Source organism: Neobacillus terrisolis, assembly GCF_051233475.1.
GTDB lineage: Bacteria > Bacillota > Bacilli > Bacillales > Cytobacillaceae > Bacillus_BU.
Genome location: NZ_JBKFGH010000008.1, coordinates 230,686 through 288,356, shown reverse-complemented (window position 1 = coordinate 288,356; position 57,671 = coordinate 230,686). Strand labels below are relative to the sequence as shown.

At 38.8% G+C, this 57,671-nt stretch carries 56 protein-coding genes and 1 pseudogene (2 of these 57 only partly in view); 46 read left to right on the top strand and 11 right to left on the bottom strand.

The window, feature by feature from the left end; translation table 11 throughout:
• The 17 genes from ACI48O_RS07030 to ACI48O_RS06950 form a co-directional block, all read left to right on the top strand.
• Positions 1–1,107: the 3' portion of a cytochrome c3 family protein gene (locus ACI48O_RS07030; RefSeq protein WP_435561025.1), read on the top strand. 93 nt of this gene lie to the left of the window's left edge; 1,107 of the gene's 1,200 nt are visible here — the last part of the coding sequence; the start codon falls outside the window, past its left edge; the stop codon is at positions 1,105–1,107.
• Positions 1,108–1,127: 20 nt separating this feature from the next.
• Positions 1,128–1,862: a tetratricopeptide repeat protein gene (locus ACI48O_RS07025; protein ID WP_435561024.1), complete on the top strand. Its 735-nt coding sequence runs from the start codon at positions 1,128–1,130 to the stop codon at positions 1,860–1,862.
• The gene (locus ACI48O_RS07020) at positions 1,862–2,821 is read left to right on the top strand and encodes a 6-bladed beta-propeller (RefSeq protein ID WP_435561023.1); all 960 of its coding nucleotides are present in this window, start codon (positions 1,862–1,864) and stop codon (positions 2,819–2,821) included. Before ACI48O_RS07025 ends, ACI48O_RS07020 begins: the two co-directional genes overlap by 1 nt.
• A 142-nt stretch (positions 2,822–2,963) precedes the next feature.
• Positions 2,964–4,529: a cytochrome c3 family protein gene (locus ACI48O_RS07015; RefSeq protein WP_435561022.1), complete on the top strand. Its 1,566-nt coding sequence runs from the start codon at positions 2,964–2,966 to the stop codon at positions 4,527–4,529.
• Between the two features lie 341 nt (positions 4,530–4,870).
• Positions 4,871–6,934 carry an Ig-like domain-containing protein gene (locus ACI48O_RS07010; RefSeq protein ID WP_435561021.1) on the top strand — a complete coding sequence of 688 codons (2,064 nt, stop codon included), beginning with the start codon at positions 4,871–4,873 and terminating at the stop codon, positions 6,932–6,934.
• A 311-nt stretch (positions 6,935–7,245) separates the two neighbouring features.
• A complete protein-coding gene (locus ACI48O_RS07005) occupies positions 7,246–7,725 on the top strand; it encodes a tetratricopeptide repeat protein (RefSeq protein ID WP_435561020.1) in 480 nt (159 codons plus the stop codon).
• A 16-nt stretch (positions 7,726–7,741) separates the two neighbouring features.
• The gene (locus ACI48O_RS07000; RefSeq protein ID WP_435561019.1) at positions 7,742–9,316 is read left to right on the top strand and encodes an O-antigen ligase family protein; all 1,575 of its coding nucleotides are present in this window, start codon (positions 7,742–7,744) and stop codon (positions 9,314–9,316) included.
• Positions 9,317–9,586: 270 nt separating this feature from the next.
• Positions 9,587–10,393: a TerC family protein gene (locus ACI48O_RS06995; RefSeq protein WP_435561018.1), complete on the top strand. Its 807-nt coding sequence runs from the start codon at positions 9,587–9,589 to the stop codon at positions 10,391–10,393.
• A 145-nt stretch (positions 10,394–10,538) separates the two neighbouring features.
• The gene (locus ACI48O_RS06990) at positions 10,539–11,222 is read left to right on the top strand and encodes a zinc metallopeptidase (RefSeq protein ID WP_435561017.1); all 684 of its coding nucleotides are present in this window, start codon (positions 10,539–10,541) and stop codon (positions 11,220–11,222) included.
• A 50-nt stretch (positions 11,223–11,272) separates the two neighbouring features.
• Positions 11,273–12,568 (top strand): hemolysin family protein, encoded by a 1,296-nt coding sequence (locus tag ACI48O_RS06985; RefSeq protein ID WP_435561016.1) that lies wholly within the window; start codon positions 11,273–11,275, stop codon positions 12,566–12,568.
• A gap of 437 nt (positions 12,569–13,005) precedes the next feature.
• Complete coding sequence (locus ACI48O_RS06980; RefSeq protein WP_435561046.1) at positions 13,006–13,824, top strand: YitT family protein; 819 nt, start codon at positions 13,006–13,008, stop codon at positions 13,822–13,824.
• 79 nt (positions 13,825–13,903) lie between these two features.
• Positions 13,904–14,221: a cytochrome c551 gene (gene cccB / locus ACI48O_RS06975; protein WP_435561015.1), complete on the top strand. Its 318-nt coding sequence runs from the start codon at positions 13,904–13,906 to the stop codon at positions 14,219–14,221.
• 387 nt (positions 14,222–14,608) lie between these two features.
• Positions 14,609–15,295 (top strand): cell division ATP-binding protein FtsE, encoded by a 687-nt coding sequence (gene ftsE / locus ACI48O_RS06970; RefSeq protein ID WP_435561014.1) that lies wholly within the window; start codon positions 14,609–14,611, stop codon positions 15,293–15,295.
• Positions 15,285–16,178 (top strand): permease-like cell division protein FtsX, encoded by an 894-nt coding sequence (ftsX, locus tag ACI48O_RS06965; protein WP_435561013.1) that lies wholly within the window; start codon positions 15,285–15,287, stop codon positions 16,176–16,178. Before ftsE ends, ftsX begins: the two co-directional genes overlap by 11 nt.
• A gap of 133 nt (positions 16,179–16,311) precedes the next feature.
• Complete coding sequence (locus tag ACI48O_RS06960; RefSeq protein ID WP_435561012.1) at positions 16,312–17,586, top strand: murein hydrolase activator EnvC family protein; 1,275 nt, start codon at positions 16,312–16,314, stop codon at positions 17,584–17,586.
• Positions 17,587–17,894: 308 nt separating this feature from the next.
• Positions 17,895–19,358 carry a S41 family peptidase gene (locus ACI48O_RS06955; RefSeq protein ID WP_435561011.1) on the top strand — a complete coding sequence of 488 codons (1,464 nt, stop codon included), beginning with the start codon at positions 17,895–17,897 and terminating at the stop codon, positions 19,356–19,358.
• 460 nt (positions 19,359–19,818) lie between these two features.
• Complete coding sequence (locus ACI48O_RS06950) at positions 19,819–21,009, top strand: PDZ domain-containing protein (protein ID WP_435561010.1); 1,191 nt, start codon at positions 19,819–19,821, stop codon at positions 21,007–21,009.
• Positions 21,010–21,118: 109 nt separating this feature from the next.
• On the opposite strand, the gene ACI48O_RS06945 is transcribed toward ACI48O_RS06950, so the two are convergent.
• From ACI48O_RS06945 to ACI48O_RS06930, 4 genes are all read right to left on the bottom strand, one after another.
• Complete coding sequence (locus ACI48O_RS06945; protein WP_435561009.1) at positions 21,119–21,760, bottom strand: hypothetical protein; 642 nt, start codon at positions 21,758–21,760, stop codon at positions 21,119–21,121.
• A gap of 165 nt (positions 21,761–21,925) precedes the next feature.
• Positions 21,926–22,441 (bottom strand): DoxX family protein, encoded by a 516-nt coding sequence (locus tag ACI48O_RS06940; RefSeq protein ID WP_435561045.1) that lies wholly within the window; start codon positions 22,439–22,441, stop codon positions 21,926–21,928.
• A 253-nt stretch (positions 22,442–22,694) separates the two neighbouring features.
• Positions 22,695–23,696 (bottom strand): cation diffusion facilitator family transporter, encoded by a 1,002-nt coding sequence (locus ACI48O_RS06935; RefSeq protein ID WP_435561008.1) that lies wholly within the window; start codon positions 23,694–23,696, stop codon positions 22,695–22,697.
• Positions 23,697–23,867: 171 nt separating this feature from the next.
• Positions 23,868–24,167, bottom strand: a complete 300-nt coding sequence (locus tag ACI48O_RS06930; protein ID WP_435561007.1) for a hypothetical protein — start codon at positions 24,165–24,167, stop codon at positions 23,868–23,870.
• Positions 24,168–24,405: 238 nt separating this feature from the next.
• On the opposite strand from ACI48O_RS06930, the gene galE reads away from it, so the two are divergent.
• The 4 genes and pseudogenes from galE to ACI48O_RS06910 all read left to right on the top strand — a co-directional run bounded on the left by galE (position 24,406) and on the right by ACI48O_RS06910 (position 27,343).
• Positions 24,406–25,395 (top strand): UDP-glucose 4-epimerase GalE, encoded by a 990-nt coding sequence (gene galE / locus ACI48O_RS06925; RefSeq protein ID WP_435561006.1) that lies wholly within the window; start codon positions 24,406–24,408, stop codon positions 25,393–25,395.
• Positions 25,396–25,543: 148 nt separating this feature from the next.
• On the top strand, positions 25,544–25,708 hold the full coding sequence (locus ACI48O_RS06920) for a hypothetical protein (RefSeq protein ID WP_435561005.1): 165 nt from the start codon (positions 25,544–25,546) through the stop codon (positions 25,706–25,708).
• A gap of 15 nt (positions 25,709–25,723) precedes the next feature.
• Positions 25,724–26,044, top strand: a pseudogene (locus ACI48O_RS06915) (redoxin domain-containing protein); the annotation flags it as partial.
• A gap of 372 nt (positions 26,045–26,416) precedes the next feature.
• On the top strand, positions 26,417–27,343 hold the full coding sequence (locus ACI48O_RS06910; RefSeq protein ID WP_435561004.1) for a cation diffusion facilitator family transporter: 927 nt from the start codon (positions 26,417–26,419) through the stop codon (positions 27,341–27,343).
• 67 nt (positions 27,344–27,410) lie between these two features.
• Here ACI48O_RS06910 and ACI48O_RS06905 read toward each other — a convergent pair whose 3' ends face one another.
• A complete protein-coding gene (locus ACI48O_RS06905; RefSeq protein WP_435561003.1) occupies positions 27,411–27,641 on the bottom strand; it encodes a hypothetical protein in 231 nt (76 codons plus the stop codon).
• A 210-nt stretch (positions 27,642–27,851) separates the two neighbouring features.
• Here ACI48O_RS06905 and ACI48O_RS06900 point away from each other — a divergent pair, with 210 nt between their 5' ends.
• The 22 genes from ACI48O_RS06900 to ACI48O_RS06795 all read left to right on the top strand — a co-directional run bounded on the left by ACI48O_RS06900 (position 27,852) and on the right by ACI48O_RS06795 (position 48,518).
• Positions 27,852–29,312 carry a YVTN family beta-propeller repeat protein gene (locus tag ACI48O_RS06900; RefSeq protein ID WP_435561002.1) on the top strand — a complete coding sequence of 487 codons (1,461 nt, stop codon included), beginning with the start codon at positions 27,852–27,854 and terminating at the stop codon, positions 29,310–29,312.
• Positions 29,313–30,004: 692 nt separating this feature from the next.
• Positions 30,005–30,700, top strand: a complete 696-nt coding sequence (locus ACI48O_RS06895) for a hypothetical protein (RefSeq protein ID WP_435561001.1) — start codon at positions 30,005–30,007, stop codon at positions 30,698–30,700.
• A 298-nt stretch (positions 30,701–30,998) separates the two neighbouring features.
• On the top strand, positions 30,999–33,449 hold the full coding sequence (locus ACI48O_RS06890; RefSeq protein WP_435561000.1) for a heavy metal translocating P-type ATPase: 2,451 nt from the start codon (positions 30,999–31,001) through the stop codon (positions 33,447–33,449).
• Positions 33,450–34,100: 651 nt separating this feature from the next.
• Positions 34,101–34,463, top strand: coding sequence for a hypothetical protein (locus tag ACI48O_RS06885; RefSeq protein WP_435560999.1), 363 nt, complete (start codon positions 34,101–34,103; stop codon positions 34,461–34,463).
• Positions 34,460–34,729: a zinc ribbon domain-containing protein gene (locus tag ACI48O_RS06880; protein WP_435560998.1), complete on the top strand. Its 270-nt coding sequence runs from the start codon at positions 34,460–34,462 to the stop codon at positions 34,727–34,729. The genes ACI48O_RS06885 and ACI48O_RS06880 overlap by 4 nt, the downstream gene beginning before the upstream one ends.
• A 225-nt stretch (positions 34,730–34,954) precedes the next feature.
• On the top strand, positions 34,955–35,467 hold the full coding sequence (locus ACI48O_RS06875) for a zinc ribbon domain-containing protein (RefSeq protein WP_435560997.1): 513 nt from the start codon (positions 34,955–34,957) through the stop codon (positions 35,465–35,467).
• Between the two features lie 34 nt (positions 35,468–35,501).
• Positions 35,502–35,840 carry a hypothetical protein gene (locus tag ACI48O_RS06870; RefSeq protein WP_435560996.1) on the top strand — a complete coding sequence of 113 codons (339 nt, stop codon included), beginning with the start codon at positions 35,502–35,504 and terminating at the stop codon, positions 35,838–35,840.
• Positions 35,841–36,037: 197 nt separating this feature from the next.
• Positions 36,038–37,465, top strand: a complete 1,428-nt coding sequence (locus tag ACI48O_RS06865) for a two-component system sensor histidine kinase NtrB (protein ID WP_435560995.1) — start codon at positions 36,038–36,040, stop codon at positions 37,463–37,465.
• A gap of 58 nt (positions 37,466–37,523) precedes the next feature.
• A complete protein-coding gene (locus ACI48O_RS06860; protein ID WP_435560994.1) occupies positions 37,524–38,873 on the top strand; it encodes a sigma-54-dependent transcriptional regulator in 1,350 nt (449 codons plus the stop codon).
• A gap of 371 nt (positions 38,874–39,244) precedes the next feature.
• Positions 39,245–39,661, top strand: coding sequence for a zinc ribbon domain-containing protein (locus tag ACI48O_RS06855; RefSeq protein WP_435560993.1), 417 nt, complete (start codon positions 39,245–39,247; stop codon positions 39,659–39,661).
• Positions 39,662–39,732: 71 nt separating this feature from the next.
• Entirely contained in the window at positions 39,733–39,942 is a 210-nt protein-coding gene (locus ACI48O_RS06850) for a hypothetical protein (RefSeq protein ID WP_435560992.1), read from the top strand.
• 19 nt (positions 39,943–39,961) lie between these two features.
• Positions 39,962–40,291: a hypothetical protein gene (locus ACI48O_RS06845; protein WP_435560991.1), complete on the top strand. Its 330-nt coding sequence runs from the start codon at positions 39,962–39,964 to the stop codon at positions 40,289–40,291.
• 212 nt (positions 40,292–40,503) lie between these two features.
• Entirely contained in the window at positions 40,504–41,640 is a 1,137-nt protein-coding gene (locus tag ACI48O_RS06840; RefSeq protein WP_435560990.1) for a hypothetical protein, read from the top strand.
• Positions 41,641–41,676: 36 nt separating this feature from the next.
• Complete coding sequence (locus ACI48O_RS06835) at positions 41,677–42,375, top strand: zinc ribbon domain-containing protein (protein ID WP_435560989.1); 699 nt, start codon at positions 41,677–41,679, stop codon at positions 42,373–42,375.
• Between the two features lies 1 nt (position 42,376).
• The gene (locus ACI48O_RS06830) at positions 42,377–42,853 is read left to right on the top strand and encodes a cytochrome b/b6 domain-containing protein (RefSeq protein ID WP_435560988.1); all 477 of its coding nucleotides are present in this window, start codon (positions 42,377–42,379) and stop codon (positions 42,851–42,853) included.
• Positions 42,854–42,864: 11 nt separating this feature from the next.
• The gene (locus ACI48O_RS06825; protein WP_435560987.1) at positions 42,865–43,179 is read left to right on the top strand and encodes a hypothetical protein; all 315 of its coding nucleotides are present in this window, start codon (positions 42,865–42,867) and stop codon (positions 43,177–43,179) included.
• A complete protein-coding gene (locus tag ACI48O_RS06820; RefSeq protein ID WP_435560986.1) occupies positions 43,169–43,513 on the top strand; it encodes a hypothetical protein in 345 nt (114 codons plus the stop codon). Before ACI48O_RS06825 ends, ACI48O_RS06820 begins: the two co-directional genes overlap by 11 nt.
• Before the next feature lie 10 nt (positions 43,514–43,523).
• A complete protein-coding gene (locus ACI48O_RS06815; protein ID WP_435560985.1) occupies positions 43,524–43,679 on the top strand; it encodes a hypothetical protein in 156 nt (51 codons plus the stop codon).
• Positions 43,680–44,078: 399 nt separating this feature from the next.
• A complete protein-coding gene (locus ACI48O_RS06810; protein WP_435560984.1) occupies positions 44,079–44,450 on the top strand; it encodes a hypothetical protein in 372 nt (123 codons plus the stop codon).
• Between the two features lie 75 nt (positions 44,451–44,525).
• Complete coding sequence (locus tag ACI48O_RS06805) at positions 44,526–46,112, top strand: multicopper oxidase family protein (protein ID WP_435560983.1); 1,587 nt, start codon at positions 44,526–44,528, stop codon at positions 46,110–46,112.
• 233 nt (positions 46,113–46,345) lie between these two features.
• Positions 46,346–48,142: an urease accessory protein UreH domain-containing protein gene (locus tag ACI48O_RS06800; RefSeq protein ID WP_435560982.1), complete on the top strand. Its 1,797-nt coding sequence runs from the start codon at positions 46,346–46,348 to the stop codon at positions 48,140–48,142.
• Between the two features lie 136 nt (positions 48,143–48,278).
• Positions 48,279–48,518, top strand: a complete 240-nt coding sequence (locus ACI48O_RS06795) for a hypothetical protein (protein ID WP_435560981.1) — start codon at positions 48,279–48,281, stop codon at positions 48,516–48,518.
• 186 nt (positions 48,519–48,704) lie between these two features.
• On the opposite strand, the gene ACI48O_RS06790 is transcribed toward ACI48O_RS06795, so the two are convergent.
• The 5 genes from ACI48O_RS06790 to ACI48O_RS06770 all read right to left on the bottom strand — a co-directional run bounded on the left by ACI48O_RS06790 (position 48,705) and on the right by ACI48O_RS06770 (position 52,906).
• Positions 48,705–48,920: a heavy-metal-associated domain-containing protein gene (locus tag ACI48O_RS06790; protein WP_435560980.1), complete on the bottom strand. Its 216-nt coding sequence runs from the start codon at positions 48,918–48,920 to the stop codon at positions 48,705–48,707.
• A 502-nt stretch (positions 48,921–49,422) separates the two neighbouring features.
• On the bottom strand, positions 49,423–50,799 hold the full coding sequence (locus tag ACI48O_RS06785; protein WP_435560979.1) for a sensor histidine kinase: 1,377 nt from the start codon (positions 50,797–50,799) through the stop codon (positions 49,423–49,425).
• Entirely contained in the window at positions 50,799–51,485 is a 687-nt protein-coding gene (locus ACI48O_RS06780; protein ID WP_435560978.1) for a response regulator transcription factor, read from the bottom strand. Before ACI48O_RS06780 ends, ACI48O_RS06785 begins: the two co-directional genes overlap by 1 nt.
• Before the next feature lie 38 nt (positions 51,486–51,523).
• Positions 51,524–52,255, bottom strand: a complete 732-nt coding sequence (locus ACI48O_RS06775; protein ID WP_435560977.1) for an urease accessory protein UreH domain-containing protein — start codon at positions 52,253–52,255, stop codon at positions 51,524–51,526.
• Positions 52,256–52,459: 204 nt separating this feature from the next.
• Positions 52,460–52,906 (bottom strand): PCYCGC motif-containing (lipo)protein, encoded by a 447-nt coding sequence (locus tag ACI48O_RS06770; RefSeq protein ID WP_435560976.1) that lies wholly within the window; start codon positions 52,904–52,906, stop codon positions 52,460–52,462.
• Between the two features lie 363 nt (positions 52,907–53,269).
• On the opposite strand from ACI48O_RS06770, the gene ACI48O_RS06765 reads away from it, so the two are divergent.
• Genes ACI48O_RS06765 through ACI48O_RS06755 form a run of 3 tightly spaced genes read left to right on the top strand, consistent with a single transcriptional unit; the run spans position 53,270 to position 55,595 of the window.
• On the top strand, positions 53,270–54,646 hold the full coding sequence (locus tag ACI48O_RS06765; protein ID WP_435560975.1) for a sensor histidine kinase: 1,377 nt from the start codon (positions 53,270–53,272) through the stop codon (positions 54,644–54,646).
• Between the two features lie 30 nt (positions 54,647–54,676).
• Complete coding sequence (locus ACI48O_RS06760; protein WP_435560974.1) at positions 54,677–55,348, top strand: response regulator transcription factor; 672 nt, start codon at positions 54,677–54,679, stop codon at positions 55,346–55,348.
• A 1-nt stretch (position 55,349) separates the two neighbouring features.
• Positions 55,350–55,595, top strand: coding sequence for a hypothetical protein (locus tag ACI48O_RS06755; protein WP_435560973.1), 246 nt, complete (start codon positions 55,350–55,352; stop codon positions 55,593–55,595).
• A gap of 861 nt (positions 55,596–56,456) precedes the next feature.
• Here ACI48O_RS06755 and ACI48O_RS06750 read toward each other — a convergent pair.
• Positions 56,457–57,671 carry the 3' portion of a multicopper oxidase family protein gene (locus tag ACI48O_RS06750; protein ID WP_435560972.1) on the bottom strand. Its footprint extends 336 nt past the window's final position, so 1,215 of the gene's 1,551 nt are visible here — the last part of the coding sequence; its start codon lies beyond the right edge, outside the window — the gene reads right to left on this strand; it ends in the stop codon at positions 56,457–56,459.

The following is a 57,671-nucleotide window of genomic DNA, read 5'->3' as shown; positions in this document are numbered from 1 at the left end:
CTTGTCTTTTTTGGTCTCGGATTCGTAGGAGTAGAATCGACTTCAAGTTCGAAATTCTGCTCCTCGTGCCACGAGATGAAGCCACAATACTATACCTGGAAGGCTTCCACTCATAGTGAAGTCGATTGCGTCAGCTGTCATATTCAGCCAGGCGCAGAGAATTTTGCAAAAGCGAAAGCAAACGGCCTAGTCGAAGTATATATGAAAACAACAGACAAATACCAAGCTCCTATTAAAATGCCTAACTTGATTCCGGATGAAGCTTGTGAAAGGTGTCACAATATCAAAACTCGTAACTTCTCAGTATCCGGTGATTTAATTATTCCGCACACGAAACATAAAGAAGAGGGAATCGAGTGCGTTCAGTGTCACAGCGGTACAGCTCATGGTGAAATTTCTGATCGGAAAGTAACCTATAAAAGTGATTATGGCAAATGGAATGAAAAGCTTGGGGCATCGTTAATGAGTGACAAGAAATTCACGAGTCCACAAATGGACACATGTATGGAATGCCACGAATTGCAAAAGGCACCGCTAGAGTGTACTGCCTGTCACGAATCAACGATGGTTCCGGATAATCATAAAACAGAACAGTTTAAAGCCGGTGGACACGGGAAGGACATCCAAGCTGAAGAACTTCAAAAATGTGAAAAATGTCATTCCTATATGTCAACCTCAAAATATGATTTATTCAAGGAAACTCCAACCTATCAACGCTTGTTGGATAAAGATAAAGCAGTGCCGCAAGTTACAGTGCAAACCTATGCTAAAACGAATACGTTCTGTAGGGATTGTCACAAGGAAAGACCAGCCAGTCATAAACAATCACACTTTATGTCAATACATGGGAGTCTTTCTAAAAGTACAGATACATGTATGACTTGTCATGATAACCGGATATTGGCCGGTAATAAGGAGAGTCATCCTGTTACAAGCGTTCAATGTTCTTCATGTCATCCAAGCTCACATAACCGACCATGGAGAAACAGCCACCCAATTGAGGTTGCTGAAAATCAAAAATATGATAAGTCCTGTAACAGATGCCATAATGAAAAAAAGTGTATGAACTGTCATCGAACAAGCAGTAGTACTAAGGCTAATCAATAGATTCCGAGAGGGGAATTTGTATGGAAGCAACAGAAAAGCAGCCTCAAAATGTTGAGGGAAAAACAACAAAAAAAGCACCAAAAACATTTACGAAAAAAACAGGGATTCTTCTCTTATTCCTAACGCTTGTAGTTTCTATAGGTGCCGGTTATGCAGCAGGGAAACTTTATTTCTGGAATAATTTAGATATGAAGCGGGTAAACGAACAGCTTAAACATTATCAAGAAGAAGTTCGCAAAGACCCTTCTAATATGGAAAACCGAATTGTTCTGGGTTACACCTATTACCTTAAAGGTGAAAACGAAAAGGCAATTAAAGAGTTTGATACTGTTTTAGAACAGGATAAAAACTACTATGATGCTCATTATAATATGGGACTAGTTTTTCTTGATGAAGAAAACTACAATGATGCACTAAAAGCGTTCGGGAAAGCGGTAAAAATTGCCCCTAGAGATTTTAAAGGCCATCTTCAATTAGGTATTACCTATCGAGAAATGGAGATGTATGATGAAGCACTGAATTCATTGGAAACGGCAAATAAATTAAGTCGTACGAATGCGGATATTATCTATCAAATTGGTATGGTCTATGAAGCTAAAAAGGATTATGAAAATGCAATCGCTGTTTATAAGGAAGCACTTGGCTATGATCCGCTGTTTGAGGATGCAGTGAATGCCTTAGATCGACTTAAGGATAAAGATACGGCTGCAGATAAACAGACCGACAAAGATAAAGAGACTGAAGGTGGAAAATAATGAAAAGACGGAATGTATATACTGGGATGGCAGTTATTTTCTTGGCAACAGCAGCTGTATTTATCTTTATGTTTATAAATCAAACGTCAAATCTAAAGACTGGGTTAATCGATGTAATTGATCCAAATGGGGCACCATCGTTCAGCTATAACATTATTGGAGATTTCAATAATACACTTTCTAAGCCGATGGATATCGCAACAACAAGCTCTTACAAATATGTAACAGATACAAATAATAAACGAGTTCAGGTATTTGATGTAGCAGGTTCTCCGCTATTCAGCTTTGGTGGAAAAGAAGGAGAAGGGGAATTTAAGTTCCCATACGGTATTTCGGTTGATGATAAAGGACGAGTATTCGTTGCAGATTTGTATAATGGGAAAATCTCCATTCATGATGCAAAGGGTAAGTTTATCGCAAACTTTGCTGAAAAAGCGAAAAAAATCACTGCTCCAGCGGCTTTAAGAATCATCGATAAAAAAGTGTATGTTACAGATATTTCAGCCAACAAAGTATTTGTTTTTAATATGGATGGCAAATTGCTTTTAGAAATTGGAAAACCTGGCAAAAAAAATGGCGAGTTTAATGCACCGAATGCAGTTACAGCAGATGAAGATGGCAATATTTATGTCGTAGATACAGGAAACCAACGTGTACAAATTTTCGACAAAAACGGTAAATTTGTAAAAATCATCAATGGTTCTAAGGACGGTAAAGGTGAATCCATTCTGGTTAATCCGCGCGGGATTGATATTGATAGCCGAGGCATTATGTACATCGTAAGTAACTTAACCCATTTAGTATATGGTTTTGATAAAAATGGGGAAAAAGTATTTGAGTTTGGCGGAATGGGAGATTCTAATGGTCAATTTTATTTACCAAATGGTCTGTATGTTGACCAAGAGGATACTGTTTACATTACCGATACCGTTAACTTAAGAGTACAAGCATTCAACTAAGAGGTTTTTCAAATATGTAAACTCTCTATCCTGAAAGGGGGTGATATAGTAACAGAGGCACGCAAACTGTAATTTCATAGAGTGCTAGAGACAAAAAAGAGAGAAAAAGAGAAACGAAAGAATCATAGGGAGGTTCTTAAACATGAAAAAGTTTGGCTTAAGCTTACTTTTTGCAGTCATGATGATTGCCTTGTTCGCAACAGCTGCAGCTGCAGAAAACCTGACTCCAGGTACTGCAAATGAAGGTGGAGCAGATCCGATCATCCAAAACGCAAACAAAACGGCTGAAGGTGTGGACGTAAATGACGGTTCTACATCTGCTACTGTAAGAAAAAATTTAGCTGGTCACAATACTCACACTTCTTACCAAAACAACACAAACTCTTGTGCTAGCTGTCACCAAACACATACTGCAAAAGGCGACCAATTATTATTCGCTGATGGCGTATACAACACTTGTACTGCTTGTCATGATGGTACTTTAGGTTTCTTAAACGTATTCTCTGATGGTTCAGTTACTGCTGATACTGCTGTAACAATGAGTGGTGCAGGTACATTCGGTGGTACTCACGGTTCTTCAGTGCACATGGCAAACGACTCTGTTCAAATCAAAGCAGCTCCTGGTGGAAATCCTGCTGACTTAACAGATGCTGATACATCTGATGACAAAGTAAGAGGAACTATGTGGGGAGAAAGCTTCAACTGTGCTAGCTGTCACGCTCCACACGGATCTTACTCTGACCGTTTATTACAATACAATCCAAACGGAATTGGTGCAATGCCAGTTGCTTCAGGTGGTAACCAATTAGTAAATATTCCAGTAGTGGATGATTTAAGTGGACAAACAGCTGCTGTAGTATTATTACGTACTGAAGAAGCTCCTGTTGATGGTCATGGTAAAGTAACTATTGCCCAATACAACAAGAGTGGTGCAACTTATGTAAAAACTACTGCTCCATGGTTATATGGTTATGATAATCGTACAGATGAAACGAAATATTGGACACGTTTAATGGATGGAAGTACTGGTATTTCTTCTTACAACAAAAACGTTTACTTCGATTTCGAGCATGCTGAAGTTTACTCGGTAAACCAAACTGGTGCTGATAAACTTAAACTTGCTGATGAAGGTTTCATCGCTCGTCCTGTAGTAGTTCAAATGGCTAAAGAAGGCTACGAAACTATTCAAAGTGCATACTGGTCTGGTGCTGATATTGCAAAATTCGGCGGTAAAACTGCTCAAGAATTAAAAGACCTTGGTTACACTGTAGATGCTTCAAACGTTGTTAAAAACGTTGGGGTAAAAATGTCTCAATTCTGTGCTGCTTGTCATACTGACTACCTAGTAGCAAACAGCTCTAGTGGTGGATCTCACTTCGGTGACGAAACTGCTGCCTACCGTCACAGCACAAACAGCGACTCTTACACTTGCGTACGCTGTCACTATGGTCACGGTACTGACGCTTACATCATGAAAGATGCGCTTGGACGTACAATTAAAGACTTAGTTGCTGAGGTTGGTGGAACATACGAAGGTGATGAAGCAGGAGCTTTAGCTTACATGCAAGACAACAACGCTTCTTCAGCTCTTAAGAAGTTCACTAACATGTCAGTATGTTGGGCATGTCACAACAGCTCACACGCTGAAACTATTAAGAACGCAGAGCGTAATGCTGATCACCCAGTTGGAATGCCTACTGGCTATTAATAAAATAAGCTAACAATTAGCTGCAACTAATTATTAGCTCAAGAGAAAAAATGTATGGAATAAGGTGTTATGCTTCGGCATAGCACCTTATTTTTTTATTGATACACTTATACTGATGTATTTTAGTTCACGTTCACACATTTGTCAAATGTTAGTTCGCAAGATTGTCAAATCTCAGTGTTAACTTTGGTGTCTCAATTTTATTGAATGGAATTTTATATTATTTTTACTATATATAAATGAATATTTATTGAATATTACTCTTAATAACTAGTACCTTCACCTATAAACAATTAAAATAGTAATAGTGAAACAGATATAGCAGAAACGAGGGGGACAAAATGAAAAAAAGTGGACTCCTGAATAAACTACAGGTTTTAATTGTTCTAGTTTTAGTTATCCAATTGTTTGGATTAAACCTATTCATTAATCTAGCTACAGTTGTAGCTATAGAAAATGGACCGATTGTTTCAATCACTTCTCCTGCAACCGGAGTATACTATAATCAATCTCCTATTACTGTTTCTGGGACAGTTGAGAATTTTCAAGCAGATGCTTCCGTTATCCTATACGAAGGAACACAACAAATTGGTACAACAACGGAGATCATTAATGGGACATGGAGTATAATGGTGGAATTAACAGAAGAAGGCTCTCATAGTTTACACGCTGAAGCTTCTGATTCTTCTGGTAATACAGATACGTCTGAAACAATTTCAATTACGACAGATTTTACTTCTCCAACCATTACATTCGTAAAACCTACTAGTGGGGCATATGTTAATACTTCATCTATCGAAGGTACCACAGAGTCACGATCAACTGTAAAGCTCTGTATCGATTGTATCATGGGTGAAAACGGACAAGTAAATGGTACCTGGGTTGAGACTGCTGCAGATGTTGAAGGCGTATGGACTTATAATGCTGATACTTTAGCAAATGGAAATCATACAATCTTTGCAAAAGCGATTGATCGTGCCGGTAATGAAGGCAGTGTAAGTGAAGTCTCATATATTTTGGACAAAACCCGTCCAATTGTATTACCCGATGTATTTCCTAAACATGATATGACTCAAGTTTCATTAGATACGACCATAAAGATAAAGATTTCTGATGCAACACTTTTAGATTTGCAAGCGATTGAAAACAGCATCACTCTTTCTCAAAACGGAACCTCAATTCCTGGGGTAAATTCGTTTGACCCAATAACCAAGGAAGTTACCTTTACTCCTATGGAACCACTTACTGCTGGGAAAAAGTATAATGTATTAGTAAATTCGGCAGGTTTAGTTGATGCGGCTGGGAATATGGGACGCCCGCGATTTTGGTCATTTATAACCGAAGTATCTACAACAGTAGAACATGAGAATCCGCACGAGTATTATAATAATAATGTCAATATATGTGGCAATTGTCATTCTACACATGCAGCTGCCAATCCTAATTTATTAGACAGTAAAACAATTCAAGTAGGTGAAACCTTCTCAGTTGATAATTACTGCATGGCCTGTCATGATGGAACGGTTGCTCCAAAACCATCAAATACGGATAAAACCCATAAACATGATGCCGCTGTAAGTTTAGATGGGAAGCCAAATGGTAGTTCTTGCTCCAGCTGTCACAATCCACACTTGGATTGGTCAGAGAAGAATCCAAATTTTACACAGGATCAAATCGTTTATACACATTTACCATCTGATCCAGTGAATGAGGACAAACCTGTTGGGAAAATTAGTAGCAAAGAACAACTGTGTGAGTCTTGTCATGAGTCGGATAGCGCTGAGAAGATTGCTCATCCAGCAGTTGAATATCGCCTTTTTGAATATAAAAAGTGGAACTCAGCATCTGGAATACTGGAAGACTTTGAACTTTGTCTACGCTGTCATAATCAAAACTTCCGTCAAAAATATGCGAGTATTCCTGTTATTTCTGATTTTTATTCGAATTTGACTGAAGAATTGAAGAAACAATATGAGATTACCAATGGTAGTGGTTCTTTCTCCAATAGAGAAATTACTGTCGAAGAGAAAAACTTTTCTGGCCATATTATTAAAGCACAGGACGGCAGTCCACTTGCTGGACATATTCCTTGTGCTGAATGTCATGATACTCATGGTTCAAGTAATATTATGAATTTGAAAACGAGAATTGGTCATGAGAACATTGGAGCAGACTTCATAGCGGAGTCCGGGGAATGGGATGCTTCTAAGGAACGAAGCTTCTGTACAAAATGCCATAACGGATCAACGTCCCTATACGGAATTACGGTTAAACAACTAGACGTTACAAAGTCCGATGGACATAACACAACAGACCAACGAGCATGTTCAACCTGTCATGGATATGGCGAAAATAAAGCATTAAGTGCTGCACATGCACCAAGAAAGAATCCAACAACACAATAGCTTTAAAAAAACAATTATTAATTTAAAGAATAAAACAGGAGAAATTTGTGTAATTTAATCAATTCACGAATATCTCCTGTTTTTTGTAAAAAGATCCCATCATTAAAAATAATTTAACATTTTTCCCCAAAAGGGCTTATTTGGGGATTTTTCTTATTTATTGTCAAAAATTGTTCACCATATGTCATTTGGGAAAATTAAATTATTTTAATAATATTGATATAATTTTATTAATAATAAAAATATTAACTATTGTTATTTTGTAGTTCGATAATCGTATAAAAAACTGTTTTTGGTGGGGAGAACTGAACATGCAATTTAATAGTAAAACAGCTTTACTTATTATGTTACTTTTAATTGTTGTATGTATAAATATAACATATTGGATTGGTGAATCAGAAAAGGACGAATATGAAAGGGACTATGAATTATTTAGTTATTCTAAAGAATTAATAAGGAATCAAGAACCCAATAAGGCAATCCCACTTTTACACGAACTAATTAATAAATATCAAAATGATGAAAACATAACTACTTACCTGGCAATTGCACAAGTAGCAATGGGGGAATATGATATTGCGGTTTCAAATTTCCAAAAGGTTTTGGGGATTAATCCCAATTTCCAGTTGGACCCACACTTTAATTTAAGATATTCAAGAGCGTTAATATTAAACAATGAGCATGAGAAAGCTAAGTTATTGCTAGATAAAATATCAAATTATAGAAATGAGGAGCAATTTAAAAACGAGTTTGTTGAATTATATGCATTAATTGAACAAAAAAATAAATAATCTCAAAGGTGTAGACATGGAAATAAAGACAAAACAAAAAATGAAACATAACTTTCTATTTAACAAAAATGAAATGCTGGTTGATAAGGTAATTTTTTTTGGATTATTGGTTGCGCTATTGCTAGTCCCTTTAATACTAAGGGGGAGTTTTATAGATTTTATTAGTCCTTCTTTTACAGCAATACCCAGTTATTCTACAGGTGAAAAATTTGAAATATTCTCCTATAATAAATATTTATTATTAATCTTCATAACAATTATTCTTTCACTCATTTTTATTATTAAAGTTTTTGTTTTCAATTATAGTATTAAAAAGAGTAGTGTTAATTTATTAATTGGTTTATTTATTGTGGTTGTTCTATTATCTTCCATGTTTGCTACCCATAAATTTTTGGTTTTAAGAGGAATTTTTGACAGAAATGAAGGAACCATTACATACTTATGTTATGCGATTCTTTTTTTCATAGCTTCAAATATTAAGATACCGAAAAGTTATTTAAAATGGACTTTATACATCCTAATCCCCTTTACGATAGTAAACAGTATAATAGGATTACTAAATTTTTATGGTACTAATTTACTTAAAAATAAAGTGGTTTTACATATGATTATTGGGAATCTAGGCGATGAGTTTGCTTTTTCAGAAGGTTCATACTTAATGGGGACTCTTGATCAAGGGAACTATTTAAGCGGTGTTTCAGCAATGTTATTTATTACTTTTTTTATTTTAGCTACTTTATGTAAAAATCTTAAGCTAAAAATAATTAATATTATTTTATTATTTTTGTCTTTTTCCATTCTACTGGCATCGCTATCAAACAGCGGATTTTTTACAATATTACTATTAGTCCCTCTTTTTTTAGTGCTTATATTTTTTAATAAAAAATATAAGGAACTATTATTAGGATTTTCGTTAGTTCTTAGTCTAACGATAGTTTTTATCCCAATGAATAATCATAATGAAAAAGTGTGGAATGAAACTTTTGGAAATTATCAAAGTTTAAATCCTTTTTTTAACCAGAATAGCGATATTAAAGCAAAAGAGAAATCTTCAGAACCTAGTACAGATCAGAATAAAGCTGGTTCTAATGTTATATCTCCAAAGCGGCAAGTGGAAAATTTTATTCCTCAATTACCAGAAGCAGGTATATCCTGGGGTTCAGGTCGAGGATATCTTTGGAAAACAACCCTTCCGCTTATATATGAAAGACCAATCTTAGGTTACGGTTTGGACACATATACTTATCACTTTCCGCAAAACGATATAAACATGATTAGCGGGGTAGGTACAATAGCTGTAGCAACTAAGCCACATTCATTGTATCTCGATTTAGCATTTGGAACAGGAGTACTTGGACTATTAATATTTTTAATCATGGTAGTTATTCCTTTGTGGAAAAGTGTCAAATGGATTGTATTAAATAAAAATCTAAATGAAGACTCAGAAATCGTAGCCATAACCTTTATTTTGTTTGCCTACTTAATTCAAGGAATAGTAAATGACTCGATTATTGGCGTTTCGGTTATTTTTTATATTTTGTTAGGTATTCTTACTTCTGAGCTATATAATAAAGAGGAGAAGGTAGCTTAATTTATTATTGACAACTTCCACGTCATCCAGTAAATTAGTATTAATATCATATTTCCTTATTAAAGGGGAGTAGCTGGACAATAAAGTCGTCATTCCGAGAACGTGTTTCTCCGGCTTTATTGGCAACGTGACGTTGTTAGCGAGACCTTTACTTTCAACGGTAAAGGTCTTTTTATTTTGTTTTTTAGGCCTTTACCATTCCGGTAGAGGCCTTTTTGTTGCCGCTGGGGATATGACTTTAAAAATTATTTTTTAAAGGAGGATCATCTCATGGATGTATCATTATTATTGGAATACGGCTGGGTGTTGCTTGTCCTGGTTGTGCTGGAAGGTCTACTCGCAGCGGATAATGCTTTAGTGTTGGCGATTATGGTAAAACATTTGCCGTTAGAGGAACGAAAAAAGGCTTTATTTTACGGGCTAGCAGGGGCGTTTATTTTCCGTTTCGGATCATTGTTTGTCATTTCTTATCTCGTTGATGTATGGCAGCTGCAGGCGGTCGGCGCCCTTTATCTTCTGTTTATGGCAGGGAATCATATTTTTCGTAAATTGGTTAAATCAAAATCGTCTGAAGGTAACGAAGAAAACGTGGAACCAACCAAGAAGGGTTCAAGCTTCTGGACAACGGTGTTAAAGGTTGAAGTGGCGGATATCGCCTTTGCGGTCGACTCAATCCTCGCTGCGGTTGCTCTGGCAGTGATGCTTCCGGACACTCCGCTTCCGAATATTGGCGGACTTGATGGCGGTAAGTTCTTAGTTATCTTTGCTGGCGGAATGCTTGGGTTAATCATAATGCGTTTTGCAGCCAACCTGTTTGTTGACCTTTTACACAAGCGGCCTGGTCTTGAGATCGCAGCGTTTATGATTGTTGGCTGGGTTGGTGTGAAGCTTGCTGTTTACACTCTTTCACATCCGGCACTTGGTGTCTTGAGCGAGGAGTTCTCGCACTCAACACTTTGGAAGGCTAGCTTCTATGTTGTCCTAGTTGGCATTGCTTTGGGCGGCTGGTTTCTTTCAAAAGAAAAACCGGAAGCAGAGGTTGTTGCGAATGAAGATGGTAAAACAGAGGTAATTTAAAACAAAATGAAACTTTTTGTTAAGATAAATCGTAAGTGTATAATTAGATTTTAACTGTGTTTTATAAACCGGTATGGGGAGGGAGATTGATCTGTTTTCTCCCCTTGCCCGGTCATCATATTTATTAATTTAGGAGGAATTCAACGTGTTTTTTCATCCGATGGACTTTTTGATTTTTATCGCATTTGGAATTTCAATTTGGGCACAATTTCGAGTAAAAGGTACGTTTAATAAATGGGTGAATGTTCCTTCTAGAACAGGCCGGACTGGTGCAGAGGTGGCACGGACGTTGCTTGACCAAAATGGATTGTCGCACATTCCAATCCAGGTCGTTCGCGGCACGCTTTCCGACCACTATGACCCGATTCATAAAGTAGTTCGCCTGTCTGAAGCTGTTTATTACGGAAGTTCTATTTCGTCTATCTCAGTAGCTTCACACGAAATTGGACATGCTATTCAGCATAAGCAAGGCTATGCAGCGTTAATGTTGAGACACCGGATGTTCCCAGTTGTAAATATTGCCTCTGGGATTGCTCCTTTCCTTTTAATTGGAGGATTTTTGTTCCAGGCCTTCTCACTTATCGGCTTAGGGATTCTATTCTTTTCAGTCGCGGTTGCCTTCCAGCTCATTACATTGCCGGTTGAGTTTAACGCAAGCTCCAGAGCTAGAAACCTGATGGTTGCTGAAGGTATTCTATACAATGACGAAGAACATGGTGTCAAAAAGGTTCTTAATGCCGCAGCATTAACGTATGTGGCTGCTGCGTTAATTTCATTACTTGAGCTTTTGAAATATGTAATGATTTTCATGCAAGGTGACGAAGACTAATTTTCTTTTTACATCTAGGAGGTGTACGCCTTACTCAGTAAGGCAATTCATTGATATTAATTAACCTTGTTTTAGTTGCGATTTTAATCGCCTTTACCGCCTTTTTCGTGGCGACGGAGTTTGCCATTGTAAAAGTAAGAAGTTCACGGATTGACCAATTGATTGCCGAGGGTAAAAAAGGGGCGATTTCCGCAAAAAAAGTAATCACCCATCTTGATGAGTATTTATCAGCGTGCCAGCTCGGAATTACCGTCACTGCGTTAGGGCTAGGTTGGCTGGGTGAACCGACGGTTGAGGATATCCTGCATCCGTTATTTGAAAGAATGGCTATTAATGATTCAGTAGCCAGCATTTTATCGTTTGCGATTGCCTTTGGCTCTGTGACCTTCTTACACGTCGTTATTGGTGAGCTAGCTCCAAAAACGGTGGCGATTCAAAAAGCAGAAGCCGTTACGCTTCTGTTTGCTCGCCCGATTATTTTGTTTTATAAAATCATGTATCCTTTCATTTGGGTGTTGAATGGCTCAGCACGGCTGTTTGTCGGTCTGTTTGGGTTAAAGCCTGCTTCTGAGCATGAATTAGCCCACTCAGAAGAGGAGCTGCGTATCCTGCTCTCTGAGAGCTATAAGGGCGGAGAAATCAATAAAGCAGAATTGAATTACGTGAACAAAATTTTCGAATTTGACGAGCGGATTGCCAAAGAAATCATGGTGCCGCGTACCGAAATTGTCAGCTTTGATATTAAAGATGACCTGACTTCGATCATGGATGTGGTCCGTAACGAGAAATATACGCGCTACCCCGTTATCGACGGCGACAAGGATAACATTCTTGGGATGGTCAACATTAAGGAACTACTGACTTTAAATCTCACTCGTAAGGATTTCCGCAACGAAATCGAGTTAAGTAAATTAGTAAAACCGGTTATTCGCGTTATTGAAACGATTCCGATTCACGACCTCTTGGTTAAAATGCAAAAGGAACGGATTCACATGGCGATCCTATTGGATGAGTACGGAGGCACATCTGGACTTGTCACGGTTGAGGATATTCTCGAGGAAATCGTCGGTGAAATCCGCGACGAATTTGATGCCGATGAAGTGGCTGAGGTTCGTAAACAAGGTGCTGACCACTATATTTTCAGTTCACGGGTTTTGGTCGATGAAGTCAACGATACGTTAGGCATTGATCTTTCTGATGAGGAAGTGGACACGATTGGCGGCTGGTTCTTAACGCGCAACATCGACGCCAAGCTCGGTGATGAAATCGAAGCAGAAGGTTATGTTTTTAAAATCAAAGAAATTGAAGGTCATCATATTTTGTTTTTAGAAGTAAGGAAGAAATAATTGATCGGCGGATTTTAAGTCGAAGACCATAAATGTAGAAGCAGCTCTAAATTAGAGCTGCTTTTTGCGTTGTTAAAATGTTTTATTTGTCGAGTTTGCAATCTTATTTGCAAAAATCAGTGTTTTATTTGCTGATTTAACAATCTAATTTGCCGATGCCATATTTTTGTCAATTTTATCACGAGTTTTACAAAGAAGTGCAGCCAATTAAAAGTCATCACCTCTATTTTGCATTCATAATCCTCTTCCAATCTCCACACCCTAAACATAGGCTTTATCTCTCTACTATGGTAGCACGCTGTCATTTACGAAGATTTTTCGACATGTTATACTCACATATAATTTCTTAAAAATTGTAACAACATAGAACTTGGATGAGGAGAATTGGAATGAAAAGAAAGCAAGTCCGATACGGAGAACATTCTCCACTAGGGAGAATGTTTGAATACATACTCGTAATTGTGGGCTCGGCACTTGTGGCGATTGCTTTTAATGTTTTTTTGCTGCCAAACAGAATAGCTTCAGGCGGCGTGAGCGGAATAAGTACGATTTTATACTCAGTAGCAGGCTGGGAGCCGGCTTATGTGCAATGGTCGTTGAATATCCCGCTGTTTATCGCCGGAGTAATTTTACTGGGACGGCAGTTTGGGGCGAAGACGCTTGTTGGAACGATCTTTGTGCCATTGATTGTTTTTTTAACGAAGGATTGGGCACCGTGGACGAATGATCAGCTCTTGGCATCATTGTTTGGCGGGATTTGTGTTGGACTCGGGATTGGTATTGTTTTTCGCGGCAGAGCGTCAACAGGTGGGACGGATTTGGCTGCGCAAATTATCCATAAATATAGCGGGTTGTCGTTAGGGACATGTGTCGCATTGATTGACGGTTTAATTGTGCTGTCGGCTGCGATTGCTTTTAATATCGAAAGCGGCTTGTATGCGTTGCTCAGCCTGTATGCGACTAGTAAAACGATTGATTTGGTTCAGGTTGGCTTCGGATTGTCGAAAATGGCGATGATTATTACAGAGAATGAGCTGGAGGTTCGTGAAGCGATTTTAAACAAGATGGACCGTGGTGTGACAAAACTCGTTGCGCAAGGTGGGTATACTGATTCCGAACGTCCGGTCATCATGTGTGTGTTTAATCACACGGAATTCACAAAATTGAAACAATTAGTGAAAAGTATTGATCCATCAGCGTTTGTCGTGGTTATGGAAGCGGCTGAGGTGTTGGGAGAAGGTTTCAAGAAGTCTTAAAAGGTTTCAAACTGTCATAAAATTGTTATAATATATTCGAAAATGTAATCATTGACAATTTTCGAGGGGGATTTTGGTAATGAAAAAGAAAATGCTCGGAATTTTAGCGGGAACTACACTTGTATTTACATTAGCTGCCTGTGGCGGCGGAGACAGCGCCAAGGATACAGCTGGAAGCGCTGTTGATCCTGAAAAGCTTTATTCTCAAAAATGTTCTAGCTGTCACGCAACTGACCTAAAAGGTGGAGTGGGTCCTGATCTTACTCAAGTAGGTTCAAGACTATCTAAAGATGAAATTGAAAAGGTTATTGTAGACGGTAGAAATGCAATGCCAAAAGGTCAATTAACTGGAGCTGACGCAACAGCCGTTGCTGGCTGGTTAGCTGAGAAAAAATAAGTAGAATAGAAGAAAACGTTCCGGGTGTTGACACCGGAACGTTTTTTTGCGCTCGTTTTTAGCGACTTTTGTAGGATTTTGTAGAATGATGTCTGCAGTTGGAATGTCGTTTTGAGAAAATATTCATAGAATTACATATGCCAATTGTCCCAATGCAGGTGAAATATGGTTTTTTTATGTCAATATGATACGAAAATGTAATATTTTTTATCGTCAATTCTACATTCTATGATGTTATAATAATAATTGTTGTCAGACATTTAACTATTTTGTTGATTAATGTTTGTATGGTTTTTGAATGAGGAAATATAAATTTTTGTCGAAAAAGCACTTTTTTTATAATATAAAGAAGGCTCCAATGACATACTTTGACTAAAGGTGATATAGATGATTGAAATGCAGGATGTATACAAAAAATATCCAAACGGTGTGAGCGCTGTTAATGGGATTAGTGTCCAAATTAAACAGGGTGAGTTTGTCTATGTCGTCGGTCCAAGTGGTGCGGGGAAATCTACTTTCATTAAGATGATGTACCGTGAGGAAAAACCAACTAAAGGCGACATTATGATTAACGGTGTGAACCTATCCAAAATTAAAAATAGTAAAGTTCCGCTATTGCGTAGAAATATAGGGGTTGTTTTCCAAGACTTTAAATTGTTACCGTCTTTAACTGTGTATGAGAACGTGGCCTATGCTTTAGAGGTTATCGAGGAGTCACCAAAGTACATTAAGAAGCAGGTTATGGAAACCTTAGAACTCGTTAATTTGAGGCATAAAGCTAGAATGCTGCCGACAGAGTTATCGGGTGGGGAACAGCAGCGTGTTTCAATTGCGCGTTCGATTGTAAATGCTCCGAAGGTAGTAATTGCCGACGAGCCAACAGGAAATTTAGATCCGGACACTTCGTGGGAAATTATGAACATCTTTGATGAAATTAACACGAGAGGAACAACGGTTGTCATGGCAACACATAACCGCGAAATCGTTAACACGATTAAAAAACGGGTAATTGCCATTGAATCCGGAAAAATTGTCCGTGATGAGCAGAAGGGTGAATATGGCTATGAAAATTAGAACAATTCGCCGTCATATAAGAGAAAGCTTGAAAAGTATTGCCCGGAACGGCTGGATGACGTTCGCGTCGGTCAGCGCCGTGACGGTTACGCTTTTACTTGTCGGTGTATTTTTCGTGATTATGATGAACCTCAATAATGTGGCGAAATCGATTGAAGAGGACGTGGAAATCCGTGTCCATATCGATCTTGCTGCTAATAAAGAAGATCAACAGCTGTTACGGGCTAAAATCGAACAGATTCCCGAAGTGAAAACGGTCAAGTTTTCGTCGAAGGAAAATGAGCTGAAAGGCATTATCGAGAGTCTTGGCGAAGAGGGCGAAGCCTTCAAGCTATTTGAACAAGACAACCCGTTAAACGATGTATTTATCGTAAAAACGAAAAATCCAGTTGATACGATGAAAACGGCTCAAAAGATTGAGAAGTTTGAATATGCAGCCAAGGTTAAGTATGGGCAAGGTGAAGTGGAAAAGCTGTTTAGCTTCACTGAGGTGAGCCGAAATGTCGGGATTGCCTTAATTGCAGGCTTGTTGTTTACTGCGATCTTCCTTATTTCAAATACGATTAAAATTACGATTGTGGCGAGACGTAGAGAAATTGAAATTATGAGACTAGTTGGGGCGACCAATGCCTTTATCCGTTGGCCATTTTTCTTAGAGGGACTTTGGTTAGGTATTCTTGGATCTCTTCTCCCAATTGTAGCCGTTGGAACAGCTTATTATTATACGTATGATTACCTCCAGCCAAAGCTAGCGGATCACTTTATCAAAATACTGGAGTTTAATCCGTTTATGTTCCAGGTTTCCGGTTTGCTTTTAGTAATGGGGGCTTTAATTGGAGTTTGGGGAAGCTTAATGTCGGTTAGGAAGTTTTTGAAGGTATAATAAGTTATTGTTAGACCAGTATTGAATTATTTTTTAAAAAATTAATGCTTGGAGGCCTCACAAAAGGTCTCCAAGGCATTCGTTTTGGTCGATATATAGATACATAGATTGAGTGGAGAGGAGGATTAAGAGTATGAAACGTTCAATATACACACTATCAATCGCAGCAACATTAGCATTAGCCAGCTTTGTCCCAGGGGTAGGTGTTGAGATAGCGACTGCTTCGAAACTATCGGATTTAAATAGTCAGAAAGACCAAATAAATCGAGAAAAGTCCGGCGTAAACTCTGAGATTAACTCTGCAGATAACGAGATTACTAATGTTCAAAATGAGCAGTCAGCTTTACAAAGCGAAATGAAGCGGATTGATTATGCAATCGGCGACACGAATGTGAAAATGACCCAAAAAGAACAAGAGATTGAAGGAAAAAAGGCAGAAATTCAGCAGCTCCAAGCAGAAGTGCAGCAAATTTCTGAACGCATAAATAAGCGAAATGAATTGTTAAAGGATCGGGCACGTTCTTTCCAAGAGAATGGGGGGCGCGCGACTTATCTTGATGTCCTAATGGGAGCACAAAGCTTTGGGGACTTTATCGATCGTGTGGGCGCATTGGCAACGATCCTTGAAGCAGACCAAGATATCCTCCGCCAGCATAAGCAGGACAAGCAGTTACTTGAAGAAAAGCAAAATCAAGTGGAGACAGACTTAGCTTCTTTAGAAAAAATGCTTCAAGAGCTAGAGGCATTGAGTCAGCAATTGGCTGTTCAAAGAACTGAAAAAGATCAAGTTATGTCTTCCCTTGAAGAAGAAGAGGAACATTTGTTAGCCGAAAAGCTTGAATTAGAAGAGCAGGCGGCAATTCTAGCAGCTCAGCAATCAGCCATTCAACGGGCTATTAAATTGGAAGAACAGCGTATTGCAGCTGAAGCAGCGGCTGCGGCTGCGGCTCAAAATGGCGGCAGCAGCGGTGGAGGTTCTGGAGGCGGTGGTTCGGCACCTGCGGTTTCGAGCGGATATTGGACAAGACCTGCTTCAGGTACTCTTACTTCTGGTTTAGGAATGCGCTGGGGTGAATACCATGCTGGAATTGATATTGCGAATCGAGTATCCGTTCCAATTCTAGCAGCAGCGGATGGTGTCGTAATCCGTTCTTATTATTCAAACAGCTATGGTAACTGTATTTTTGTTTCTCATTATTATAATGGGCAAGTTTATACAACTGTCTATGCACACATGAGCAGCCGCTCTGTCGGAGAAGGTGCGGTTGTGAAAAAGGGCCAAACGATCGGGTATATGGGTAACACCGGTTACTCTACCGGCCAGCATCTACACTTCGAATTGCACGTAGGTGAGTGGAACGCCCAAAAATCAAACGCAGTCAATCCATTAAACTACATTCCAATGTAATTAGTAATATAGTAAATAGTAAGAAGCGAAGGGACACCATTTAAGTGGTGTCCCTTCTTTGCTGCTGTAAAGCGCCGGGGGACAGTCCCCCGATGCTTTAACGCGGCAGTGATGCGGGGGACAGTCCCCCAGCGCTTTAATGTGGTACTGTGCGGTCATAACTTGTCCGCTGTTTTCATATATATGTATGGACATGGACATCGCACCTTTCGTGTGGTGTCTTTTTTGAAATCCATATATGAAGTCGGTTCGGTGCAATTATGCGGATCAGCCGATTTTTTGTGATGAGAACAGGAGGATGGATGGGGATGAACCGAAAGTGGACAGCACTATTACTGGCAGGTTCGCTGTTAACGGGAGCAGGTGGGACATATGCCGGCCTGTCTTGGTGGGACAACCGAGGCACTCAGGAAACTTCGGACAAGGCACCGGGAATGCTCTCGCAAACGAAGGAAGAAGCGGATAAAATCGATGAAACGAATGAATTAAAAAAGGTTTCCCAGGCATACGAGCTCATTTTGAAACGATATATAGAGGATGTGGATGAGGAGGAACTGGTAGAAGGTGCCATTCAAGGCATGCTTTCGAAGCTTGAGGACCCTTATTCCGTCTATATGGACAAAGAAACAGCCAAGCAATTCAGCCAAACGCTCGAGTCAACATTTGAAGGCATCGGAGCAGAAGTCAGCAGTGTGGACGGGAAAATCATCATCGTATCTCCGTTTAAAGGCTCACCTGCTGAAAAAGCCGGGATTAAACCGAACGACGAAATTCTTAAAGTGGACAATGAAAGTGTCGCGGGCCTCGATTTATACGAAGCCACGCTGAAGATTCGCGGAAAAAAAGGAACGAAGGTTAAGCTTGAAATCATGCGAGAAGGGATGACCAAACCGCTTACGGTTGAAATTAAACGGGATGAGATCCCGCTTGAAACGGTCAATGCTGAATTGAAAAAGCAAAACGGCAAAAATATCGGCTATATTGAAATTACGACTTTCTCCGAAGACACCGCCGATGATTTTAAAGAAGAGCTGAAGGCGTTTGAAAAGAAGAAGATTGATGGCCTGATATTGGATGTGCGCGGAAATCCGGGCGGGCTGTTAACAAGTGTTGAGGCGATTCTGCGCGAGCTTGTCACCGACCAGAAGCCATATGTACAAATTGAGCAGCGCAACGGGGAGAAACTGCGTTATTTTTCCAATATGAAAAAGAAAAAAGATTACGAGATTGCCATTTTGATTGATAAGGGCAGTGCATCCGCTTCAGAGATCCTTGCTGGTGCTTTAAAGGAGACAGAGGGCTATCCTCTGATTGGTGAAAAAACGTTCGGAAAGGGCACCGTTCAGCAAGCTGTCCCGATGGGGGATGGCAGTAACATTAAACTGACTTTGTTTAAGTGGCTGACTCCAGATGGCAATTGGATTCATAAAAAGGGCATCGAGCCAACCGTTGAGGTTAGCCAGCCGTCCATGTATCGAACTCACCCGCTATCGATTGAAAAACCGCTGAAGAAGGATATGAACAATGAACAGGTGAAAAATGCGCAGGAGATATTAGCTGGACTGGGATTTTCTCCGGGACGGAAGGATGGCTATTTTAGTGAGGAAACGGAAACGGCTGTTAAGGCGTTCCAGCAGGTGAAGGGGCTGAAGATTACGGGTGTGATTGATGAGAAAACAGCAACGTCCATGGTTGAGTCGATTATGGCTGAGCTTCGAAAGGAGAAGAATGATTTGCAGCTGCAGACTGCGTTGAAGTATTTGAGTAAGTAGATAGATGGAGAGCTAAGTTAGGCCGAGGGTCTGAATCTCGGCGGGCTTAGCTCTTTTTTAAAATCTGGAAATGAGTGACTTTTTCCACTTGCGCCGATAAAAGTGGGAAAACCGCCGATAAAGTGCAAAAAACCGCCGATAAATTTCAAAACATCGCCGATAAATCACCGGAAACCGCCGATAAACCACATACAGACCCCAAAATCCAACTCCTAAAACAAAAAAACGCTAACCATCACTCATCACAACAACAAAACCTATCAAAATACAAAAATATATCGCCAAAATTCGCGAAATTCAGCACCGAAAAAACCAATTAAAACGCGAACCGCCAGCGACCACCACCCAAATCTTGTCTTTAAATTGAAAAAACTAGTAATAGGTTTTATGCTTGATTTTTGTTAGAATATATAGTAATAGATTTCGGTTTTATACACACGCAGGGGCAGGTGGCATTTAAGTGGCACAAGATTGGCTATTGGAATTTCTAATCGGGACGGGAAAGATGTTCCTTCATCCGGTGTTTTACTTGTTATTTTTCTTAGCTGCATATTTGGGAGTTAGTCGAGTTAAGCGCGAGCGCAAGAACTTTACTGTCCGGGTCGAGAACGCATACTTTGAGCTGCGCCAACTGCTGCCAAATGGGTTGGTTGTCGGGCTCCTACTATCGCTGATCATCGTGGCGGTCGGAGTGGTTATTCCGTTTGAGGCAGTGGTCCTGACGGCAGCTATTACAATATTACTGGGTTTCACAACCAAAACCCGCCTGATATCACCAGTTTATACAGTGGGCATAGCTTTACTGCTATTAATGGCAATCGAGTGGCAACAAATGCCGCTTCCGTATTTTGAAACAATCCAACTGAATGATCTGGCCTACCCAGCTATCGCCATTCTACTTGGACTACTGATTATAGCTGAGGGAATCCTCATACTATGGAACGGAAAAAAAGGGACGTCACCAAAATTAATTTACGGCAAGCGTGGCGCAAGGGTGGGAGTTCACGAAGTAAAACGAGCGTGGCTGCTGCCGGTGTTTCTGCTTATTCCTGATGATGCACTCCAGCTTCCATTCTCATGGTGGCCGACATTCGCCCTGGGTGGGGAGACGTATTCTCTCCTGTTAGTTCCGTTTGCGGTCGGCATGTATCAACAAATTCAAGCCATGCTCCCGATCAAGGCTATCCGTGCGCATGGGAAGCGGGTCATCACTCTTGGAGTAGTGACAACACTGCTCGCTGCCGGCACGTATTTTTTACCGATAGCCGCGGTTGGGCTTCCTGTACTAGCCATTATGATTCGGGAAGTCATTACATGGAGCCAGCGAATTGGTGAAAGAAATTTACCGTTTTATTTTTCAAAACAAAATCATGGTTTGATGATTCTCGGGATCCTATTAAACTCTCCTGCTAGCAAAATGGGGCTGAAGGTTGGGGAAGTGATTTCGAAGGTGAATGGACAATTGGTCCGTGATGAGAGCGGTTTTTATGAAGCGCTCCAGCGGAACCGGGCGCATTGTAAGCTTGAGGTGCTCGATGTAAATGGTGAAGTTCGCTTCGTCCAGCGTGCATTGTATGAAGGAGATCATCACGAGCTTGGCATCCTTTTTGTTTTGGATGAGAAAAAGAAAAGCAGCCAAGCAGCTATTTAATTTTGCACAATATGAAATCGACTTGCATATATTATAGATACTTACTTCCAAAGAACAATGGGAACTTAGTTTTCCTATTGTTCTTTTTTGTTTACAATAAAAAAGACCATTACGGCCCCATGTTGATCTCCAATTCGATCGCTTCATTTAATATTTCCTCATTCACTCCAACGACGTCACTCGTGGCAATCTCTATTTTATCAACGTTAGCATCATTATTTTTAATAAAACAAAGCTGTCCTGTTTTGGTCTCGCCACCTTCAATTAGTCCGGTCATCCCGGCATCACCGAACAGGTCCTTCAAGCTAATGCTCTCGTTGCCAATTTGTATTGTCTCAATCGGATTAAACTGAACAGTCTTTGGGTTTTCGTTCACGATTTCAATGTCTATTTTGATAAAATCAAACTCTTTTGCCGTAGTATAAGAATTGAAAAAATCTCTTTCACTTACATTTGGAATAAAGTGCATGACCTTTACTTCATTAATGATGAGCGCAACACCACCAAGGTGATAGGCATCATATACCGGTTTTCGAGCTAATAATGTTAGTTCGCCTTGGTGGCCCCTAACAGTTTGACCGGGTCCGGTTAATGAGTGATCATCGGGTATGTGATTATTAGGGATGTTCACCGGACTTACCTGTGCCGCTTGCACGCGTTCAGTCATTTGGGTACCACGACCATGGTTGCCCACATGTAAAAAACTCACGATTACAGCAGTCAATACTAAAAAGAAGTATAAGTGTTTCAACGCTTAACCCCCTAAAGTTGGCTTTTACAATGTTAACGATACAATGTGATTATTAATTTGCTTTATGAAAAAGATAAAGTTTTCGTAAAACATAAAAAAACCCTTCAAGGTAGTTGTGAGTCAGGGGGGTACTCTGAGTCACAACTCCTTAAGGGGTTTATTACTTTAGGTCGTCTTTGGTGCTAAATTGTCGCGATTTTTGAAGAATGTTCTGCGAATAAATGGAATGACCCAGCGGTCTAAGCCGTATCGTCCAGCGTTATAACCGGAGTATAGGATAAGTGAACCTAAGAAAATATCGGTTGGATTATGAGATACTGTTCCGGCTAGGAAAAAGGAGAAGTTCATGACTAAGCCGAAGAACGCTGCTGCTGTTGTGAAGCAGCCTAGAATCAATCCTAGTCCGACTAAAAACTCACCAATTGGGATAAGGGCGTTGAACAAACCGGCATTTGGGATTGCGAAATTTTCCAGGAAATTAACATACCAGCCATAGACTAAGCTGCCATCCGGACCTTTTACAGGGTTTGCAACAGCATGTTGTAAATATCCTGTAGCGTCAAAGCCTTCACCAGAGAGTTTTCCCCATCCTGCTGTTAACCAAGAATAACCTAGAAATATACGAATAACTGCTAAAATTGCTGCGGCAATACTATTTTCTCTTAAAAAACTTACCATGATATTCCCTTCCTTTCGATATGTTTGAGTTAACTATATCAAATGCAACGCACAGATAGTAAAAACTATAAACAAGTTCACAATGTGTTTAAAACATATTGAAAATTTTGTGAAATGTGCCACATCCAACCACCAAAGCTACTTATAACCAATTCCTTTTGTTTATAGTCCTACTTCTTTCATAATATTTGGTTTTATGCTGTTTTTTATGCAAAACTTGCGAAAAAATAAAACAGGCAGAGAGGACTTACCGAACTTAATTCACGACTTCCTCGCGATTTGGAGGCGGCCAATCCTTTACCCCGTCATCTTCAAGGATTCCAATCGTTACATCAGAAATATCGGGATCACTCATCAACATATCCCTTATTCGAAATTTGATATCATCGGCAACCGCCAATGAAAGGCCCGGACGCAATTCAACATAGCTGTCCACATGGTAATAGCGGCCTTCCTGGGTAATGCGAATTTTATTAATGTCGGTAACATCAGGGTCATTAAAAATCATCTTAACGACCTTTTCTTCAATATCCTTTGGTGCAGCCACTCCAATTAAGCCGACCATATTGTCAAATCCGACCCGAAATCCTACACCAAACATTAACAGCCCAATTAACATCGTCGTCAGCCCGTCGAGAGCATCAAAATTTGTCAAAGCAGTAACGACGACAGCAAAAAGAGCGAGCAATGCCCCGGTAACGGCTACTAAATCTTCGTAAAACACCAAACGTGTTGCCGGTGCGGCCCGGCCAACATTTTTAAAGGCTCCTAATGTGATCCCTTGTCCTTTTGCTGCACTATTCGTTTCCACAATGATTTCCTTCATTGCTTTTATTAAAATTGCCCCGTCAATTGACAAATTAATGAGGAGGACGGCGATGTTTAACCAAAGACCGCCTTTGACATTCGCAGGGTGCTGTAAAAGATGCCAGCCCTCTTTAACGGTTTCGTAGGCCATAATCGTTACAACAATGACGGCAATCATGCAAAATATGTTGATGACGCGCCCGAACCCGGTCGGGAAGCGACTTGTCGGTTTCTTCTCAGATAAAATGCTTCCGATAAACACAAAGCCTTGATTGACTGTATCTGCAAGCGAGTGCATTGCTGATGCAAACATTGCCCCGCTTCCGCTCATCGAAGCGGCGATCCCTTTCGTCGCGGCGATTACCGCATTTCCAGCCATCGCGACTGCGGAGGATTTATTCCCTCTTTTTATCAAAGCTAAGAAATTGTCTCGTTCAGCAGTATGTTCCACGAATATTTCCTCCAAAAAATGAGTTTACGTTAGTATCCCTTTTTGCTTATTGAAATATGAAGTTTTTTGAAAAACCCAAGTTGGACTTTTTTTATAAAAAATAAAGCCCGAGGACTTTTTTGAATAAAGTCCTCGGGCTTTTATTAGGGGTTAAGTACCGGCGGCATGGTATTAATCGATTACCTTATCCTTGTCTGCACCTTCTGTTAAACAATGGTCAGGTTCTGCAGATCCCGGAGTAGTTAGCTCATAAGGAGCCCCAGTTTCTGTAGTGGTCCCTTGCATTTCACAGGTCATTCCTGATGGATCGTCAGTTTTCACGCCCATAAATTCTTTACAGCGATCAACCATTTGCTGGACGTTACTTTCGATTGAAGTTCTTTGCTCAACATCAAGCGTGTTAGCTAAAACGGCTCCGCCCATTCCAAAAAGAGTGGATCCTAATAATATCGATAAAATGATTTTTTTCATTGGAATTCACCTCCACAAGTTTATTATAGTGGAGGTGTTCGTGTCGGAAACGAAACAGTTATTACGACATTTTGAACGAAACTCGGGTTTTGGGGCAAACTTCGTACTCTTGGGAGGACTCTCTCCGTGGGAAATGGAATATGAATATGGTACACTTGTGAAGTAATTTTTCCCAATACATAAGCATAGTTTTATTTTTAAACTACTAAAAACACATACGCAGGAGGCACACTATACAATGGCAATATTAGTTACGGGCGGTGCCGGTTATATCGGCAGTCATACCGTCGTTGAGTTATTAAATCATGGCGAAGAAGTCATTATTATTGATAATCTGCAAACGGGTCACGAAAAGGCAATTATCGGCGGAACATTCTATCATGGAGATCTGCATGATCGCGAGTTTCTTAATAAAGTTTTCAGCAATCATGAAATTGAAGCGGTCATTCACTTCGCTGCGAGCTCACTTGTTGGTGAAAGTGTCCAAAATCCGCTCAAATATTACGAAAATAACTTAATTGCATCCCATACACTTGTTTCGGCGATGATCGATCACAACATCAAGAAGATCGTGTTTTCCTCAACGGCGGCAACGTATGGTGAACCTAAACAAATTCCGATTCAGGAACAGGACCTTACCATTCCAACTAACCCATATGGGGAAACGAAGTTGGCGATGGAGAAAATGTTCCGTTGGAGTGACGGGGCATATGGACTGAAGTCGATCTCACTTCGCTACTTTAATGCAGCCGGTGCTCATCCGGATGGAATGATCGGGGAGGACCATGATCCGGAAACCCACCTCATTCCGATTATTCTTCAGGTGGCTCTAGAGCAACGTGAAGCGATTAGCATCTTTGGCGATGATTATCCAACAGAAGATGGTACGTGTATCCGCGACTATATTCATGTCATGGACCTAGCGAACGCACATTGGCTTGCCCTCGAGCATTTGCGCAATCATGAAACGAGCGATGTGTTCAATCTTGGTAATGGTAAAGGGTTCTCAGTGAAAGAGGTTATTGAAACCGCGAGGAAGGTAACAGGCCGCAGCATTCCGGAGGTGGTCAGCCCAAGACGCGCCGGCGATCCTGCCGTGTTGATTGCTACTTCTGAAAAAGCACAGACGGTTCTCGGCTGGAAACCAAAGTATAACGAACTTGAAACGATTATCGAAACGGCATGGAATTGGCATAAGGCCAATCCACGCGGGTATGGAGACAAGTAAAAATAATAAAACCGGTCTAGTCAAAAAGTGGCAAAACCGGTTTCTGTTTTTCCCCTAACAGATTGCAACAAACCGTTCACAAATTACATAAAAATAACACTTGCGTAAACCATATACTTAAGTGGAATAACACCTGAGGAGGAAAAAGATGCGGAAACATATTTTACTTTGTTTGCTGCTAATGGTTGGCTTGATTATGACCGGATGTGGTAATGATGGTCCTATTGCACTTCCAGATGAGGATGGAAAAAATGTATCATTTGAAAATATGGACAAGCCAGCATTAGTGTTTTTCTTTACCGGAAACACCTGAGACTACTGCAAATCGCAGCTGGTCGAGCTGCAAAACAAAAAGGAACTGTTTAGTCAATTTCCTGGTAATATTTATGCTGTAAGTGTAGCGACTGTGGATGATCACAAGGAATTGAAGGATGAACTTGGTCTGGATTACCCACTTATTTCAGATGAAGATTTAGTGTTAATCAGAAAAGCAGAAATGGTGGACAAGAGTGCACCTAAGTCCTTGCGCGGCTTTGCGGTTCTTGATAAAGCGGGAAATGTCCTGCACTCACAAGTTGTTGATCCATTTGGCGATGAGGCAGAAAGCATTATCTCATTTGCTGCGGAAGAAATAGCGAACCAAAAATAAGGCTTATTAAGAAAGTTGGCTTTTCACTTTATTGAAGCGAAAAGCTGGCTTTTTTTGCTTTTAAAGACAAGGCTGTGTTAAAGCTCAGTGTTGATTTTTTACACAATGTTGATTGGAGCGGAAGGCGCTTGACTCCTGTGGGAGCAGCGGGACAGTTGAGACCCCACAGGAGCTTTAGCTCCGAGGAGGCTCAACGCCCGCCCCGCGGAAAGCAAGCGCCTGAAGCGGAAATCAACAGTCACGTTTAACACAGCCAAAAACAAAAAAGCGACGTCCTCTTCAAAAAGATGATTGACAATCAAACATTGGTTTGAATAACATGGATTATAAGAAATTGAAATTATCCAATATATATTAAAGGAGTTTGAAAATATGGGGCATCACCACGGCCACTCACATGACCATGGTCACCATCATCATCACCACTCTGGAAACCAAAGAGCGTTATTTTGGTCTTTTATTCTGATTGCTGCGTTTATGATTATTGAGGTAATTGGCGGAATCGTAACCAATAGTTTAGCCCTGCTTTCAGATGCAGGGCATATGTTGAGTGACGCTGCTGCACTTGGTTTAAGCTTTTTTGCGATTAAGCTTGGTCAACGGAAAGCGACAATCAGCAAAACCTATGGCTACAAACGATTTGAGATTATTGCTGCAGCGTTAAATGGACTTACGCTGATTCTCATTTCTATCTACATTTTTATTGAGGCTTATCAACGCTTCCAGGATCCGCCTGAAGTGCAAAGCATGGGAATGCTGTCCATCTCCGTTCTCGGTCTTTTAGTGAATATCGGGGCTGCTTTTATTTTAATGAGCGGAGATAAGGATGAAAACTTAAATGTCCGCAGCGCCTTTCTTCATGTCATTGGCGATATGCTTGGGTCAGTTGGAGCGATTATCGCAGCCCTGCTCATTTATTTCTTCGAATGGGGCATCGCCGATCCAATTGCCAGTGTGATTGTCGCACTACTAATTATTGTTAGCGGTTGGCGGGTAACCAAGGATTCTTTACACATTTTAATGGAAGGGGCTCCCACAAATATCGAAGCGGAAGAAATCAAAGCAGCTTTAATGACGCTTCCAAACGTTAAAAACGTCCATGATTTACATGTGTGGTCGATTACATCGGGAATGCCGATGTTAACCTGTCATGTTTCAGTAACAGATGGAAGCTCTCATGATGCAGTCCTTCATCAAGCCCAGAAAACACTCCACGATCAATTTGGGATTGATCATTGCACGATTCAGGTTGAATATGAAGTAAACGGCTGTGCGAGTCCGCATGGCACGTGTAATTAAAATTTGTTTATTTTAAAAAAACATGCCCAAGAGGGGGAACCCGGGCATGTTTTTTTGTAGCATTTTATTAAAGTTTGTTCATCATATTTTGTTCTGTTGCTTGTCCTTCATTGCCGTGGCATGAATCGAACATTTCCTTTAATTCCTTGGTTGATAAATCAGGGTGCATTTCCTCCATATGCGGTTTCATTTGACCGAAGTTAATAATTTCTTTATCCTCTTTTCCTTCCGCAAATGCAAATGTAGCTGATCCTAATATAAAAGCTGTAAACAATGTTCCAACTATGATTTTTTTCATCTGTTACCACTCCTTCTCATTTCTTGCTTTTAGAATATAACCTAAACATGCAGATTGTATGGAGGTCCTATGAAGATGGTATGAAGTTTCATATTTATTTTTTAAAAAGAAAAATAGTTCAATATTTGTTTATTTTTTTAACCATAATAACAGAACAGGCACTGACATTTTGCAATCCACAACACTTAACTAATTGGGGAGGTATTCACCGTGCAAAAGGTTCCTAAGTACAAAAAACTAAGCTATTTAGCACTACTTATGTTTATGCTAATGCTGGCTGGTTGCGGTAATAATGATGACGCAGCCGATAAAGACAAAAAGGAAAAGGATCAGCATGCGGAAGAAGAAAAAGATGATGATTTTGAAAAAACATTAGCAGGCGGCAGGCTGGGTAGTAACAGCATTGCTTTTGTCGGCGGTGGTTCAAGTAATAAAATTTGGGTCATTGATGCGAAGTTCCATAAGATGTTAACGGCTATTGATGCTGGCGGACCAAAATTGGAGCGCACACAGCAAAAATACCCAAACCTTCATGACACGCATGCGATTACATTTACAAAAGATTTTAAACTTATGTTTACAGTTGACTGGTTCAACTATGATGAGCCTTCCTATGTGATTGCAATGGATCCAAAAACCTTTAAGGAATTGTGGCGCGTCCCAGCAGGTTTTGGCGGGCACCATTCTGCCTTATCTCCAGACGATAAATATTTGTACGTTGCCAATCAATATGGTGACACGATTTCAGTAATTGATGTTCAAGCGAAGCGGAAAATTAAGGACATTCCTTCGGGAAAGGGAACCGATTATATAACTCCGTCGATGTATTGGGATGGGAAAGCAATTGATTCCCCGTACTTATTTGCTAGTATTGACCAAGAAGATAAAGTGGCGGTGCTAGATTGGAAAAAGAATGAAATCATCAAGAATATTTCTGTTGGTGGCAGCTTGCATGGGGTCAATTTAACACCGGATGCAAAGCAAGTCTGGGTTGCAGTTGGCGGAGCTAAGAAGGTTGTGGTCATCGATGCCGAAACTTTGGAAATTACAGAGGAAATCAAATTTGATGGTGGTCCAATTCATATTTCATTTACTCCGGATGGAAAGTTCGCTTTTGTAACCTATGGCGGAAATAAACTATCTAAAGTGGACATGAAGTCGCATAAGATTCTGTGGACTTCAACTGGGACAACAATTCCTGCTCATACAGGAATCAGCCCGGACGGTAAAGAGCTATGGACATTGAACCATGGCATGGACAAGCGCTACGGCTATCAGCTCGGTGGCGAGGTTGTCAGCGGCGTTCAGGTGTGGGACACCGAAAATGGTGATTTAATTACCGAGATTCCTGCTGAAGGTATCCCGCATGAAATTCAATTTGTGCCATTCTCGGCTCTTGGGGGCACGGATTTGACAAGTGAAGAAATCCATTCAGGCGGATCCCACTCTGTTGCTGAGGCTGGGGAAAAGCTTTATCGCCAGAGCTGTTTATCCTGCCATGGTGAGAACCTGGAAGGAAAGTCCGGTCCAAGTCTTAAAGCAATTGGCGGAAAGCTTCATCAAGAGGATATTTATGAGATCATTATTAATGGTAAAGGCATGATGCCTGGCGGTTTGGTCTCGGAAACAGATGCGAAAATCCTTGCCAATTGGTTAGCTGAGAAGAAATAAGTGTGGAGTTTGTGGGGGCAGTCCATTTGTGGGCTGTCTCTTTGTTTATGTGGGTTTTTTGTAGTCATAAAAAAATCTAAATGAGGTTTTTGAACTGAAGCCGATATAAAAACACCTGACTTTGTTAAAAGTCTCCACTTTTTTAGGGTTTTTTATCAAAACTGGGTCAATTTTCAAAAGAACTCTGCAATTTTTATTAAAATCAGCTCATTTTTGAAGATTTCCTTATTTTTTTCAAAAATATTTGCCCACTGAAAGGTGCTTATGCCCGTTTAAATGTGGATATGAGACAAGTAAAAAAATATATGGACCAACTTTCGAAATATATGGACCAACTTTTAAAATATATGGACCAACTTCAAAAATATATAAGACAACTTGAAAAATTTATAGACCAAGTTTTATTTATATGAGACAACTTTTAAATATATGGGACAAGAACCTATGCTTGAACACTCCCTTAAATGGAAAATAAATACAAAACTCGACTGATTTTATAAAATAAAGCACTCTCCCAAATGCAATTAGTAAAAAACACCATCGAAAAGCGGGTAAAAATGTAAAAAAAAGGAAAACTTCCTCGAAAGAAAAAACGTAATTAGACAAAATACAACTCTTGTCTCGTTCAATATAACGAACTACAATAAGGATTGTAAGATTTTACCAAAATATTTGGGAATGAGGCGAAACAAATGAATTTGAAGAAAACATTGTTAACAACTGTCACTGCAGGAGCAATTATCGGGTCTGTTGTTGGACTAGCAGGAGCTGCTACTGATACTCCTTCTGCATCAAAGGCAACAGCAAAAGTAGCGGATTTTAGTGTCCTTGAAGCTAATGCTCAATCTAATGGTGAATGGGTAGATATTCTTAGCACTAATATTATGACTGCGAATCAAAAGGACTTATTTGTAGATGTAAGCTTACAGAGTGGATTGTATACGAAAACTGTCGCAAGAAGTAAGGATATGGTAAAAGATACATCAACTGCTAGTGCAGGAGTTGAAGTTAGAGTATTAGTTGATGGCAAGGAAGCTGCACCTGGGGATGTAATCTTTAGTCAAAGAGAACAAGAATTGTCTGCTACACTTCAAGGCCAAGTGGATTTAGTAGATAAAGATCAGGATGGGGTTATTGAAGAAGGCGAATTAGCAGTTGTTGCTCCAGAGGAAATTTCATTACTTCTAAATACCGTTTCTGCTAACTCATTTGACTTTGTTTTACCGGATGTTCAATCTGGAAATCATACTGTTACTGTTCAAGCAAAAATTACAGATAGTGCAAGTTTTGAAAATGGTTCAGCGGAAGCTTCTGCTGTAATTGGTAAAGGTGCGGTAACAGTTGAAGAAGTGAGAATGGTGAAGGACAACAATATTCAGCTTCAATAGGCATTTGAAATGTAAGGTGTTTCAACAATAGATACACTACATAGATAATAAAGGCAGGGTTCCAGAATGCATGGAATTCCTGCCTTTTTAATTTGTTTTTTACTAACAGCCTCACAACAATTGAACCAGATTACCAGAATACTCACCATGCAAATATGACAATTGTCGTAACATGTTTATAAATGCAAACATCTTCATACGAATTACATAAAAAATTAGTAAAGTGGGCTAGAAGACCATTACAAATTATATTTTAAAATAATCAATCATGGATTTTAGCACAAAAGGAGTTGGATACATGGCTACCAAAGTTTTGAAAATTCAAGGTATGACTTGTGCAGCCTGTGCCAAGGCAGTTGAAAGAGTCACTAGAAAATTGCCTGGTATAAAAGAAGCAAATGTAAACTTTGCTACTGAAAAACTTAATGTAGATTTTGATGAGGGCCAAGTAACGGTTACAGATATTCAAAATGCAGTAAGTAAAGCAGGGTATAGTGCCTTACTAGATTCAGCAACAAAGATTATGAAGATCGAAGGTATGACTTGTGCTGCCTGCGCCAGAGCAAGCGAGCGGGCCGTAAAAAAACTGGACGGCATTATGGAGGCAACGGTAAACTACGCCACTGAAAAACTGAATGTAACGTTTGATACATCAAAGGTTTCCGTCTCAGATATAAAGAAGGCAGTTGAAAAGGCCGGATATAAAGCCATTGAAGAAGAAGTAAGTGTGGACACGGATAAGGAGAGAAAGGAAGCTGAAATCAAATCGCTTTGGAAAAGATTTGTTGTTTCCTTAATCTTTACCATCCCTCTGCTAATTGTATCAATGGGGCACATGCTTGGTTACATGCTTCCGGAACCGCTTGACCCAATGGCAAATCCTGAAAACTTTGCCATTTTACAGCTCGTTTTATCATCTGTTGTGTTATTATTTGGGATTAAATTCTTTGAAGCAGGCTTCACAGCAATGTGGCGTAGAAGTCCGAACATGGACTCGCTCATCGCATTAGGAACGTCAGCAGCTTATTTATATGGCTTATTTGCCATCTATCAGATTTTCATAGGGAACAAAGATTATGCCTATGAACTATATTTTGAATCAGCTGCAGTCATTCTTACCCTTATCACACTCGGAAAATATTTAGAATCCGTTACAAAGGGAAAAACTTCCGAAGCGATCAAGAAGCTGATGGGCTTGGCTCCGAAAACGGCAACTGTAATCAGAAATGGAAAAGAAGCAGTTATTCCAATCGATGAAGTTGAAGTCGGCGTTATTATTGTTGTAAAGCCTGGGGAGAAGCTTCCGGTTGACGGAGAAGTCGTTGAGGGGAACACGGCTATTGACGAATCAATGCTCACCGGGGAAAGTATTCCAGTTGAAAAAGCTCCTGGAAGCAAGGTTATTGGAGCAAGTATAAACAAGGCCGGTTATATTAAATACAAGGCAACAAGAGTTGGAAAAGATACAGCACTTTCGCAAATTATTAAACTAGTGGAAGATGCCCAAGGCTCTAAGGCGCCGATTGCCAAAATGGCCGATATTATTTCTGGTATCTTTGTCCCAATTGTTATGGTATTAGCTTTAGGCGGCGGACTTGCTTGGTATTTCTTAGGTGGTGAGTCTGGGATTTTTGCCCTTACGATCTTTATTTCTGTCCTAGTTATCGCATGCCCTTGTGCACTTGGTCTTGCGACGCCAACAGCGATCATGGTTGGTACAGGTAAAGGGGCCGAGCACGGGGTTCTGATTAAAAGCGGTGTCGCTCTTGAGACTGCTCATAAAATTAAAACGATTGTTTTTGATAAAACGGGTACAATTACTGAAGGTAAACCGAAGGTAACGGATATTGTAACAGTAAACGGGATCAATAAAGAACATCTTCTTCAAATCGCTGCAACAGCGGAAAAAGGCTCTGAGCACCCTCTTGGTGAAGCCATTGTTAGAGATGCGGAAGAAAAGAAATTAGAGTTCAAAAAGATCGATAAGTTTAAGGCGATCCCTGGTCATGGTATCGAGGTTGAAATTGAAGGGGATACCATTTTACTAGGAAATCGAAAATTAATGGTAGAAAGTAATGTTGATATTAGCCAATTAGAGGATACTTCTGGAAAGCTCGCTTCTGAAGGAAAGACCCCTATGTATATTGCGATTAATAACTCTATTAGCGGTATTATCGCGGTAGCCGATACGGTGAAAGCAAGCAGTAAGAATGCCATTGATGCGCTTCATAAAATGGGGATTGAAGTGGCGATGATTACCGGAGATAATCGAAAAACGGCTGAGGCCATTGCAAAACAAGTTGGGATTGACGTAGTGCTCGCAGAAGTTTTACCACAGGATAAAGCGAATGAAGTAAAGAAATTGCAAGCTCAAGGCAAGAAAGTGGCTATGGTTGGTGATGGAATTAATGATGCTCCAGCCTTAGCGCAAGCTGATATTGGGATTGCGATCGGTTCCGGTACAGACGTTGCGATGGAATCTGCTGATGTTGTTCTAATGCGGAGTGATTTAATGGATGTGCCGACTGCGATTCAACTAAGTAAGAAAACAATTAGTAATATTAAGCAGAACTTATTCTGGGCGTTTGGGTACAACACATTAGGGATTCCGGTTGCGATGGGAATTCTTTATATCTTTGGAGGCCCGTTATTAAATCCAATTATTGCAGCAGCAGCAATGAGTTTAAGCTCGGTATCTGTATTGTTAAATGCGATTAGATTAAAAGGCTTTAAGCCAGTGACGAAGTAGTTTTATAGAGTATTAACTAGGGAAACATAAGAAGCTGATTCAAAAAGGTTGGTTAAACAACTTTTTGAGTCAGCTTTTTTGTATCGTTTCTATATATTGCCTTTTATATTAGTGTTCAATATTCTACAGTAATTTGTTTAAATTTACACAATATCATTTAGGCCGTAAGTCAAAACTGCAATACATGGGTTGCTCAGTACCCTATGTATTGGTCGTTATTACAGTAAGATAAGTGATTAAGTATTTTTGGCATGGAAATTGCAACCTATAAAAATGAATATGTTATAAAGGAGGAAGGAAAATGGATAAGAAAACGATGAATCTGCTTTATGTTACGGCTGGAGTGGTCGTAGCAGCGGTAATTGGTTATGTGTTATGGATGTATGTTTTTATGGATCCTTCACAAATGTAAGTCTGAATCCTTTTAAAAATAAAACTGCTACAAAAATGTTAGTAAATAGGGAACGTTTCTAAGTGATCCCACGGTATAATAAAATATAATCTAAACACAAAATGATGGGGGGAACCTCATCATTTTTAATTATAAACTCTAAAACTTAAAATTTTGGTACGATTCTTGCTTGTTATATTATTAGAACGTTATCTAGTTATTTTATTACTTGAAAACTGAACCTTTTGAGAGGTGTTCATATGAATCCTAAAAAAAATATCGTTTACTTATTTTTGGGTATTTTCATGATTATCGTGATCTATAACTTTGTTCTTCCTTTTTTTACGCTGCAAACTTCTTATGGCATGCGGATGGGCATGGGAATGGGAATGCATGGGGGAGAATGGATAAGCAATAATAATGTTTATTATTATAACCTTATCCTTAATTTTATCCTTATCGTAAGTATCGTTTTTGTGGGCTTTATCATTGTGAATAAAGTCCTGTTCAGCTCTAATAAGCATAAATGCAAGAAGTGCGGATTGCCTATTGAGAGCGATGAATGGAAAATTTGTCCTCGATGTGGCCAAAATTTGCAAGATAAAGGGGGAAATAATGGGTGACTCTCTTATTTTTAATCATCATTGCGGCTCTAATTTATTATATTTTCATCCAAAAACAAGCAAATAACACTGTATTTTCAGGTGCTAACGATAAAAAATGTCCTAATTGCAGCAATCCGGTGAAAGCAGACTTTAACGTTTGTCCAGTATGTAAAGAAACGTTAAGAAAGAAGTGTCACAGCTGTGGTAATTTAGTAGATGTAACCTGGAAGTATTGCCCTTACTGTGAGGAAACTTTAAAAAACAACAATAATGGACCAAACTGAATCCAATCCAAAAAAAACGCTATCGCCCAAGATAGCGTTTTTTTATGTGCAAAAAACTAAACAGCAAACTGTTCAAAATTTAACAGTACGCTGTAAGATACTGCACAACATGACGCCGAAGGAGTCTTAATTTTTAGAATCAACGGCCTTTACCAACGAAAAAACGATGTGGCACAGTAATTGCATTAAGATAAGTGAGAGGAAAATTTTAGAGAGGTGAAGAAAATGAAAAAGGATCCTACCCTGAAAATTATTGGACTATCAACATTGGGATTATTTGTGCTGTTTCTTGTAAAATCTGTCTTTTTTCCAACAGGATATGGAATGTCAGTAGGATATAACATGCCAAGATATTATACGTATGGCTACAATAACTCTTTTGGCATTAATGGGTTTATCACTTCGATCATTCAAGTTTTATTGGTTGTCTTTATTGTAGGTTTACTAGTTGCGATTGTAATGATTGTAAAAAATAATTTATTAAATTTAGAGGAATTTGATTCAATTAAAGAAAAATTTGGTTTTTCCACCACGGTTAATGATATAAAAGAAAAGCTTTCGGACGAGGAAACCAATGAACCAACTGAAACACTCGTGGAGGTACCTAATCAGGCGGAAAAATCCAAAAAAACTTGTCCTGAATGTGGCTATGAATTGGATCCGGAATGGAAAATTTGCTTGAATTGTGGGAAGGAATTAAAAAAGAGCAGAAAAAAGAAAACCACTGAAAGTCAGTAATGTTTCTAAAGATAAATTATATGGAGGGATTTAGATGAAAATGAATTCCTGGTTTAAATTAGCAGCTGTTTCATTAGCCGGTATGATTATTAGCTTTTTAATTCTATGGGGGTTTCAACAGTATAATCAATATCAATATTATAACAATATGAACGGGATGCAAATGAACGGTTATGGTAATATGCAAGGTATGAATATGCAGGGGGGATGGAGTACGCAAGGCAATTCGGGCTATATGCCGAACGTGAATATGCAAGGCGGATGGAATATGAAAGGGAATATGAACAACATGCCGAATATGAATATGCAGGGTGGCTGGAATATGCAAGGGAATATGGGCAACATGCCAAGTGGTAATATGAATATGAATTAAGTAAGCATAGAATGTAGATTTCTCATGAACATTCGGAAACCCAGGGATATCCTCTGGGTTTTAATTGTTTAGATGGTTTCTTTTATTCAAAAAATCTTCACATCAGCTTCTTTATTAACAATCTGTCTACATCTAATCTACATAATTGAAATTTATACTATTTATAAAAGGGTCATTTTTAGGAGAGTCATGATAGGATGAAAAACAAATTAGGCTTTAAGCTATTAATTGTCCTGCTAGTCGTGGTGATTTCAGGACTTCATATTTATTATTCAATTTCTGCTAGTTCAACGCTGCACCAATTTTTTAAACTGCTGTTATTCATTCCGATTATCCTGGCCTCTTTTCAATTTGGTTTTCGAGGTGGAACGGTAACGGCATTAGTAATAAGTATCATTTATTCTCCACAAAAATTATTATCGTTTAGCTTTAAAGGCGAAGCTGTAAGTGAGCTCTTGGATATTTTGTTGTTTTTTGCAATCGGGATTATAACGGGTATTTTAGTCGAAAGGAAAAATCTGGCTATCAATACGATTGACAATCAATTGAAAAAGTATGTTATTCTCGAAAATTACTCCAACTCTATATTTGAAAGTATTAGTAATGGAATTGTCTCGATAAATGAAGATTATTTTATTACCTCACTGAACACTGGAGCAAAAAATATATTGGGTGTAACAAATGATTGTATCGGTACGAACTTTATGGAGCTGTTTCCGACGGGGAAGGATTTTGAAAAAATCATTTTTACTGCCATGGAAAAAGGCGAGCCTATAAAAAATATTGAAAAAAACTTATCGATAAATGATAAGGAAATCACGATAGAAATCGGTGCGTATCCGTTAAGTTTAGAGAAGAAAAATAAAGGTTTAGTAATCATTCTCGAGGATATTACTGAAATTAAAAAAATTAAAGATCAAATGCAACGGAACGATAAATTAGCCACAGTTGGTGAACTCGCGACAGGGATTGCTCATGAAATTAGAAATCCATTAGCGATCATCAAAATGATTGAACAAACGATGCGAAGTGAGTTGAAGGAAAATAAGGATGCAATCCTTGAGTTAAAGGTAATCGATGAAGAGGTGGAAAGGGCAAACAAAGTGATCAAATCACTAATGGAATTTGGGAAACCAAGTAAAAATGAAAAAAATAGCTACTGTTTAAATGAAATCATTGAAGATGTGCAAATTATTGTAAACAAATATACGATGCAGCATCTAGTAAAGATTGATTTTGAAAAGGGAGAAATTCCAAATGCTAATGTGGACAAAGAACAACTTAAGCAGGCTTTTGTCAATCTGATATTTAATGCTGTTGATGCAATGCCGCAAGGAGGAGAACTGCTCATTTCGACAGAGTATCTGCCTGAAAAATGGATTAAGGTTGTTTTTCAGGATAATGGGGAAGGAATTGCTGAGGATAATATGGAGAAAATATATTCTCCATTTTTCACAACAAAAGATGAGGGTACGGGTTTAGGATTATCCATTGTACACAGAATCATTGAGGATCATGGAGGAATTATTAAGGTAACGAGTAAACTCGGAAAAGGGACACGCTTCGAATTATTGTTCCCAACTGAGGATGATTCACTTTTTAACAACCACGGCGCCCAAATATAGAGGGACAAAAAAACATTGCTACGGAGAAAAGAGATTGCAAGATTGGGGAGGCAGAACCTTGAAAATATTAATTGCAGATGATGAAAAAAATATGCGCTGGATACTTGAAAAAAACTTAAAATCTGAAGGGTTTGCTGTAGTCTCTGCAGAGGATGGAGAAGAAGCCTTTAATTTATTTTTAGATGAGATTCCGGATATGGTCATATTAGACTACAGAATGCCTAAGCTCGATGGCATGGAGGTTTTGAAAAGAATAAAAAAAATAAACATCAGTACTCCGGTTATTATGATAACAGCCCACGGCAGTACTGACGCAGCAGTGGAAGCCATGAAAATTGGTGCAGTTGACTATATTTCAAAACCGTTTGATATAAATGAATTAAAGATGACAATTTTCAAAGCTTTAAATATAGATAAATTAAATAAGGAAATAGAATACTTGAGAGATCTATCTACAGAGAAATTTGACAATAAAATTGTCGGTCAAAGCAAAAAAATGCAGGAAATATTTACTATGATTGACAAGATTGCCGATACCAACGCCACTGTTTTAGTGATGGGTGAAAGTGGGACAGGAAAAGAAGGAATCGTCGCATCCATTCATAATAAAAGCAGCCGAAAGGATATGCCCTATATCAGGGTAAATTGCGGTGCGATTCCAGAAAACTTAATTGAAAGTGAATTGTTTGGACATGAGAAAGGGGCCTTTACCGGTGCAAATTCGAGGAAGTTTGGTCGATTTGATCGGGCCCAAGGAGGAACTCTTTTTCTTGATGAAATAGGTGAATTAAGTTTAACTCTGCAAGTTAAGATATTGAGAGTGCTTCAAGAAAAGGAGTTTGAAAGAGTAGGAGGAACAGAGGTTATTAAATCCGATGTTCGGATCATAGCAGCAACGAACCGAAATCTTGAAGAGATGGTTGAAAAAGGTGAGTTTCGTGAAGATCTTTTATATCGGTTAAAAGTAATCCCGATCTGGTTGCCGCCTTTACGAGAACGGAAGGAAGATATTGATTTATTAGTCGAGCATTTTATCGGAAAGTATTGTAAAGAAACAAATAAAGAAAAAATGATCATTGAAAAGGACGCATTGGATTTACTAGAGGCTTATGATTATCCAGGGAACATAAGAGAGTTGGAGAATCTGATTGAAAGAATGGTTATTCTTTGTGCCGATGGGATCATTCGTGCATCGATGCTCCCGAAAGAAATCGTCAAAGGGGCTTTTTTAAATAAAAAAGATCTTTTTATCCTGCCTGAAGAGGGGATTAATTTTGAAGAGGTAGAAATAAGTCTGGTAAGACAAGCCTTAGAAAGATCAAATGGAAATCAGACCCATGCAGCGAAGCTTCTCGGCATGTCCAGACATGCGCTTATCTATAGAATGGATAAATTTCATTTGAAATAGGATAGCGTACTGTAGGATATTTCACACGGGGCTGTAAAATACTCCACAAATAAAAGTTCAATAAGATAAACAAAAGGAGGAGATTTGAATGAATCTCCTCCTTTTTCTTTTAGGCTTTGTTAAATATCAATGTTGATTTTGAGCAAGCTGTTGATTGGAGCGGAAGGTGCGAGACTCCTGCGGGAGAAGGTGTCACGGGAGACCCCACAGGCGCTATGGCGCCGAGGAGGCTCCCGGACTCCCCTGCGGAAAGGGAGTACCTGCAGCGGAAATCAACAGCCAAATATAACAGAGCCTTCTTATAAAAACATCTTGGCACGGAATTTGCATTATAAGTTAGTGTAACGAAATTTAATTAGGAGGTGAATGGATTGAAAAATGAAACTGGATTAAGAATTTTAGCCTACTCCGTTTTAGGCTTGATTGCTTTTTGGCTTGTCAAAGCTTTATTTTTCCCAACAGGGTATGGAATGACGATTCGATATAACATGCCAGTTAGAAACGGGTCTGAGCATGGTTACATGTACAATTATGGAATGAATAGTTTTGGTTCTTCCATTTCACAACTACTGTTCATCATTTTTATTATTGCACTAATAGTCGGGTTGGTAATGATTGTGAAAAATTACTTATTTACGCCTGAAGATATTGCAACCATCAAGGGTTCTTTTTCTGGAAAAATAAATCAAGTAACGAATTCTTGCGATGCTTGTGGAAAAGAATTGAAGCCCGACTGGAAAGTGTGCCCAAATTGTGGGAAAGAAGTAGTGAATCCAGATAAACATTAATATTGGATGGGTGATAGTCAAATCGGCCATAACCAATAGATCGAAAATGATGAGAAGGAGGTACATTCATTATGGTAACGGGTTTTGGATTAGGAGTTTCTGTAAGCTTGCTTTTAACATTTTTAATTAAATTCTTTTTTGTAGTGTTTATTGTTGGCTTAGTTGGAGGGTTAATCGTAACAGCAAAAAACTATGTATTCACTCCAGAAGACATTGCGGCGTTTAAGGCTCCATTTAAAGGACATAAAACAGAAGAAAAACAAGTAGAAAATGAATTTTAATTATTGGAGGGTTTAAAAAATGACAACAAATCCATGGTTCAAATTAGCAGGTGTATCTTTAGCAGGTATTGTGTTAAGCTTCTTCATTCTTTGGGGAATTACGCAGTTTAATCAATATCAATATTACAATAATATGAATGGAATGAATATGCAGGGTGGCACAGTGCAGGGCATGAATATGGGCACGCAAGGTATGAATATGCAAGGCAACATGAACATGCAGGGCGGCGGCATGATGATGGATGATATGGACATGATGAATATGCAAGGCGGCAACATGAACATGCAAGGTGGCGGCATGATGATGGACAATATGAAGATGCAAGGCGGCATGATGATGGGGATGTAATCCTCATTCAATAATGTGAACCCAGAGTCGGTGCTCTGGGTTTTTTTTTGTATGCAAACTGGACAAATATTATTCACATATAAAATTTTTTGCAATAATTACGCCCTTTCTACATCTCATCTACATATAAAATTTCTATACTACAGCTAGATAATAAAGATAAAAAACTTTGAAAGTATTTTATCTTAGGAAATATTTTAGGAGGTTAAAAAATGGCATCAAAGAATAGTGTTTTCGGTAAAATTTTAGCGGTCTTTCTCGTGCTGATCATTATAAGCGGGTCCGGTTTCCTTGCCTATAATTTGCTATCTGGTTCGATGGGAAGCATGAATATGAGTGGTTCGGATATGAACTCCGATCAATCTACCAGCGATCAGTCCAAAGATAAAACCACTAATAAAGCGGATACTTCCGAACAGAAAATGAACATGGAAGATAATTCATCAAAGGATAGCATGGATATGGGACAAAGTTCTTCCAAAGAAAATATGACGATGGAAGATACCACATCCGGGACAAATACTCAATATTCAACACCAGTACTTACTGCAGTCCTACAAAATCAAGATGACCTTGCAAAAGCTATGGTTACGTTAAAGGATTCTTTAAGTCTATTAGGTCAAGAAGTTAGCGAAGAAGAAACTACTAATACGGATCCTAATGCGAACCATCAACAATCGCAAAATCAATCAAACACTACAACAGATGCACAAGGCAATACGGTTGTAAATGTTTATCCGCAAAACGGCACGATGGCAACTGCAATGGAAAATATGGGGACAACCTATGATGCGGCTAAAATGGAACAGCTTCATACAGGCTACTACAAAGTAGCAATTGGTATGCAACTGTTAGAACAGCTTAAGAGTAATTTATCTGGTCAACTAGAAATGGCAAGCGCAAGTGTTACGAATCCTTCCCAATATTACAACAATCAGTTTTTAACGACAGTACAGAACAAAAATAAGTTAACTGAAGCATTAACGTACATTAACGAAGCGGGTTCATTAGTTAATATCAATCCGTACGTTTCTAAAGACGGGCTTGTGTATAACAAAGAGAAAATGGGTCAACTACATGACAGCATTAATAAGCTGGCCATAGCTGTAGTGGATTTAAATAAAATCAATGATAATTTTTCACAGCAGTCGATTCAATTTAGTAATCTTGCCCAAAATTCACCAACGATGACCAGCGTGGACATGGATATGGATATGGGTGGAAGTTTCTTAAGTAACATCAATATGACAACCGTATTTAATGTACTGGTAATTGTCTTTATATTCATTTTTGTAATCTCTATGTTTGGGTATGTTAGCAGATTATTGAAAGCACCGAAAAATTCATAAAGTAATTTAGTCCACAACTTAAAAAGGAGAGTAAATATGTGGAACCTCATCAAGAATGATCCTATTTTAAAAACTATTACTATTTTAATCATCGGACTCTTTGCCTTTTCCTTTGCTTTCAGCATTATGTTTGGCGGAGGAACATCAGGGACGGAGCATGCACATGATACAGCCACTGCAGGTTATAGTGCAGCGACAGGATTAAGCCAAATCATTGTCCTTCTGTCTAAAATTTTAATCATTGTCCTGCTTGTAGCGGTCATCATCGCGGCAATTAAGTTTGTAAGAAAACATGTCGTTGGAGGTGAGCCAATTAAGGGCATGGATGCTATAAAAAATAAACCAGTGTTGTCCGTCTTAGTTGGAATTGGCGGAATTCTAATCCTGCTTCTTGTCATGAATTTGTTATCACCAGCAGCTGGTGGGACTGAAATGGCTCACGGGACATCAAGTATGGCAAGTAATCAATATGGATTTGGATTAGCTGGGCTCCTCTCTATTTTATTAAAATTGGTAGCTGCCATTTCATTGATTGGCTTAGGAACTGGTCTAGTCATGTATTTCAAGGACCGTTACTTTAACGATATTAAACTATCGATTCTGTCAGCTAAAGAATCCTGCTCTTCATGCGGCACAGAACTAAAAGCAAGCTGGAAATGTTGTCCGAGCTGTGGAACGGATATTAACAAACATGAAGTTGTAGAAATGATCGCTGAAGAAAACGGAACGAACTAATATGAGAATCAAATTTGATCTAGTGATGCATTGGCTTTATGCAATTGTATGGGCCTTGCTTGCGATTAGTGGCTTCGCGATGACTGGAGCAAACTATGGCTGGCTATTAAATTTTAATATAGCCTCTGCAGATTATGTACACCGTGTATCCGCAGCCATCTTTGTCATCCTTACTCTTATCTCGGTTATCTATGAAGTCATAAGAGGGATTAAGAATGATGAGAAAAAATCAGCTTGGCTTATCATAGGGAAAAATGGATACCAGTTGTTTATCTTTATTACCTCATTAATCTTTATCATAACTGGTGCATTAATCTGGTTCTGTATGGAGTTTCGGATGTCCTTTACCAGCTTTCCGCTCTTGGTCCATGAGTACCTATCCTATGTTGTTCTGGCAAGCGTCATCTGGCATATATACAAGAAATGTCACATCCTATTATGGCCTAAAAAGGCTCGTGATATGAAAGTTGGCAGGTAGGAGGGAAGAACATGATACAACAAAAGCCATGGTTTAAAGTCTTTGTTTGGTTTCTGACAACCTTCTTCCTTTTCCTGGCAAGTGGCGTAATCATCTCCATTTTTAAACCGGGACCTTCACAAATCGATGGAATGAAATTCATGTCCGGAATGATGAGTGCCATGCACAACTCGATAATGGGAATCACGATGGGGGTAGGACATAATCGTACAATCGTCAGGATTCTGGCAACCTCTTACTCTATGGTAGTTCCTACGTTAGCATTCAGCATCGCAGCAGGCTTTGCGATCAGGTTTTTGCGGAGGAGTGGTAAGAGTGTTCGATAAGAAGAAGTTAAATTTTTGGCGATTGGCCGTCATCTATATTGGGATGACTGCGACGATATTACTACTTTTGTGGAGTTCACCGTTTAAGTCACAAACAGCGATGATGGGTAGCAGTATGGGAAGCATGATGAAGGGAATGCATGCTTCCGACACAACGATTTATAGTCTACTCTCCAATCCTGTAGACCAACAGCAGCAAATGAATGGAATGGCAGGTCATCATGAAAATTCGCCAGTATACAACATAGGTGTTCTGACCACAGGGACTATTTTTCTATTACTCCCACTCATCATTGGCGGGTCAATCATACTGGCAATAATCTGGATAAAATAGGTGAGGAAAAATGGGTATATTAGGTGCATTAGGACAGCTTTATATGTTTCTATTATTGGTTCTCCTATTTTTAGGGTTTGGTTTAGGCGGATGGGCTGTCATTAAATCAATCTTTGAACCTGCGGAACCTAAGGGGGTGAAAAAAAGCCCCAGTAAAGGCATTTAAGTAGTTTCGATAACGTGAGGAAAAGCAAATTCTTTTAATTGTATGCAAGTTGATTTGGCAAAACATGATGATTCGCAGAGAAAATCGCTCGGTTATTCCCGTGTTGTGACTTTAGCGGACATGGAATCCGCTATTTGACTCTTAAACACCTATTTTAGGACTTTAGCGGACATACATTCCGCTATTTACCCAAAATCGTATGGAAATCGCGCTTTTTTCTGTAAATAACGGAACCAGTGTCCGTTAAGCTGTTAAATCATCCCCTTTTGGCCCAAATAACGGAACTGGTGTCCGCTAATCTGCCAATCAGTAGAAAGGTTAACGCCATAATTCGTACAATCACAAAATCAACAATATTTTTTATAAAATCAAAATCATAAATAATTTGGAGGAATCGACATGACTAACGGATGGCTAAAATTAGGTGCATTTTCACTTGGAGGTTTGATTATCAGTTTTCTCATCTTAAGCTTCATTTCTACTAATAATATGAATATGCAAAACCAAATGAACATGCAAGGAAATATGAATGGAATGAATATGCAAAGTACTACGACAACTCCGATGAGCGGTATGAATATGAATAGCATGGGCAACATGAGCGGGACGAGCAGCATGAACGGTATGAGCGGACAATCAAGCGACATTCAAACTCAATTAAATCAAATGCAAATGCAGTTAAACCAAATGCAACAACAAATGCAAATGCAAAATTCCAACAGTGGCAGCATGAGTGGTGGCAGCAGTGGCGGCGGAATGAGCATGATGTAAAGCTTGATTAAATTAAAAAAGTAAACCCTCGGGTTTACTTTTTTTAAAATGAATAAATAAATGGATGTGAATTCATTGAGTAAAAAAACAATTACGATTTTATCCGTGCTTGCCTTGATCGTAACAAGCTTGTCGATTGTTGTTTATGTTAATAATCATTCAAAAAAGAATATGGATAACATGACTAGTATGGATGACAATAAACAAAATTCTAATGTACTAAGCACACACAGCTATGCTGAAAATATTGTCAGTCCAAAACCCGGTCAGCCTATTAAAAAATTCAACCTAATTGCATTAGAAGGCACCCTTGAAATAAGGAAAGGCGAATTCAAACCTATTTGGGGATATAATGGGAAAGTTCCTGGAGAGGAAATAAGAGTAACAGAAGGCGATTTTGTCGAAGTTACTTTGAAAAATATATTGCCCGACCCTGTAACGATTCATTGGCATGGTTACCCGCTTAATACGGCAATGGATGGTGTTCCCGGAATTAATCAGGATGCGATTAAGCCTGGGGAAAGCTTTACTTATAAATTTTCCGCAGATGTACCGGGTACATATTGGTACCATTCGCATCAAGAGGGTTCTACCCAAGTAGATAAGGGTTTGTACGGTGCATTAATCGTTGAACCGAAAACGGGCAAAAAGCCTGATAAGGACTTTGCTCTTATATTAGATGAGTGGACGGAAAGCAACGAAGACATGGAATCAATGGAAGGCATGCCGGGCATGGGAGATTCCAAAGAGACTTTTAAATCAGCAGAGGAAGCAAGCAAAGCTGAAGAAGAGGGCATGCGAAACATGTACAATATCTTTACAGTAAATGGGAAGTCTGGTGAACTGATTACTCCTCTAAATGTTAATCAGGGTGATGTGGTAAGACTTCGATTTATTAATGCAGGTTACCGGTCCCACACTGTACATATTCCTGGTGTCGATATAAAAATTGTCAGTACGGATGGGCAAGATATTAACGGTGCCCAATTGGTTAAGGACAAGCTAGTCACGATTTCCCCGGGCGAAAGATATGATATTGAGTTTACAGTAGCTCAAAATAACAGTTTTTATATTGATTTTCACGATAATAATAAATTCAATAATCAAATCAAGATTCCAGTATACGTAAATGGTAATCGTCAGATTTCTATTGCCGAGGAGCCTTCGGAGCTTGAACTTGTTGATTTTGCCAATTACGGTACACCATCTGAAAGTAGTTTTATTTTACAACAGGATTACGATGAAATTTACGAGATTGACTTAGGGATAAAAATAAAAGATGGTTCATTAAAATATACTTTAAATGGTAACACCTTTGATGAACTACCTACACTAAAATTAACAAAAGATGATCTTGTGCAAATTACTTATACAAATAAAAGTAATGTCGATCACCCAATGCACCTGCACGGTCACTTCTTCCAGGTGATTGCTAGGAATGGAGATGCTGTAACGGGTGCAATCATGTCAAAAGATACCCTATTAATTAAACCGGATGAGAGCTATACGATTGCCTTTAAAGCAGATAACCCTGGAAAGTGGGTTCAGCATTGCCACGAGCTGCATCATGCCGCTGGGGGAATGATGCAGAAATTAGAATATATTGATTTTAAATCAAACTATACTCCGGATCCTAATGATACATTTAATAATCCTGAGTAGGCTGGATTAGTGGAAAAGAATGGAAGAACTTGCATAAACCCCTCATAGATTTCTTTCTATGAGGGGTTTATAGTTAGAAGGTATAATCCTTAAATCGTTATACACTCTATTATGTTTCATTATTTGTTCACTTTAGCTGCTCGTTTCTTCATATCATCAACATATCTATTTACTATACTTTAGGTAATGAAATAGATTTCTAAACTTATCAACATGAAAAGGTAGTGAACGAAATGAGTAAAAGAAGGGAAAAGATCACGGTGTACGGCATGACCTGTACATCTTGCGAAAAACGTGTTGAAAGATCTTTAAATAAATTGGTTGGTTTATATAAAGTAAAAGCAAACTTTAGTGGACAATTCGCTGAAATTGAATATGAAGATGAATTATGCAGTAAAGACGAAATTAAAGATGCGATTAAAAGCGCGGGATATACGACTGAAGCCGGAAAAGATTATAAGTTTATTGGTATTTTAGTCGTCGTTGCAGCAGTCGCATTGCTCGGTATGAATACAAGTGGCTTTAATATGGAGGCCAAACTCACGAATGCCTCTTATGCTGTTTTGTTTATGGTTGGTATTCTGACTTCAATTCATTGTGTCGGCATGTGCGGCGGGATTATGCTTTCGCAAAGCTTGAAAACAGAAGGCAAAAACAAATTTGAAGCAATGAAGCCAGCGCTCCTTTATAATCTGGGAAGAGTTGTCTCCTACACGATTTTAGGTGGTATTGTCGGGGCAATCGGTTCAGTATTTTCCCTTTCCCTGACAGCTCAGGCGGGTATGCAAATCTTTGCCGGTGTTTTCATGATTATGATGGGCTTTAATATGGCAGGGTTTAGTGCTTTTAGAAAGTTTCAAATTAAATTGCCAGCTTCTGTTTGTAAGCTCCAGGCTAAGCCTAGAACACCATTGCTAGTAGGATTTCTAAACGGATTAATGCCTTGTGGACCTTTGCAAACAATGCAAATCTTTGCTTTAGGAACAGGAAGCGCCTTTGCGGGTGCATTATCGATGTTTATGTTCGCTCTTGGTACCGTTCCGCTTATGCTAACTTTTGGTGCCGTTTCGGGTTTATTAAGTAAAGGGTATACAAAGAAACTTTTGAAATATAGTGGTGTACTCATTATTGTTCTCGGACTTATTATGAGTAATAGAGGTCTAGCTCTTGCTGGTATGAATGTAAGCCCGACATCATTTTTAAAGGATCTTGGTGCATTTGGTACGGATAATGTTGCATCAGCTAATTCTATTAAAGCGACGGTTAAAGATGGTGTCCAATATGTAAATATGACAGCAAGCTATAGCGGTTATAATCCTAATGAGATTTATGTCCAGAAAGGTCTACCCGTTAAATGGGTTGTTGATGGCAAGGAGCTTTCAGGCTGTAATAACACGATTGTTATTCCAGATTTAAATATCCAACAAAAGCTTCAAAGCGGATTAAACACGATTGAATTTACTCCTGAAGATAAGGACCTTGCATTTAGCTGTTGGATGGGGATGATTCGCGGAACGATTAAGGTTGTCGATGATTTGGAGACAGTATCTGCTTCAAGCAGCGATGTTTCTGCGGATGATGCGTCAAAAGGTGCTTCCAATGCAACTGAATCTTCTGCTCCTTCAACGCCTAGCATTTACGGCGATGATATTACGAAAGTGGCAACGGACCGTTTAGTAAAAGTTGCACAAGTGGTTAATGAGAATGAGCAAACACTGGCGATCAAAGGAATTGGTTATGAGTTAGAGCCGTTGATTATGGTCGCAAAAAATGGTGTTGCAGTGAAGATGTCTTTGGACTTAACGGAATTTGATACTCCTGATGAAGAATTTACGATCGCGAACGCAGTCACGAAGGAAACCATTACGAAGTTTGATGGTCAAAAAGGGACTGTAGCTGTGGAGTTCAAAATTGATCAATCAGGAGCTTATGGAATCTATCAAGGTGAACAAATACTAGGGATTGTTGAAACAGTCGACAATTTGGATTCGGTCGATGTAGAAGAGATTAGAACTAAGTATCTTCAATAAAAGGTTATAATGAACGCTTTGATTATGGAAAAATCAAGGCGTTCATTTTTTATTTACATAAACTCTCTTAAATTCACAATATAAATGGTAGGGAATATAAAAATACCTTATAATAAAACAGATGGGGTGAAATGGAATGGAGAAACAAATTTTAGAAATCTTAATGGAACTACAAAAGGATCTAAAAGAAGTAAAAACAGACATCCATGAAGTCAAAGGAACGGTAAACAGAATTGAAGCTTCACAAGCAGAAGATGTGGTTGGAATGTTGAAAGTAACTAAAAAGAAAACGGATTTTGAAGTTGAGTATCTAAACAACAGATTAACTGAAATGGACAAACGACTTTTTAATCTTGAAAAACGAATTGAAAATTAAAGATTAAAGCACGGTAAAAACGGGTGCTTTATTTTTTTGTCTTTTTTGCTTACCTGAAAAAACAATAATAAATAAGGTATGAAACCTTATATGGATTTCATACCCTATTTGCCTTGCTATTTAGTTTAATTGCACCTTAAAAGAGAACCCGTTAAAGTTTACTTTGGGGCACTTGTTCATTATGTTTTATAGTACTTCTATTCCAACTACATCATATCCAGCATCATCTAAAGCAGCTTTAATAGCTTCGTCGCTTACTTCAGTGTTTGCTGATAGAGTAGCATAGTTTCCTTTTAAATTCACATCTACATTGGTTACGCCATCAAGTTCCGTTAATGCATTGGTAACATGTTTAATACAATGATCGCAGCTCATACCTTCGATTAATATTTTTTTGGTCATGTTTGATATCCTCCTATAGTTTGGCTTTATCTAGTTGATCTAATGTAGAGATAACTTATGATGGTACTAACCCTATATTAATGGAATATTATGTAGAACGTGTGAAGAAATAAAGAATTTCATTTTTTTGCCACAGGTTAATAAATAATTATTTTCTCAGTTAAATTTGGCTGTTGATTTACGCTGCAGGTGCTCGCTTTCCGCGGGGGAGTCCGGGAGCCTGTCTAGCTACAGCGGCTAGGGGCTCGGGGTCATAAGCCAATCCGTCAAGAAGGTCAAAGAACGACCTTCATGCCGGCTCGTCTTATGCCTGTCGCCCCTGGGCAAGCCGCTTCCGCTTTTCCTTCTCCTCGGCGCCATAGCGCCTGTGGGGTCTCCCGTGACACCTTCTCCCGCAGGAGTCTCGCACCTTCCGCTCCAATCAACAGGGTGCCAAAAATCAATCATTGTTCTTAAACATAACCTAAACATAAAAGAAATATCGTAAAGTATCCTCACTAAATCAATTATTTCTGTTTTTATCAAAGTAAATCTTAACAGTTGTTCCTTTGCCTTCAGTACTGTCTACATCTATTTTGGCATTATGAAGGTCAATAATATTTTTTACAATGGTAAGGCCGATTCCGGTACCTTCTATTTGGTTTCTGCTTTTATCACCGCGGTAGAGCCTCTCAAAGATAAACGGTAAATCCTGCTTATTGATCCCAACTCCGTTGTCCTTTACTTCTGCAACAATAGTATGATTATCTGCATAAAGATTAATAATAATCGTCCCATTTTTTGGAGTGAATTTGAGAGAATTGGACAGAAGATTGATAAACACCTGTTTAAGTTTATCTTTATCACCGGTAATAGCATAGTCCACGTCCGGCTCGATATAGTATTCTAACTTAATGCTTTTATTCTCAGCAGCCATATAAAAATCTTTACAAATATCCGTAATGAATTGATCTAAGCGGATTTTTTCATAAATAAGTTTTATACTCTCGGATTCAAATTCTTTTAACACATTTAAATTGTTAATTAAGCGGCCAAATCGGATGACTTCCTCATTTAAGTGGTTTAATCTTTCCGTCGTAACCGGAAATACCCCATCAATCATGGCTTCAAGATTATTTTGTAAAACATTTAATGGGGTTCTGATCTCATGAGAAATATCGGAAACTAATTTTTTTCGAAGCGAATCTTGGTATTTTAATTTTTCAGCTAAAATATTAATACTTTTTCTTAGATTGTCTAACTCTTCAATATTGCTTTCAGTACTGGACTTTGTGTCGAAATTTCCTTGTGATAGATTTACCGACATATTGGCCACTTCTCTAATTGGATTCGAGAACTGTTTCGAATAGTAGAGGCTTAAGATCACAGTAATAATGAGAGTAAGTGCTCCGCTGGCCACTAAACTTTTATTGATTGACGTTTTAAAGTTAACATCTTCTTCAGATAAAAGCACAGACGAGTATTGGCCAACTTCCACATAGCCAACGACTTTCCCGTCCGATTTGATTTCAAAATCCTTCGTATTATATACACCGTTTTCCTGCATAAACATGGATGATAAATGCTCTCTAGTGGTGAGCTCTTCTGGATTCATCCCCCAAACGACCTTTTTATCATCATCCTTTAGGGTTAAACAGTAATTTCCCATGTAAGCTTCGTGCATTAATTCGATTCCGGTATCATGATTCCATTTTCCATCTTTTTTATAAGCTTCTGCAAAGTAGGAAACAATTCGGTCGTATCTTTTGTCCTGAATATTTTCCATATATTGATTAAACTTATTGTTAATCGTGATATTAACAAAGATTGTTACGAGAAGGATGGAGGCAATCGAGCAGGCTACGAATAAAATACTTAATCTCTTCCGGATTGATTGCACTATATTTCACCGCCAAATTTATAGCCTACCTTCATAACTGTCACGACATATTTGGGATTCTTTGTGTCCGCTTCAATTTTCTTTCTAATATTTTTAATGTGGACATCAATGGTCCGATCATAGCCTCCAAAATCAGCCCCGAAAATTTTATCGATAAGCTGTTCGCGTGATAGTACTTTGCCTTTATTCGTCACAAGTGCGTATAATATATCGAATTCATTTGGGGTAAACGGAATTTCTAGTCCATTTACCTTTACAGATCTTTTTTCATAATCGATAAGAAGGATGCCATCATCGAAGAGATAATGGGAAGTATTCGCTTTATCATTTAACCTACGAAACAGAGCATTCACTCTTGCAGTCAGCTCGCGCGGGCTAAATGGCTTAATTAAGTATTCATCTGCGCCAATATTGAGGCCCTCAATTCGATCATTTAGAGCCCCTTTGGCGGTCAGCATGAAAATATGAACATTGGAGCTTTCTCTGATGATTTTACAAACTTCTTCGCCGCTGATGTCTGGCAGCATGAGGTCAAGGATAATTAGTTGGTATTTTTTTGATTTAAAAAGATCAATTCCAGCTAAGCCGAGCCCTGTTGAATCAACGGAATATCCCTCTTTTTCTAAATACCCTTTAATAACCTCCGATACTTTTACCTCATCTTCAATGATTAGTATGTTTTTCATTCTCTCACCTCAGTTGAAATCATCATTTTACAGGGAGCTTACGCCCAATAGGTTATCGTGTCCAGTATTCCAAGGATGATAAATAGACCTGCAGCAGTTTTTTGTATCATATTTCCGATTTTCTTGCTTTTTTTCAGCAAGGCTCCGTCAAGGCCGATATAGGTTATAATCCCTGCAAACACAAGGACGGGAACGGAGGTGCCAATGGCAAACACCGAAGGTAAGACGGCTCCATATGAGGAGGTAAGAACAATCGGCATCAAGGTAAAGAAAAATAACGCGAACATGGTTGGGCAAAACGCAATCGAAAAGCTGACACCCATTAAAAAGGAGCCAAGCTTGCCTTCTCGTTCCCTGGTTGGGATCCATTTTGTCAGAGCGCTAACCCATCTCAGCTTAATCACTCCAGCAAGCACGAGCCCGATGATAACAAATAGTGGGCCCATAAGCTTTCTAAAGATAGAAAAATAATTAGGGAGGGCATCCTGAAACTCGCGTCCAAGTATCCAGACCGCCATTCCTAATACGGAAAAGACGACAATTTTTCCTAGTACGAAAAAGCCAATTTCGATCCATTGACTTCTTGTTTGCAGGCTTCGGTTGCCATAAAAGGTAATCGCGCCAATATTCCCGGTTAATTGGCATGGTGCCAGGGCTCCGATTAGGCCTAACACAATGCTTGCCAAAAAGGGAAATTGTTTTGTCTCGTTTATAATGTTCAAGAAAGGACTGCTCAGAAGTTGGCTGATATCTGATAGGATTTGATACATAATGTTCCTCCGCATAGTTTGTCCATTTTATTATACTAGGATTATATGATGAAATTATGTAGATGGGACGATCCATCCAGTTCTAGTTAACTGCTTTACTTTTTTTAAAAAAATATAGAAAAAGGATAGATTTTGACATTCATCAAAATGTCATGAATCCATCCTTCATAGTTCTAATGTTTGGTAGTTTACAGCTTTAGCAGATCATTCTGGTACTGGTGTAGGTGTTGGCGTACCATATGATTCATATTTTTTAGTTATCACACTGTTGATTTCCTTTAAGTCTTTGCCATCATTATACATTTTAGTCGCCTCACGGGCGATCACGACACAGATGTCTCAGGAAACTCCCATTGCGTCCCATTCCGTAACGGCTTTGTTTGAGTCCATGCCATCAACGAAACAGTCAAGATTGCTAATATGTCCATCAATCTCATAACATCCGCAATAGCATGGCACAGATGCCAATGCCTCAGGATATTGTGCTGCCATGATATAAGCTTCTTTAACCTCTGCCTTGGCATTCTGCACATAATCCGGAAGCTCTTTATGTTTTGAATCTAAAGAAAGATCTTCTTTAGAGCCGCAGCCTGCTAGTAGAAATCCCATAATTAGGGCAACAGTCAAGGCGATGAGTTTTGACTTTTTCATCTAGTCTCCCCCAATCTTAGTAGTAAAGTAATCGTTTTTATTATAACAAGATAACTACATTAGAAAAGGTGCAAATTGGTACGGTTTCATGAATAATTAATTCAAGGAATCTTATCCTTAACGCATATATCCAGTAAGTCCATTTGAACCAATTCAAACCTCCATATTTGACCATAACTGTAAAATTTGAAGAAACTATGGATTTTTGAAAAATAATATTAAATTCTTTTTTTTAGTGAAAATCAAACGATCGGTTTTCTCCATAGTTTCTTGAAAATTTCCGCTTATAATTTATGTAATTGAGGTATATATGGTAGGTTTATCTAAAAGGTAATGAAATTACTATTATACAGGAGTATCGGAATGAAATTTACTCAAAGAATCAATCGTGTATCTTTGAAGCTTGGCCTGTTATTCAGTTCTGTATTTCTCGCGTTGATCTTCATTTTGGAAATGGTTTTATACGGGGTGTTTACGAACATCTTTGTTGATTATGTGACACAGGATCTCCTTGCTAGGGGAAACAACCATGCCAAAATATTGGAGGCAAACTATAATCAGAGTACGATTGACCATGTAGTTACAATGGAAAAAGGTTCAAGAACCGCTGTTCTTATAACCGATGCAAAAAATCAAATAATTGCTTCCTCGGTGAAGCCTGATCAAGATATGAAAAGTCATATTCTTGAAAATGGGACAGTTAAAAAAAATGAGGTCATCGAGAAGGATTGGAATGAGCATGATTACTTAATCGCTGTTATATCAATTGGGAAAAATAATGGACATTTATATATGTATTATCCATCAAAGATCATTAAAGAAATTGTCCTGGTGTTAAAAATATTAATCTTCTTTACCTTTATCGGAACAATCTTGTTGTCATTTGGTCTGATCGGCATCCTCTCTCAGAAGCTAACGAGACCGCTTTTAATTATGAAGGATGCAACGAAAAGAATGGCAAAAGGGGAGTATGAGCAAACCATCTTAATTAAAGGTAATGACGAAGTAGCTCAACTGGCCAAATCGATCCAAAGCTTAGGGGAACAGCTCCAGGAATATGAGGATACGAGAAACGATTTTCTTGCGGATGTTTCACATGAGCTCCGAACCCCATTGACCTATATTAAGGGATACAGCGATATCGTTAGTAAGGGAATGTATAAGACTTCAGAAGAACAGGCTGAATATATTTCAATTATTAATAAAGAAGCCAACCGGCTCTCCTTTCTTCTTAATGATTTATTTGAAATGAGTAAGCTCCAGGTTGGAAAATTTGAGTTAAAGAGGGAAAAGGCTGACGTTCATATAATCATTGAAAAAGTGATTAACAATCTTATTCCAGCCGCGCTGGAGAAGGGAATTGTGATTAAGGACGAAACAGCAATTCATTTACCAGAAATGTATATGGATGTTCAGAGAATGGAACAAGTGTTTTATAATCTGATCGAAAATGCGATTAAATATACTGATAAAGGAGAAATCACGGTTAAATCTTATCAGCAAAAAGAAATGATCGTTATTGAAATAAAAGACACGGGTATTGGAATACCAAGTCAAGATATCCCTAAAATTTGGGACCGTTTTTATCGAGTGGATAAATCAAGAACTCGAAAGACAGGAGGAAGTGGTCTCGGCCTTTTTTTAGTCAAACAGATTGTTGAAGGCCATGGAGGTAGAATTTTTGTCAACAGTGTAGAAGATGTTGGTTCTATTTTTTCCATTTATTTAAAGAGCAACTAATAGAGTTCGCTGTTAAGGAGTTGATTAAAAATGAAGAGAATCTTAATTGTTGATGATGAAATCGAAATGCGGAAATTAGTAGGCATTTACCTTAATGAAAATTTTGCTACAGAAGAAGCAGGGGACGGAGAAGAAGCATTCCAAAAGGTTCGTCATTCAGAGTTTGACCTTATAATTCTTGACGTCATGATGCCTATAATGGATGGTTGGGAGACTCTCAAAAAAATAAGGGAAGTTTCTAATGTTCCCATCATCATGCTGACAGCTAAAGGGACTGTTCAAGATAAAGTAACGGGCTTATCAAGTGGAGCTGATGACTATTTAGTAAAACCATTTGATGGGGCAGAGCTGATCGTGAGGGTCCAGGCTTTATTAAGAAGAGCAAATCTTAATAACAAAGAGGATGATATCCTGAAATATAAAGGAATTGGAATCGACAAAGCCGCCAGGGTAGTAAAATACCAAGATCAACCCATTAACCTCACACAAACAGAATTTGATATTCTTGAATCTCTTATTCATAACAAAGGAAAAGTGCTAACTAGAGAACAACTAGTTGAAATTGTCTGGGGACTTGAATTTCAAGGGGAGGATCGCACCGTCGATTCTCATATAAAAAATCTCCGGGAAAAGTTAAAATCAGCTGGAATAGACAAATCGTTTATTAAAACAGTCTGGGGAATCGGATATAAAGTGGAGTAAGGTGAACGCCATGAAGGGCATTTTGTCAAAAATCTTATCAATATTTTTTATTTTTCTTGGAATTGGATTTTTAATATTCGTTCTAAGAATGGTTTGGTTCCCGCCAAGTTCGATGGGCATGATGATGGGAAAAGAGATGATGCTTCATCATGTGTTTTTTATGTTTATTCAAATCTTTTTATTTACGATTGTTTTTTTGGGGATTTATGGAGTCGTTTGGTTGATTAAAACAAAGAGAACTAAATAATCTCTTACTTTTGTCCTTGAGAGGTTTCTCAAGGACATTTTTATGAGTTCGGGAGTAGGATTTGTCCTTGAGAGGGTAGCTCAAGGACATTTTTATGAGTTTAGGAGTAGGATTTGTCCTTGAGAGGGTAGCTCAAGGACATTTTTATGAGTTTAGGAAGAACTTTTGTCCTTGAGAGTGTTGCTTAAGGACATTTTTACGAGTTTAGGATGAACTTTTGTCCTTGAGAGGGTTGCTTAAGGACATTTTTACGTGCTGGAGATGAACTTTTGTCCTTGAGAGGGTTGTTCAAGGACATTTTTACGAGTTTAGGAAGAACTTTTGTCCTTGAGAGGGTTGCTCAAGGACAATTTCACGAGTTTAGGATGAACTTTTGTCCTTGAGGGGCATGCTCAAGGACATTTTTACGAGTTTAGGAAGAACTTTTGTCCTTGAGAGGGTCGCTCAAGGACATTTTCAAGAGTTTAGGATGAGTTTTTGTCCTTGAGAGTGTTGCTCAAGGACATTTTTACGAGTTCAGGAGTAGGATTTGTCCTTGAGAGGCTTGTTCAAGGACATTTTCACGGGTACAGGAGTAGCATTTGTCCTTGAGAGTGTTGCTCAAGGACATTTTTATGAGTTCAGGAGTAGGATTTTTCCTTGAGAGGGTTGCTCAAGGACATTTTTACGAGTTTAGGAAGAACTTTTGTCCTTGAGAGTGTTGCTCAAGGACATTTTCACGAGTTAAGGATGGACTTTTGTCCTTAATAGCCCTCCTCAAGGACATTCCAAGGACACAATGACATTCCAAAAAATAAAAGAGGTATGCTCAACATTCCGCATACCTGTTTTATTTTTACTTCTGATGAGAACTGATAAGTTTTATTCAGGTTTATTGTTTGCATCCGGATCAGGTGTAAAGCTTTGTTGGAATCCTTTGTATTTAATAAGATCCACCATACCGCCTGTCGCGTGGTGTAAATCATGACAATGGAACAGCCAATTTCCTGGATTATCAGCTTCAAACGCGACAACATATTCATCGCCTGGTTTTAAATTAATGGTATCTTTAATAATGGGTGATCCTTCGACCGTTTTTCCATTTTTACTTAATACTTGGAAAGAGTGTCCGTGCAGATGCATCGGGTGATCAACACCTTTTGGTGAATTATTGACTAATTTCACCTTTACCAAGTCACCTTTTTCTACATTAAGTCCATCGATATCCGGGAACGATTTTCCGTTGATTGTCCAGACGTTCTTATCATTATTGCCATTAAGATTCATCGTGTACTCAACGTCATAATTCTGATCCAAAGTGAACTTTCCTGCTTCGGAACGGCCATAATTATTAAAAGTGAATAAAGGTAAATTCTTGTTTTGATCAGATTTATCTTTTGAATCTGAATTTCCTTCATATTGAATGATCGCTTTCATTCCAGCTGTACCTCCTGCATCTCCGTGTTCTTCAAGGTACCATTTGCCAGGATTATCTGCTAAAAACTCGATATCGTAACGTTCACCTGGAGCAATGGCGATTAATTGATCTTTGATTTCCTGTGGTTCACTTAGTTCTTGTCCATCAATCGCTACCACTTTAAATTTATGCCCGTGAAGGTGAATGTTGTGAGATACATAGCCAATATTCGCCAACCGAATTCGAACTTTTTCTCCTTCTTTCACTTTTAATGGTTCAATTGAGTCCCCACTTTTCCCGTTCATGGTAAAAATATCGTATACGGACATGTCATGTCCCATGCCGTTTCCATCATGTTCGTTTGAACTGGCTCCGTGTTCTCCGCTCATCTCGCCGTGATTCATATGACCATTTTCGTTCGTTGACATTTCCATATTTGATTCTTCAGGATTGCTGATCCATTCATCTAGCATTAGAGTATAATCGCGGTCATATGTTTTTTCTTTTGGCTCAACAATAAAAGATCCATAGAGTCCCATATCAAGCTGATTTACCGCATTTTGGTGGGTGTGATACATATAGGTACCTGGTACCATTGGAGTAAATTCATATGTGAATGTTTCACCTGGTTGAACCGCATTCTGTGTTACACCTGGTATTCCGTCCATGTCGTTTTGTAC

What these genes read in the sequence shown, in the direction of transcription:
- ACI48O_RS07025 (WP_435561024.1), top strand. Translation starts at nt 1,128, where the DNA reads ATGGAAGCAACAGAAAAGCAGCCTCAAAATGTTGAGGGAAAAACAACA.
- ACI48O_RS07020 (WP_435561023.1), top strand. Translation starts at nt 1,862, where the DNA reads ATGAAAAGACGGAATGTATATACTGGGATGGCAGTTATTTTCTTGGCA.
- ACI48O_RS07015 (WP_435561022.1), top strand. Translation starts at nt 2,964, where the DNA reads ATGAAAAAGTTTGGCTTAAGCTTACTTTTTGCAGTCATGATGATTGCC.
- ACI48O_RS07010 (WP_435561021.1), top strand. Translation starts at nt 4,871, where the DNA reads ATGAAAAAAAGTGGACTCCTGAATAAACTACAGGTTTTAATTGTTCTA.
- ACI48O_RS07005 (WP_435561020.1), top strand. Translation starts at nt 7,246, where the DNA reads ATGCAATTTAATAGTAAAACAGCTTTACTTATTATGTTACTTTTAATT.
- ACI48O_RS07000 (WP_435561019.1), top strand. Translation starts at nt 7,742, where the DNA reads ATGGAAATAAAGACAAAACAAAAAATGAAACATAACTTTCTATTTAAC.
- ACI48O_RS06995 (WP_435561018.1), top strand. Translation starts at nt 9,587, where the DNA reads ATGGATGTATCATTATTATTGGAATACGGCTGGGTGTTGCTTGTCCTG.
- ACI48O_RS06980 (WP_435561046.1), top strand. Translation starts at nt 13,006, where the DNA reads ATGTTTGAATACATACTCGTAATTGTGGGCTCGGCACTTGTGGCGATT.
- cccB (WP_435561015.1), top strand. Translation starts at nt 13,904, where the DNA reads ATGAAAAAGAAAATGCTCGGAATTTTAGCGGGAACTACACTTGTATTT.
- ftsE (WP_435561014.1), top strand. Translation starts at nt 14,609, where the DNA reads ATGATTGAAATGCAGGATGTATACAAAAAATATCCAAACGGTGTGAGC.
- ftsX (WP_435561013.1), top strand. Translation starts at nt 15,285, where the DNA reads ATGAAAATTAGAACAATTCGCCGTCATATAAGAGAAAGCTTGAAAAGT.
- ACI48O_RS06960 (WP_435561012.1), top strand. Translation starts at nt 16,312, where the DNA reads ATGAAACGTTCAATATACACACTATCAATCGCAGCAACATTAGCATTA.
- ACI48O_RS06955 (WP_435561011.1), top strand. Translation starts at nt 17,895, where the DNA reads ATGAACCGAAAGTGGACAGCACTATTACTGGCAGGTTCGCTGTTAACG.
- ACI48O_RS06930 (WP_435561007.1), bottom strand. Translation starts at nt 24,167, where the DNA reads ATGAAAAAAATCATTTTATCGATATTATTAGGATCCACTCTTTTTGGA.
- galE (WP_435561006.1), top strand. Translation starts at nt 24,406, where the DNA reads ATGGCAATATTAGTTACGGGCGGTGCCGGTTATATCGGCAGTCATACC.
- ACI48O_RS06920 (WP_435561005.1), top strand. Translation starts at nt 25,544, where the DNA reads ATGCGGAAACATATTTTACTTTGTTTGCTGCTAATGGTTGGCTTGATT.
- ACI48O_RS06910 (WP_435561004.1), top strand. Translation starts at nt 26,417, where the DNA reads ATGGGGCATCACCACGGCCACTCACATGACCATGGTCACCATCATCAT.
- ACI48O_RS06905 (WP_435561003.1), bottom strand. Translation starts at nt 27,641, where the DNA reads ATGAAAAAAATCATAGTTGGAACATTGTTTACAGCTTTTATATTAGGA.
- ACI48O_RS06895 (WP_435561001.1), top strand. Translation starts at nt 30,005, where the DNA reads ATGAATTTGAAGAAAACATTGTTAACAACTGTCACTGCAGGAGCAATT.
- ACI48O_RS06890 (WP_435561000.1), top strand. Translation starts at nt 30,999, where the DNA reads ATGGCTACCAAAGTTTTGAAAATTCAAGGTATGACTTGTGCAGCCTGT.
- ACI48O_RS06885 (WP_435560999.1), top strand. Translation starts at nt 34,101, where the DNA reads ATGAATCCTAAAAAAAATATCGTTTACTTATTTTTGGGTATTTTCATG.
- ACI48O_RS06875 (WP_435560997.1), top strand. Translation starts at nt 34,955, where the DNA reads ATGAAAAAGGATCCTACCCTGAAAATTATTGGACTATCAACATTGGGA.
- ACI48O_RS06870 (WP_435560996.1), top strand. Translation starts at nt 35,502, where the DNA reads ATGAAAATGAATTCCTGGTTTAAATTAGCAGCTGTTTCATTAGCCGGT.
- ACI48O_RS06865 (WP_435560995.1), top strand. Translation starts at nt 36,038, where the DNA reads ATGAAAAACAAATTAGGCTTTAAGCTATTAATTGTCCTGCTAGTCGTG.
- ACI48O_RS06850 (WP_435560992.1), top strand. Translation starts at nt 39,733, where the DNA reads ATGGTAACGGGTTTTGGATTAGGAGTTTCTGTAAGCTTGCTTTTAACA.
- ACI48O_RS06845 (WP_435560991.1), top strand. Translation starts at nt 39,962, where the DNA reads ATGACAACAAATCCATGGTTCAAATTAGCAGGTGTATCTTTAGCAGGT.
- ACI48O_RS06840 (WP_435560990.1), top strand. Translation starts at nt 40,504, where the DNA reads ATGGCATCAAAGAATAGTGTTTTCGGTAAAATTTTAGCGGTCTTTCTC.
- ACI48O_RS06835 (WP_435560989.1), top strand. Translation starts at nt 41,677, where the DNA reads ATGTGGAACCTCATCAAGAATGATCCTATTTTAAAAACTATTACTATT.
- ACI48O_RS06830 (WP_435560988.1), top strand. Translation starts at nt 42,377, where the DNA reads ATGAGAATCAAATTTGATCTAGTGATGCATTGGCTTTATGCAATTGTA.
- ACI48O_RS06825 (WP_435560987.1), top strand. Translation starts at nt 42,865, where the DNA reads ATGATACAACAAAAGCCATGGTTTAAAGTCTTTGTTTGGTTTCTGACA.
- ACI48O_RS06815 (WP_435560985.1), top strand. Translation starts at nt 43,524, where the DNA reads ATGGGTATATTAGGTGCATTAGGACAGCTTTATATGTTTCTATTATTG.
- ACI48O_RS06810 (WP_435560984.1), top strand. Translation starts at nt 44,079, where the DNA reads ATGACTAACGGATGGCTAAAATTAGGTGCATTTTCACTTGGAGGTTTG.
- ACI48O_RS06800 (WP_435560982.1), top strand. Translation starts at nt 46,346, where the DNA reads ATGAGTAAAAGAAGGGAAAAGATCACGGTGTACGGCATGACCTGTACA.
- ACI48O_RS06795 (WP_435560981.1), top strand. Translation starts at nt 48,279, where the DNA reads ATGGAGAAACAAATTTTAGAAATCTTAATGGAACTACAAAAGGATCTA.
- ACI48O_RS06790 (WP_435560980.1), bottom strand. Translation starts at nt 48,920, where the DNA reads ATGACCAAAAAAATATTAATCGAAGGTATGAGCTGCGATCATTGTATT.
- ACI48O_RS06780 (WP_435560978.1), bottom strand. Translation starts at nt 51,485, where the DNA reads ATGAAAAACATACTAATCATTGAAGATGAGGTAAAAGTATCGGAGGTT.
- ACI48O_RS06775 (WP_435560977.1), bottom strand. Translation starts at nt 52,255, where the DNA reads ATGTATCAAATCCTATCAGATATCAGCCAACTTCTGAGCAGTCCTTTC.
- ACI48O_RS06765 (WP_435560975.1), top strand. Translation starts at nt 53,270, where the DNA reads ATGAAATTTACTCAAAGAATCAATCGTGTATCTTTGAAGCTTGGCCTG.
- ACI48O_RS06760 (WP_435560974.1), top strand. Translation starts at nt 54,677, where the DNA reads ATGAAGAGAATCTTAATTGTTGATGATGAAATCGAAATGCGGAAATTA.